The 54,998-nt window shown below is 65.5% G+C and carries 61 protein-coding genes and 1 other RNA gene (2 of these 62 only partly in view); 30 read left to right on the top strand and 32 right to left on the bottom strand.

The features are described from left to right. Both E4S58_RS11775 and E4S58_RS11770 read left to right on the top strand, forming a co-directional pair. Positions 1-1,336, top strand: the 3' portion of a protein-coding gene (locus E4S58_RS11775; protein ID WP_240789536.1) for a tetratricopeptide repeat protein. It extends 371 nt beyond the left edge of the window; the window shows 1,336 of its 1,707 coding nt (coding positions 372-1,707); the start codon falls outside the window, past its left edge; the stop codon is at positions 1,334-1,336. 3 nt (positions 1,337-1,339) lie between these two features. After that, positions 1,340-2,170, top strand: coding sequence for a 4-(cytidine 5'-diphospho)-2-C-methyl-D-erythritol kinase (locus E4S58_RS11770; protein ID WP_136636585.1), 831 nt, complete (start codon positions 1,340-1,342; stop codon positions 2,168-2,170). Here E4S58_RS11770 and E4S58_RS11765 read toward each other — a convergent pair. From E4S58_RS11765 to E4S58_RS11750, 4 genes are all read right to left on the bottom strand, one after another. Then, on the bottom strand, positions 2,149-2,802 hold the full coding sequence (locus E4S58_RS11765) for a phosphoribosylanthranilate isomerase (protein ID WP_136636584.1): 654 nt from the start codon (positions 2,800-2,802) through the stop codon (positions 2,149-2,151). The genes E4S58_RS11770 and E4S58_RS11765 overlap by 22 nt on opposite strands. Positions 2,803-2,829: 27 nt before the next feature. After that, positions 2,830-3,171 (bottom strand): lipopolysaccharide assembly protein LapA domain-containing protein, encoded by a 342-nt coding sequence (locus tag E4S58_RS11760; protein ID WP_136636583.1) that lies wholly within the window; start codon positions 3,169-3,171, stop codon positions 2,830-2,832. Between the two features lies 1 nt (position 3,172). Beyond that, complete coding sequence (ihfB, locus tag E4S58_RS11755; protein WP_136636840.1) at positions 3,173-3,457, bottom strand: integration host factor subunit beta; 285 nt, start codon at positions 3,455-3,457, stop codon at positions 3,173-3,175. A 234-nt stretch (positions 3,458-3,691) separates the two neighbouring features. Then, a complete protein-coding gene (locus E4S58_RS11750; RefSeq protein ID WP_136636582.1) occupies positions 3,692-4,462 on the bottom strand; it encodes a transglutaminase-like domain-containing protein in 771 nt (256 codons plus the stop codon). A gap of 69 nt (positions 4,463-4,531) precedes the next feature. On the opposite strand from E4S58_RS11750, the gene E4S58_RS11745 reads away from it, so the two are divergent. The 3 genes from E4S58_RS11745 to E4S58_RS11735 all read left to right on the top strand — a co-directional run bounded on the left by E4S58_RS11745 (position 4,532) and on the right by E4S58_RS11735 (position 6,742). Further along, positions 4,532-4,948, top strand: coding sequence for a MerR family transcriptional regulator (locus tag E4S58_RS11745; protein ID WP_136636581.1), 417 nt, complete (start codon positions 4,532-4,534; stop codon positions 4,946-4,948). 172 nt (positions 4,949-5,120) lie between these two features. After that, positions 5,121-6,146, top strand: a complete 1,026-nt coding sequence (locus E4S58_RS11740; RefSeq protein WP_136636580.1) for an IS1595 family transposase — start codon at positions 5,121-5,123, stop codon at positions 6,144-6,146. Positions 6,147-6,253: 107 nt separating this feature from the next. Further along, positions 6,254-6,742, top strand: a complete 489-nt coding sequence (locus E4S58_RS11735; protein ID WP_136636579.1) for an SMI1/KNR4 family protein — start codon at positions 6,254-6,256, stop codon at positions 6,740-6,742. A gap of 149 nt (positions 6,743-6,891) precedes the next feature. On the opposite strand, the gene rpsA is transcribed toward E4S58_RS11735, so the two are convergent. Then, positions 6,892-8,574, bottom strand: coding sequence for a 30S ribosomal protein S1 (rpsA, locus tag E4S58_RS11730; RefSeq protein WP_136636578.1), 1,683 nt, complete (start codon positions 8,572-8,574; stop codon positions 6,892-6,894). Positions 8,575-8,899: 325 nt separating this feature from the next. On the opposite strand from rpsA, the gene E4S58_RS11725 reads away from it, so the two are divergent. Further along, a complete protein-coding gene (locus E4S58_RS11725; protein ID WP_136636577.1) occupies positions 8,900-9,286 on the top strand; it encodes a DoxX family protein in 387 nt (128 codons plus the stop codon). Positions 9,287-9,289: 3 nt separating this feature from the next. Here E4S58_RS11725 and E4S58_RS17900 read toward each other — a convergent pair whose 3' ends face one another. From E4S58_RS17900 to mgtE, 11 genes are all read right to left on the bottom strand, one after another. Beyond that, on the bottom strand, positions 9,290-9,457 hold the full coding sequence (locus tag E4S58_RS17900; RefSeq protein WP_169052660.1) for a hypothetical protein: 168 nt from the start codon (positions 9,455-9,457) through the stop codon (positions 9,290-9,292). A gap of 197 nt (positions 9,458-9,654) precedes the next feature. After that, positions 9,655-9,810 carry a hypothetical protein gene (locus E4S58_RS17895; protein WP_169052659.1) on the bottom strand — a complete coding sequence of 52 codons (156 nt, stop codon included), beginning with the start codon at positions 9,808-9,810 and terminating at the stop codon, positions 9,655-9,657. 93 nt (positions 9,811-9,903) lie between these two features. Beyond that, positions 9,904-10,632 (bottom strand): SDR family oxidoreductase, encoded by a 729-nt coding sequence (locus E4S58_RS11720; protein ID WP_136636576.1) that lies wholly within the window; start codon positions 10,630-10,632, stop codon positions 9,904-9,906. Next, the gene (locus E4S58_RS11715; RefSeq protein ID WP_136636575.1) at positions 10,629-11,945 is read right to left on the bottom strand and encodes an FAD-binding oxidoreductase; all 1,317 of its coding nucleotides are present in this window, start codon (positions 11,943-11,945) and stop codon (positions 10,629-10,631) included. Before E4S58_RS11715 ends, E4S58_RS11720 begins: the two co-directional genes overlap by 4 nt. Continuing rightward, positions 11,942-12,346, bottom strand: a complete 405-nt coding sequence (locus E4S58_RS11710; protein ID WP_136636574.1) for a GtrA family protein — start codon at positions 12,344-12,346, stop codon at positions 11,942-11,944. The genes E4S58_RS11715 and E4S58_RS11710 overlap by 4 nt, the downstream gene beginning before the upstream one ends. Continuing rightward, the gene (locus E4S58_RS11705) at positions 12,343-13,797 is read right to left on the bottom strand and encodes a UbiA family prenyltransferase (RefSeq protein ID WP_136636573.1); all 1,455 of its coding nucleotides are present in this window, start codon (positions 13,795-13,797) and stop codon (positions 12,343-12,345) included. Before E4S58_RS11705 ends, E4S58_RS11710 begins: the two co-directional genes overlap by 4 nt. Positions 13,798-13,928: 131 nt before the next feature. Beyond that, positions 13,929-14,552: a (d)CMP kinase gene (locus tag E4S58_RS11700; protein ID WP_136636572.1), complete on the bottom strand. Its 624-nt coding sequence runs from the start codon at positions 14,550-14,552 to the stop codon at positions 13,929-13,931. Positions 14,553-14,597: 45 nt separating this feature from the next. Then, the gene (locus E4S58_RS11695) at positions 14,598-15,155 is read right to left on the bottom strand and encodes a hypothetical protein (protein ID WP_136636571.1); all 558 of its coding nucleotides are present in this window, start codon (positions 15,153-15,155) and stop codon (positions 14,598-14,600) included. 22 nt (positions 15,156-15,177) lie between these two features. Then, positions 15,178-16,524 (bottom strand): 3-phosphoshikimate 1-carboxyvinyltransferase, encoded by a 1,347-nt coding sequence (aroA, locus tag E4S58_RS11690; RefSeq protein ID WP_136636570.1) that lies wholly within the window; start codon positions 16,522-16,524, stop codon positions 15,178-15,180. Between the two features lie 124 nt (positions 16,525-16,648). Continuing rightward, positions 16,649-17,206, bottom strand: coding sequence for a 5-formyltetrahydrofolate cyclo-ligase (locus tag E4S58_RS11685; protein ID WP_136636569.1), 558 nt, complete (start codon positions 17,204-17,206; stop codon positions 16,649-16,651). Next, on the bottom strand, positions 17,203-18,621 hold the full coding sequence (gene mgtE / locus E4S58_RS11680) for a magnesium transporter (RefSeq protein ID WP_136636568.1): 1,419 nt from the start codon (positions 18,619-18,621) through the stop codon (positions 17,203-17,205). Before mgtE ends, E4S58_RS11685 begins: the two co-directional genes overlap by 4 nt. A 132-nt stretch (positions 18,622-18,753) precedes the next feature. On the opposite strand from mgtE, the gene guaD reads away from it, so the two are divergent. Next, positions 18,754-20,046 (top strand): guanine deaminase, encoded by a 1,293-nt coding sequence (gene guaD, locus E4S58_RS11675; RefSeq protein WP_136636567.1) that lies wholly within the window; start codon positions 18,754-18,756, stop codon positions 20,044-20,046. 146 nt (positions 20,047-20,192) lie between these two features. Here the strand turns inward: guaD and E4S58_RS11670 are convergent, their stop codons facing one another. The 3 genes from E4S58_RS11670 to E4S58_RS11660 form a co-directional block, all read right to left on the bottom strand. Further along, positions 20,193-21,527, bottom strand: a complete 1,335-nt coding sequence (locus E4S58_RS11670; protein WP_136636566.1) for an 8-oxoguanine deaminase — start codon at positions 21,525-21,527, stop codon at positions 20,193-20,195. 7 nt (positions 21,528-21,534) lie between these two features. Continuing rightward, positions 21,535-22,323, bottom strand: coding sequence for a histidinol-phosphatase (gene hisN, locus E4S58_RS11665; protein WP_136636565.1), 789 nt, complete (start codon positions 22,321-22,323; stop codon positions 21,535-21,537). 121 nt (positions 22,324-22,444) lie between these two features. Further along, positions 22,445-22,810, bottom strand: a complete 366-nt coding sequence (locus E4S58_RS11660; RefSeq protein ID WP_136636564.1) for a helix-turn-helix domain-containing protein — start codon at positions 22,808-22,810, stop codon at positions 22,445-22,447. Positions 22,811-23,114: 304 nt separating this feature from the next. Between E4S58_RS11660 and E4S58_RS11655 the strand changes: the two genes are divergently transcribed. Beyond that, on the top strand, positions 23,115-24,074 hold the full coding sequence (locus E4S58_RS11655) for an NADPH:quinone oxidoreductase family protein (RefSeq protein ID WP_136636563.1): 960 nt from the start codon (positions 23,115-23,117) through the stop codon (positions 24,072-24,074). On the opposite strand, the gene E4S58_RS11650 is transcribed toward E4S58_RS11655, so the two are convergent. Continuing rightward, a complete protein-coding gene (locus E4S58_RS11650; protein ID WP_136636562.1) occupies positions 24,064-24,963 on the bottom strand; it encodes a LysR family transcriptional regulator in 900 nt (299 codons plus the stop codon). The genes E4S58_RS11655 and E4S58_RS11650 overlap by 11 nt on opposite strands. A 125-nt stretch (positions 24,964-25,088) precedes the next feature. Between E4S58_RS11650 and E4S58_RS11645 the strand changes: the two genes are divergently transcribed. Both E4S58_RS11645 and E4S58_RS11640 read left to right on the top strand, forming a co-directional pair. Then, positions 25,089-25,301 (top strand): DUF1127 domain-containing protein, encoded by a 213-nt coding sequence (locus E4S58_RS11645; protein ID WP_136636561.1) that lies wholly within the window; start codon positions 25,089-25,091, stop codon positions 25,299-25,301. 110 nt (positions 25,302-25,411) lie between these two features. Continuing rightward, on the top strand, positions 25,412-26,182 hold the full coding sequence (locus E4S58_RS11640; protein WP_136636560.1) for a Bax inhibitor-1/YccA family protein: 771 nt from the start codon (positions 25,412-25,414) through the stop codon (positions 26,180-26,182). A 163-nt stretch (positions 26,183-26,345) separates the two neighbouring features. Here E4S58_RS11640 and E4S58_RS11635 read toward each other — a convergent pair whose 3' ends face one another. The 4 genes from E4S58_RS11635 to rnpB all read right to left on the bottom strand — a co-directional run bounded on the left by E4S58_RS11635 (position 26,346) and on the right by rnpB (position 28,838). Next, positions 26,346-26,906 (bottom strand): GNAT family N-acetyltransferase, encoded by a 561-nt coding sequence (locus tag E4S58_RS11635; protein WP_136636559.1) that lies wholly within the window; start codon positions 26,904-26,906, stop codon positions 26,346-26,348. 108 nt (positions 26,907-27,014) lie between these two features. After that, positions 27,015-27,182, bottom strand: a complete 168-nt coding sequence (gene rpmG, locus E4S58_RS11630) for a 50S ribosomal protein L33 (RefSeq protein ID WP_007799108.1) — start codon at positions 27,180-27,182, stop codon at positions 27,015-27,017. 185 nt (positions 27,183-27,367) lie between these two features. After that, positions 27,368-28,198 (bottom strand): PRC-barrel domain-containing protein, encoded by an 831-nt coding sequence (locus tag E4S58_RS11625; protein WP_136636558.1) that lies wholly within the window; start codon positions 28,196-28,198, stop codon positions 27,368-27,370. 223 nt (positions 28,199-28,421) lie between these two features. Then, positions 28,422-28,838, bottom strand: an RNA gene (gene rnpB, locus E4S58_RS11620) — RNase P RNA component class A. A 101-nt stretch (positions 28,839-28,939) separates the two neighbouring features. Here rnpB and E4S58_RS11615 point away from each other — a divergent pair. The 13 genes from E4S58_RS11615 to E4S58_RS11555 all read left to right on the top strand — a co-directional run bounded on the left by E4S58_RS11615 (position 28,940) and on the right by E4S58_RS11555 (position 40,564). Then, positions 28,940-30,229, top strand: a complete 1,290-nt coding sequence (locus E4S58_RS11615) for an MFS transporter (RefSeq protein WP_205965383.1) — start codon at positions 28,940-28,942, stop codon at positions 30,227-30,229. Between the two features lie 114 nt (positions 30,230-30,343). Then, complete coding sequence (locus E4S58_RS11610) at positions 30,344-30,799, top strand: universal stress protein (RefSeq protein ID WP_136636557.1); 456 nt, start codon at positions 30,344-30,346, stop codon at positions 30,797-30,799. Between the two features lie 37 nt (positions 30,800-30,836). Next, positions 30,837-31,355, top strand: a complete 519-nt coding sequence (locus E4S58_RS11605; RefSeq protein WP_136636556.1) for an alpha/beta fold hydrolase — start codon at positions 30,837-30,839, stop codon at positions 31,353-31,355. A gap of 94 nt (positions 31,356-31,449) precedes the next feature. Continuing rightward, positions 31,450-32,013 carry a NifU family protein gene (locus E4S58_RS11600; protein ID WP_136636555.1) on the top strand — a complete coding sequence of 188 codons (564 nt, stop codon included), beginning with the start codon at positions 31,450-31,452 and terminating at the stop codon, positions 32,011-32,013. Further along, positions 32,003-32,641: a tRNA (adenosine(37)-N6)-threonylcarbamoyltransferase complex dimerization subunit type 1 TsaB gene (tsaB, locus tag E4S58_RS11595; protein ID WP_136636554.1), complete on the top strand. Its 639-nt coding sequence runs from the start codon at positions 32,003-32,005 to the stop codon at positions 32,639-32,641. The genes E4S58_RS11600 and tsaB overlap by 11 nt, the downstream gene beginning before the upstream one ends. Continuing rightward, on the top strand, positions 32,638-33,051 hold the full coding sequence (locus E4S58_RS11590; RefSeq protein WP_136636553.1) for a GNAT family N-acetyltransferase: 414 nt from the start codon (positions 32,638-32,640) through the stop codon (positions 33,049-33,051). The genes tsaB and E4S58_RS11590 overlap by 4 nt, the downstream gene beginning before the upstream one ends. Positions 33,052-33,200: 149 nt before the next feature. After that, entirely contained in the window at positions 33,201-34,196 is a 996-nt protein-coding gene (locus tag E4S58_RS11585; protein WP_136636552.1) for a BMP family lipoprotein, read from the top strand. A gap of 325 nt (positions 34,197-34,521) precedes the next feature. After that, positions 34,522-36,126 carry an ABC transporter ATP-binding protein gene (locus E4S58_RS11580; RefSeq protein ID WP_136636551.1) on the top strand — a complete coding sequence of 535 codons (1,605 nt, stop codon included), beginning with the start codon at positions 34,522-34,524 and terminating at the stop codon, positions 36,124-36,126. Next, positions 36,119-37,213, top strand: a complete 1,095-nt coding sequence (locus tag E4S58_RS11575; RefSeq protein WP_136636550.1) for an ABC transporter permease — start codon at positions 36,119-36,121, stop codon at positions 37,211-37,213. The genes E4S58_RS11580 and E4S58_RS11575 overlap by 8 nt, the downstream gene beginning before the upstream one ends. 3 nt (positions 37,214-37,216) lie before the next feature. Then, positions 37,217-37,843 (top strand): LysE family translocator, encoded by a 627-nt coding sequence (locus tag E4S58_RS11570; protein WP_136636549.1) that lies wholly within the window; start codon positions 37,217-37,219, stop codon positions 37,841-37,843. 3 nt (positions 37,844-37,846) lie between these two features. Then, complete coding sequence (locus E4S58_RS11565; RefSeq protein ID WP_136636548.1) at positions 37,847-38,827, top strand: ABC transporter permease; 981 nt, start codon at positions 37,847-37,849, stop codon at positions 38,825-38,827. A 52-nt stretch (positions 38,828-38,879) separates the two neighbouring features. Further along, positions 38,880-39,800 (top strand): sulfite exporter TauE/SafE family protein, encoded by a 921-nt coding sequence (locus E4S58_RS11560; RefSeq protein WP_136636547.1) that lies wholly within the window; start codon positions 38,880-38,882, stop codon positions 39,798-39,800. Further along, the gene (locus E4S58_RS11555; RefSeq protein ID WP_136636546.1) at positions 39,797-40,564 is read left to right on the top strand and encodes a TIGR02186 family protein; all 768 of its coding nucleotides are present in this window, start codon (positions 39,797-39,799) and stop codon (positions 40,562-40,564) included. Before E4S58_RS11560 ends, E4S58_RS11555 begins: the two co-directional genes overlap by 4 nt. Before the next feature lie 121 nt (positions 40,565-40,685). Here E4S58_RS11555 and E4S58_RS11550 read toward each other — a convergent pair whose 3' ends face one another. The 7 genes from E4S58_RS11550 to E4S58_RS11520 all read right to left on the bottom strand — a co-directional run bounded on the left by E4S58_RS11550 (position 40,686) and on the right by E4S58_RS11520 (position 46,170). Continuing rightward, entirely contained in the window at positions 40,686-41,570 is an 885-nt protein-coding gene (locus E4S58_RS11550) for a lysophospholipid acyltransferase family protein (protein WP_136636838.1), read from the bottom strand. Between the two features lie 78 nt (positions 41,571-41,648). Then, entirely contained in the window at positions 41,649-41,927 is a 279-nt protein-coding gene (locus E4S58_RS11545; RefSeq protein WP_136636545.1) for an HPr family phosphocarrier protein, read from the bottom strand. A gap of 4 nt (positions 41,928-41,931) precedes the next feature. Next, positions 41,932-42,381: a PTS sugar transporter subunit IIA gene (locus E4S58_RS11540; protein ID WP_136636544.1), complete on the bottom strand. Its 450-nt coding sequence runs from the start codon at positions 42,379-42,381 to the stop codon at positions 41,932-41,934. A gap of 9 nt (positions 42,382-42,390) precedes the next feature. Then, the gene (rapZ, locus tag E4S58_RS11535; RefSeq protein ID WP_136636543.1) at positions 42,391-43,293 is read right to left on the bottom strand and encodes an RNase adapter RapZ; all 903 of its coding nucleotides are present in this window, start codon (positions 43,291-43,293) and stop codon (positions 42,391-42,393) included. A gap of 8 nt (positions 43,294-43,301) precedes the next feature. Continuing rightward, a complete protein-coding gene (locus E4S58_RS11530) occupies positions 43,302-43,736 on the bottom strand; it encodes an HPr kinase/phosphorylase (protein WP_136636542.1) in 435 nt (144 codons plus the stop codon). Between the two features lie 11 nt (positions 43,737-43,747). Continuing rightward, the gene (locus tag E4S58_RS11525; protein WP_136636541.1) at positions 43,748-45,469 is read right to left on the bottom strand and encodes a sensor histidine kinase; all 1,722 of its coding nucleotides are present in this window, start codon (positions 45,467-45,469) and stop codon (positions 43,748-43,750) included. Then, positions 45,469-46,170 carry a response regulator transcription factor gene (locus tag E4S58_RS11520; protein WP_136636540.1) on the bottom strand — a complete coding sequence of 234 codons (702 nt, stop codon included), beginning with the start codon at positions 46,168-46,170 and terminating at the stop codon, positions 45,469-45,471. The genes E4S58_RS11525 and E4S58_RS11520 overlap by 1 nt, the downstream gene beginning before the upstream one ends. Before the next feature lie 340 nt (positions 46,171-46,510). Between E4S58_RS11520 and E4S58_RS11515 the strand changes: the two genes are divergently transcribed. Together E4S58_RS11515 and E4S58_RS11510 are read left to right on the top strand one after the other, a co-directional pair. Beyond that, the gene (locus E4S58_RS11515; RefSeq protein WP_136636539.1) at positions 46,511-48,109 is read left to right on the top strand and encodes a phosphoenolpyruvate carboxykinase; all 1,599 of its coding nucleotides are present in this window, start codon (positions 46,511-46,513) and stop codon (positions 48,107-48,109) included. Positions 48,110-48,116: 7 nt separating this feature from the next. Continuing rightward, positions 48,117-48,674 carry a DUF3859 domain-containing protein gene (locus E4S58_RS11510; RefSeq protein ID WP_136636538.1) on the top strand — a complete coding sequence of 186 codons (558 nt, stop codon included), beginning with the start codon at positions 48,117-48,119 and terminating at the stop codon, positions 48,672-48,674. On the opposite strand, the gene E4S58_RS11505 is transcribed toward E4S58_RS11510, so the two are convergent. Beyond that, on the bottom strand, positions 48,671-49,441 hold the full coding sequence (locus tag E4S58_RS11505; RefSeq protein ID WP_136636537.1) for a sulfite exporter TauE/SafE family protein: 771 nt from the start codon (positions 49,439-49,441) through the stop codon (positions 48,671-48,673). The two genes, E4S58_RS11510 and E4S58_RS11505, sit on opposite strands and share 4 nt — an antisense overlap. A gap of 147 nt (positions 49,442-49,588) precedes the next feature. Here E4S58_RS11505 and E4S58_RS11500 point away from each other — a divergent pair, with 147 nt between their 5' ends. The 5 genes from E4S58_RS11500 to ald all read left to right on the top strand — a co-directional run. Further along, on the top strand, positions 49,589-51,277 hold the full coding sequence (locus E4S58_RS11500; protein WP_136636536.1) for an acyl-CoA dehydrogenase family protein: 1,689 nt from the start codon (positions 49,589-49,591) through the stop codon (positions 51,275-51,277). A gap of 543 nt (positions 51,278-51,820) precedes the next feature. After that, positions 51,821-52,786: a Hint domain-containing protein gene (locus tag E4S58_RS11495; protein ID WP_169052658.1), complete on the top strand. Its 966-nt coding sequence runs from the start codon at positions 51,821-51,823 to the stop codon at positions 52,784-52,786. A 150-nt stretch (positions 52,787-52,936) separates the two neighbouring features. Next, positions 52,937-53,494: a fasciclin domain-containing protein gene (locus E4S58_RS11490; protein ID WP_136636534.1), complete on the top strand. Its 558-nt coding sequence runs from the start codon at positions 52,937-52,939 to the stop codon at positions 53,492-53,494. Positions 53,495-53,633: 139 nt separating this feature from the next. Then, positions 53,634-54,467, top strand: a complete 834-nt coding sequence (locus tag E4S58_RS11485) for a 3-oxoadipate:acetyl-CoA acetyltransferase (protein WP_136636533.1) — start codon at positions 53,634-53,636, stop codon at positions 54,465-54,467. 197 nt (positions 54,468-54,664) lie between these two features. Continuing rightward, on the top strand, positions 54,665-54,998 hold the 5' portion of the coding sequence (ald, locus tag E4S58_RS11480; RefSeq protein WP_136636532.1) for an alanine dehydrogenase. The gene runs 809 nt beyond the window's last position; 334 of the gene's 1,143 nt are visible here — the first part of the coding sequence; its start codon is at positions 54,665-54,667; its stop codon lies beyond the right edge, outside the window.

Raw genomic sequence — 54,998 nt, 5'->3', positions numbered from 1 at the left:
CGGCCCGCTGGTCGACGGCCTGATGGTGGCCTGGGCGCAGCTGGGCGCCGGCGACATGTCCAAGGCGCTGGCCGCCTTCGACGACGTGGCCGAGACCAAGGGCATGCGCGGCTTTGCGCTTTACCACAAGGCGCTGGCGCTTGCGATGGTCGGCGACTTCGAAGGGTCCGAGGCGATCTATTCCGGCGACGACGAACGCGTGCAGATGACCCGCCGCGGCGCCATGGCCCGGATCGAAGTGCTGAGCCAGCTGGATCGCAACGACGACGCGCTGGCCATGCTGGACCGGCTGTTCGGCACCGACCTGGACCCGGGCCTGACGCAGATGCGCGAAGACCTGGGCGCGGGCAAGACCCTGCCCTTCACCCATGTGACCAAGGTCACCGATGGCGTGGCCGAGATCTTCTTTTCCGTCGCCGCCGCCCTGCGTGGCGAGGCGACCGACGACTATACGCTGATCTATTCCCGCGTGGCCGAGGCCCTGCGCAACGATCACGTCGACGCCATCCTGCTGTCGGCCGAACTTCTGGAAGACATGGGCCAGCCCGACCTCGCCACGCGCGCCTATCGCCGCGTGCCGCAGTCCAGCCCGGCCTTCCACGTCGCCGAACTGGGTCGCGCCGATGCCCTGCGCAAGGCGGGCCGTGACGACGCCGCTCTCGAGGTGCTGGACAACCTGGCCGTCACCTACAGCGACCTGCCGATCGTGCACACCACGCGCGGCGACGTGCTGCGCGGGATGGACCGTTATGTCGAGGCGATCCAGGCCTACGACCGGTCCCTGTCGCTGTATGCCTCGGACGATCCGGGGCAGTGGTTCGTCCTATATGTGCGCGGTATCAGCCATGAACGCCTGAACCACTGGCCCGAGGCCGAGACGGATTTCCGCGACGCGCTGGCCCTGAACCCGGGCCACCCGCGCGTGCTGAACTACCTTGGCTATTCGCTGGTCGAAAAACAGCAGAACCTCGACGAGGCGCTCGACATGATCGAACGCGCCGCCGCGGCCCGCCCCGACAGCGGCTATATCCTCGACAGCCTGGGTTGGGCGCTCTATCGCCTTGGCCGCTATGACGAATCCGTTGGCCACATGGAACGCGCGGCGGAACTGATGCCGGTCGATCCGGTCGTCACCGACCACCTGGGCGACGTCTACTGGGCCGTGGGTCGCCTGCGTGAAGCGCAGTTCCAGTGGAACCGCGCCCTGTCGTTCGACCCCGAAGACAAGGACGCCACCCGCATCCGCCGCAAGCTGAAGGTGGGCCTCGACGCCGTGCTGGCCGAGGAAGGCTCCGAGCCGCTGAAGGTCGCGCAGGACGGCACGAACGGCGGCTGATCCATGACCAAGGCGGCGCCGGTGCAGGTCTTTGCACCGGCCAAGATCAACCTTACCCTGCATGTCACGGGGCAACGGGCGGATGGCTATCATCTGCTCGACAGCCTCGTGGTCTTTGCGGATGTCGGCGACCGGCTGACGCTCGCCCCGGCCGATGAAACCACGCTGACCGTCACCGGCCCCCGCGCGGCGGGTGTGCCGACCGACGGATCGAACCTGGTGCTGAAGGCCGCGACCCTGGCCGGGCATTTCGCCACGATCACGCTCGACAAGCACCTGCCCGCCATGGCCGGAATTGGCGGCGGATCATCGGACGCGGCGGCGGCCCTGCGCGGGCTGTCGGTGCTGCATGGCACGCCCCTCCCCGCTCAGACCGAACGGCTGGGGGCCGATGTGCCCGTCTGCATGCTGGCCCGCGCCGCCCGGATGCGCGGCGTCGGCGAAGACGTGACACCGCTGCCTCCCCTGCCCGATCTGCACGGCGTTCTGGTCAACCCCGGTGTCGACGTACCGACGCCAAGGGTCTTTGCCCGCCTCGCCCGCCGCGACAATGCCCCGATGCCCGACACCTTGCCGACCTGGCCCGACGCCGCCGCGCTGGCCGGATGGATGGGCACGATGCGCAATGATCTGGAACCCCCGGCCCGCCAGATCGCGCCCGAGATCGACCATGTCCTGTCCGAGATGTCTGCGCAGCCCGCCTGCCTGATCGCCCGCATGTCCGGGTCAGGCGCCACCTGTTTCGCGCTGACGGCCACCCGCGCGCAGGCCGAGGCCATGGCCCGCGCCCTCACCCGACCCGGCTGGTGGGTTCAGCCCGTGACCTTCGCCTGAGCCGCCGCCACGAAGCTGTCGATCAGGCCCACGTCCTTCACGCCCGGCGCGCTTTCCACGCCGGACGACACATCGACCTGCCGCGCCCCGGTCAGGCGCACGGCCTCGGCCACGTTGTCCGGGGTCAGACCACCGGCCAGCATCCAGGGCCGCGTCCAGTACTTGCGTCCGGCCAGCAGCCGCCAGTCAAACGACAACCCGTTGCCGCCCGGCAGATCGGCCCCCTTGGGCGCCTTGGCGTCGATCAGGAGCTGATCGGCCACCTGCGAATAGACATCGATCGCGGCCAAGTCCTCGGGCCCCGCCACACCGATCGCCTTCATCACCGGCAGACCGGTCCGCGCGCGCAGTTCGGCCACGCGGTCGGGGCTTTCCTTGCCGTGCAACTGCAACATGTCGAGAGGCACCGCCGCAGTGATCGCATCGATCAGCGCATCGTCCGGATCGACCACCAGCGCGACCTTTGCCAGCCCGACGGGGGCATCCACTGCCAGCGCCCGTGCCGTATCGACCGTCACGTTGCGCGGGGATTTCGGGAAGAAGACAAAGCCGCCATACACCGCCCCCGCCTGCGCGGCGGCGGCAACGTCCTCGGGGCGGCTCAGGCCGCAGATCTTGACACGGATATCCATGGGGCGGTGTTACGCGCGCCGGGGCCGTCAGTCCAGCAGCGCGAGGACCTCGTCCTTGCCCTGGTGCTTTTCGCCCTTGAGCTTCTTCACTTCACGCTCGAGCTTGCCGACTTCCTTGGATTTCCGGCTGACCTCGGCGCGGTGCTTGTGTTCGCGCAGCCATTCCCAGATGAACCCGATCAGCACGCCGGCCACGACGCCGCCAAAGATCACGACGAACAGCGGAAGCTGGATCGACTGGTTCATGCCGACGACGCGGGCCAGCCCTTCGGGCAGAAGCGTCAGGGTCACCAGATCACGATTGGCCAGCGCCACGGCGATCAAGGCCACGCCGATCACGGCGAGGATCAAGTAGCGAATGTATCTCATTTCAAGCCTGTCCGTTCAGCCTGTCGCGCAGAAGCTTGCCGGTCTTGAAGAAAGGCACGTGCTTCTCTTCGACATCAACCGCCTCGCCGGTGCGCGGGTTCCGTCCGGTTCTCGCATCCCGCTTCTTCACGGAAAAGGCCCCAAATCCGCGCAGCTCGACACGGTCGCCCCGGGCCATGGCTTCGATGATCTCTTCGAAGATCACATTGACGATCTTTTCGACATCCCGCTGATAAAGATGCGGATTTTCATCAGCGATTTTCTGGATGAGTTCGGAACGGATCATCGACAGTACTCCCCAAGGTCCCACGGCAGGCTTTGACACTTCACGACTATAGGAGGTTTCGAGAGGTGCCGAAACAGACTCGAAAGCGGGATCGGCGGAAATTTTCATGAGAAAACGGGGTTTTGCGCGGATATTTTGAGCGATTAACCCTTGCCCCGTATTCACGCGGTCGGAATCACGGAACGCCGCACTGCGGCATCAGACGCTGATTCGCAACGCTTTTGCCGGGAATGTTCAAGCCTCGGTGTCCAGCGTCACCGGGGCATGGCCTGGCTCAAGACGTGTGCTGCCTCCGGGAATGACAGGCACCTCGCCCGCGCGGATCCGGGCGACGCGACGGTTCATCCAATGGCGGACAAACCCGCGATACAGAAGCCCGCGAAGTCCGGACAATTGGCGATGGCGCGCGTAGAATTCGTCCGGCGCATCGAAGACACCGAGGTCGCGGTTGATGCCGGTTCTCTGGATATAGGTGCTTTGCCCGGTCCAGCCGACCTGTGGCGCCTGCAGGCAGTCTGTCCCGGCCCCGTAGGCGCAAAGCGTCTGCCGCCCCGGAAACCGCGCCTGCAGGGCCGCCAGCACTGGCGCATCAAGAATGAAGCCCTCGAGGTCCAGCCAACCTCCATCGTGCCAGACTTCGACCCAGCTGTGCAGGATGTCACGGGGCACCAGCGGATAGATCAGTTCCGGCACGACGCCGCGTTGCAGGCCTTTGTCGATCGTGAAACCGTGGAACCGGCACCGGATGCCAAGGCCCCGCAACAGGGCCATCAGCAGGATCGCCTTGGTGTTGCACTGCCCATAGCCGTCGGCAAGCACGCGAGAGGCCGGCAGCGCATCCTCGGCATTGTAGCCGAAGCGGATCTCGTTCCGGACGAAATCATAGGCCGCGCCGATCCGCGCGGCCGGGGGCAGGTCGGCCCAGCCACGGTCGGCGATCAGCCCGCGCAGCGGGGCGCTGTTGAAATCAAGAAGCGGGGTGGCGGTCAGGTGAATGTCGGTCATGGAACCCTCTGGAATCAGTCACCCTCCCCTTGTAAAACCTCTAGCAACTAGAGCTTCAAGGGCAAAATCATGTACTCCATCGGTCAGCTGTCCCGCCGCACGGGCGTCAAGGTTCCCACCATCCGCTATTACGAACAGACTGGTCTGATGCCCCCGGCAGATCGGACCTCCGGCAACCAGCGCCGCTATGACACCGACGGTCTGGAACGGCTCAGCTTCATCCGTCATGCGCGGGGGCTTGGTTTCCCGATCGATGCGATCTCGGCCCTGATCGAATTGCAGACCCACCCGGACCGGTCCTGTCAGGCGGCAGGGGACCTTGCACAGGCCCAGCTGGACGACGTCCGCAACCGCATCGCCCGCCTGCAGGCCCTGGAGTCAGAGCTGGACCGGATCGTCGCGGGGTGTGACGGAAAGGGCGCGGCCGGGGACTGCCATGTCATGACCGCGCTGGCCGATCACGACCTTTGCGCACAGGATCACTGACGGCCAAAGCATCAGGCGCAAAAGAAAAAGCCATTATCCACGAAACAAAGCATCATCTGCTACGGGTCCAATGTAGGTTGCCACATCGGCGCCTAACGACGGCCATCACGTAGTCGCTTCGCCTTTTCAGGAAAGAGCCAATCTATTGGGTCCCCCAAAGCGAGGCTCGATCATGATCACCGAACTCAAGTCCGTGCGTGATGTCTGGAAGAAGATGCCGACCGAACGCCATGCCAGGATCTTCCTCGAGCAGGCGATCTGGGCCGGGGATCGCTTCTGCCCGCATTGCGGCAGCTTGCGCTCGACACGGCTTCAGGGCGACACCCCGCGCGCCGGTCTCTACCAGTGCGCCGAGAAGGAGTGTCGGCGGCAGTTCACCGTCACCACGAAGACGCCGCTCCACGCGACGAAGCTCGACCTGCGCATCTGGATCGCCGCCATGTTCCTCGTGCTGACTTCGTCCAAGGGGATTTCATCCGTCGTCATGGCGCGCATCCTTGGGGTGAACCAGAAAACGGCGTGGAAGCTCGGCCACGCGATCCGGGAACTGATGGACGACCGTGAGGGGATCGCCGGCCAGTTGTCCGGCGTCGTCGAGGTCGATGAGGCCTTTGTCGGTGGGAAGCCGAAGTTCAAGCACGGGGTAAAGAACAAGAGGGGGCGCGGGACCGGAAAGCCGATCGTCCTTGTGGCTGCCGCTCGAAATGGCCAGGCGCGCGCCGTTCTCGTTCCGAATGCCCAGGGGCGGACAATGGGGCCGGTCATCAAAGATTGGATCGACCTGGGCTCGGTCATGATCACCGACAAGAACTCGACCTACAAGAAAATCGGCACCGCCTTTGCGGGGCACATGACGGTGCAGCACAACAAGCACGAATATGCCGACCGCCGAACCGGAGCGCATATCAACACCGTGGAGGCCGTGAACGCTGTAGTGCAGCGCGCGTTGATCGGGGTCTACCATCGGCTGGGGAGACAGCACCTTCAGCGGTATCTCGATGAGATCCTGTGGCGTTGGAACCACCGTGTGCCGACGACGAAGGTCCGGACCCGAAAATCGCCTTCGGGGCATGCTACTGCCGAAGCTACCATTGTCTGGAAGCCAATCCCGGTCGTCGACCAGATGCGCGGGCTGCTCCGTTGCGCCGTTGGCCGCCAGATGAGACGGACACCGGCGTGGGGGCTTCGCTGGCCGTAAGCCGCTGTGAGGGAATTGCGCAACGTTCCGATTGCGGGCGTTGACATCTTTCCCCCGGGGAGTCTGATGCTCGTCTATTGGTTCGCAAGTGTGGGTGGTGACCGGACATGAATACGCTAAACGACTTTACGCGGAAATGGTGCCATCCGGACTACCCGCCAACTACAGTCAATGCTGACGATTTACTCGCCGCAGAGCACAAGCTTGGTGTGGTGTTTCCTGAAGATTACAGGTCTTCGGTGTTGGCCGTCGGATTGCCTTCTCCCACCTTGGCCCTGCTCAGCGCCATCGTTGACAAGGAACTGGACTTGCGTGATCTGGCTGACCTTCTCTCGCCCGAAGAGGTCGTGGATGAGACACTTGGCTGGCGTGAAATCGGGATGCCGGGCAATCTGATCGCCATCGGCAATGACGCCGGTGGAAGCAAGTTCTGCGTCGATGAAAATGACCTTAAAGGTCAATCGGTCGCATCGGCACCGATCTACTTCTGGGATCACGACTTCGACGAGACTGAGCGCGTCTCGGACTCATTTTCTGCATGGATGGGTAGCTATCTTGGCGATTGGAGCCGTGGTCGGAACTTCAAGGACTTCTAAGCCCAACTCCTATCATCGTTTGCTTCCGATATTTCCTGCGCTGGAGGAGCGAGCCGTGGTGGCTGCGGGCCTGACTTCGTTTGGTGGATAATAGGGAAAGAAAAAGCCCCGGCGCGAACCGGGGCTTTCTGATCTTTCAGGCGGTGCGATTACTCGTCGCCGGACTTCAGGGCTGCGCCCAGAATGTCGCCAAGCGATGCGCCCGAGTCGGAGGAACCGTACTGTTCCACGGCTTCCTTCTCTTCTGCGATCTCGCGTGCCTTGATCGACAGGCCAAGACGACGGGTCTTGCTGTCGACGTTGGTGACGCGGACGTCGACGTGGTCACCGACCGAGAAACGCTCGGGGCGCTGTTCGGAACGGTCGCGCGACAGGTCGGAGCGGCGGATGAAGGACTTCATGCCTTCGTATTCCACTTCGATGCCGCCGTCTTCGATCGCCGTCACGTTGACGGTGATGATCGAACCGCGCTTCACGCCACCAACGGCTTCGGCGAACTTGTCGCCGCCGACGTTCTTGATGGACAGCGAAATGCGTTCCTTGTCGATGTCGACTTCGGACACCACGGCCTGAACCATGTCGCCCTTGCGGTAGTTCTGGATGGCGTCTTCGCCACGCTCGTCCCACGACAGGTCCGACAGGTGAACCATGCCGTCGATGTCGCCGTCGAGGCCGACGAACAGACCGAATTCGGTGATGTTCTTGACTTCGCCTTCGACAACGGTGCCCTCGGGGTGCTTTTCAGCGAACACTTCCCACGGGTTGCGCATGGTCTGCTTGAGGCCAAGGGACACGCGGCGCTTGGCACCGTCGATTTCCAGAACCATGACGTCGACTTCCTGCGAGGTCGACACGATCTTGCCGGGGTGCACGTTCTTCTTGGTCCAGGACATCTCGGAGACGTGGACCAGACCTTCGACACCGGGCTCCAGCTCGACGAACGCGCCGTAGTCGGTGATGTTGGTCACGCGGCCCTGGTGGACCGAAGACAGCGGGTACTTGGCGGCAACCAGATCCCACGGATCTTCCTGCAGCTGCTTCATGCCGAGGGAGATACGGTGCGTGTCCTTGTTGATCTTGATGACCTGGACCTTCACGGTCTCGCCGATCGACAGGATCTCGGACGGGTGGTTGACGCGGCGCCATGCCATGTCGGTGACGTGCAGCAGGCCGTCAACGCCGCCGAGGTCGACGAATGCGCCGTACTCGGTGATGTTCTTGACCACGCCGTCGACCGTCTGACCTTCTTCAAGGTTCGAGATGACTTCGGCACGCTGTTCGGCACGGCTCTCTTCGAGGATCGCGCGGCGGGACACGACGATGTTGCCACGACGACGGTCCATCTTGAGGATCTGGAACGGCTGCTTGAGACCCATGAGCGGGCCTGCGTCGCGCACGGGGCGGACGTCAACCTGCGAACCGGGCAGGAAGGCCACGGCGCCGCCGAGGTCGACGGTGAAGCCACCCTTGACGCGGCCGAAGATCGCGCCTTCGACACGGGCGTCGTCGGCGTAGGCTTTTTCCAGGCGGTCCCAGGCTTCTTCGCGGCGGGCCATCTCGCGCGAGATGACGGCTTCGCCACGGGCGTTTTCGGCGGCGCGCAGGTAGACTTCGACCTCGTCACCGACAGAGATCTCGGGCGCTTCACCGGGGTTCGCGAATTCTTTCAGATCAACGCGGCCTTCCATCTTGTAGCCGACGTCGATGATGGCCTGGCCCGCTTCAACTGCGATGACCTTGCCTTTGACAACAGACCCTTCTTCGGGCGTGTCCATTTCGAAGCTTTCATTAAGGAGGGCTTCGAATTCCTCCATGGATGCGTTCTGAGCCATGTGGCTTTGATGTCCTTTTCAAGGTTTATGCTGGCCGAGCGGTTGTCTCCGCCGGTCTTGGGGTTGGTCAGTAGAGCCGCCGCAAATGGAAAGAGGGCCGGTGATTCCGACCCTGCTCGCTCTCTTCATCGCGGCTTTGCGCCTTGTCGACCCGCGCCAGATACCCCCGTGATCCGAAGAAATCAACACCTCATCGCCTTTATATGCACGCTTTGGGGATCTCTGGCCCCTGCAAGACGACCGGCAAATGCCGCCCGATTGACAGGGCAAAGACCTTGGGGCACACATGATTAACTATATTGTTAATAAGTGAGAGAGCGCCGCGATGTCGGACAAGATGATGATCCGGGCCGGCTGGGCCCTGTCGATCCTTTACGGCCTGTTCATGCTGGGCGCCTCGGTGATGCCGAAGTTCGTGTCGGACATCGGGTCGCAGACGCTGGCGGACCTTGGCTGGCCGGACAGCCCGATCCTGCTGATCGGAGTGATCGAATTGCTGTGCACGGTGCTGTATCTGGTCCCGCGCACCGGCCTTTTGGGTGCGTGCCTGTCGATGGCGGTGCTGGGTGGGGCCATGGTGACCCAGATCAGGGCCGGCAGTCCGCTGTTCAGCCACACCTTGTTCAGCCTCTACCTCGGCACCGTGATGTGGGCCGGTCTGTGGCTGCGGGATCCGGCGGTGCGGACGGTCTGGCCCGTCCGGCGCCGCTAGGGATCAGTCCCGGTAGTTCTCGTGATTTTTCGGCAGGGCGTAATCTTCTGCCGGGATCAGGCAATCCATCCCGAAGTCAAATTTCCGCCACTCTTTCTCGGGAACGGGGCGGCGCTTGGGGGTGTCGGACGACGGCGGCGTGACGCTCGCCTGGTCAAAGATATAGGACATGAAATTCACTCCTGAAGTGTCAGATTTTCAATAAATCAACGGGTACATGGTACACCGGTTCCGAGAAATCTCTGAGAAGCGAATGCCGGACAGACCGTTTCTGATCGGGAATTAACCGATCGGGCGTCAATGTGGCGGGGTGGCGGGCCGGGCAGCCCGCCCCCTTCGAAAGCCGCGCCTGACAGGCGGCCCGAAGATCAGTCGTTCGACGTGGGCGCGCTGCGCACGATCAGGCAGTCGGCGGCGAAATCAATCTGCCGCCAGTCGATCTGCGCCGCCTGCGGGGCGGACGGCATCGGCTGGGCATTCGGCTGCGGGGCCGACGGGGTCAGGGGGGTGGTCTGGATACTCATGGTTCACCTGTATGTTTGGTCTCTCGCGTCGCTCATTGTTCCTCCCACTCTCAGCCCCTCGGGGGGTGTGCCGGTTGCCCCGGTCTGCCCCGATCAGATGGATAGTTTCTTGAACACGCGCTCCGGAATCGCGCGGATGATTCCCATGATCAGCCGCCAGACGCCGCGCACATAGATCACGTCCTTGCGCCGCTCAACGGCTGTTTTCACGGCTCGGCCAATCTCGGCCGGTTGTGCGGTCAATTTGTCGGGAAGATCGAGGTGTTCGGTCATCTGCGTCGCCACGAACCCGGGCTTGACCGTGACCACGTGCACGCCTGTCTTGGCCAGCCGGTTGCGCAGGCCCGACAGATAGGCGGTGAAGCCCGCCTTGGCGGACCCGTAGATATAATTCGTCGCCCGTCCGCGATCCCCCGCGACCGAGGAAATCCCGACGATCACGCCCGATCCCCGTGCCTCCATCGCATTGGCATAGGCTGCCAGCGCCAGCGCCGGGCCTTCGAAATTCGTTCTGAACACCGCACTTGCCGCCGCCGCGTCCCGTTCGTCTGACGTCTGGTCGCCCAGCAGGCCCACGGCGCAGATCACCACGTCGGGCAGGTCCGCGCCCGCGACGAATTCCGCATGGTCCGGCGCCAGCGCGTCGAACTCGCGCAGCGTGACCGTGCCGCCGTGGCGCAGTTCGATGTCCCTCGCGTCCGCCGTCAGCGTCTCGGCCCGGCGTGCGGCCAGGGTCACCAGGTCGCCGGCCGCCGCGAATTCATGCGCGCAGGCCAGCGCGATATCCGACCGCGCGCCAAGGAGTGTCACCTGTCGGCTCATAGCCCCAGCCTTTCCGATTGGGCGGAGGCAAAGCCCGCCATGTTTTGTGCCACCCGGGCCGCCCGGAAGTCCGGCACGCGGGGGTCGGCCCGATGCAGCGTTTCGGCACTGACCCGCGCGTCCTTGGCCAGGTAGTACCGCCCACCATGATCCAGCGTGATGCGGTCCAGCCGGTCCAGCAATGCCAGCGCCGATGCGCGCGCCGGGAAATCCAGCGCCAGAGTGTAGCCCTCCATCGGGAAGGACAGGCGGCTGTCCTGCGGCCCGAGCCGCTTGAGCACGGCCAGGAAAGACCCCTGCCCCGCCTTGGCAATGGTGTCGAGCAGCGCCGCAAGACCCGCCCGCGCCGAGGCCAGCGGCAGCACCACCTGGTACTGCGCGAACCCCTTGCGGCCATAGATCCGGTTCCAGTCCTGCACCGCGTCCAGCGGATAGAAGTACCGGTCCCAATCCACCAGAGACGCCCCCGCCTTGCGGGCATTGGCGGCATGGTAGACCGCGTTGAAAGCGCGGATCGTGTGGCGGTTGAGCGCGCCCCCCGGCACATCCAGCGGCACCGACTTGCGCCGCCGCAGCGGCACCTCGAACGGCCGGGCCTGACGCGCGGCGGGCAGATCCGCCACCGCCGCATGATCCCCCAGCATCACCAGCGACCGGCCAAGCGAGGCGCCGCGCCCCAGGCAATCGAACCAGGCCACGGCATATTGCGACTGCGCCGCCTCGAACACCTGCATCGCGGCATCCAGATCCGGGGTCACGTGCATCTCCTGCCGGATCCAGCCGGTCGTGACGGGCATCAGCCGCACCGCGCAGCGCAGGATCACCCCGGTCAGCCCCATGCCGCCGACGGTCATGGCGAAAAGCTCATCCCCCGGCGCCGCGCGCGTGACAGTGCCGTCCGGGCCCATCACGTCGACCCACGCAAGGTGCCGACCAAAGGACCCGTCGCGCCGATGGTTCTTGCCATGCACATCCGCCGCGATCATCCCGCCAAGGGTCACGAACTTGGTCCCCGGCGTCACCGGCGGAAACCATCCGCGCGGCAGGAAGGCGGCGATGACGTCGCCCAGGATCACCCCGGCCTCGGCGGTCAGCACGCCGGTTGTGGCGTCGAACTCCAGCATCCGGGCGAAACCGCGCATGTCCACGGTGCCCTTGGGCTGCGCCGCGCTGTCGCCATAGCTGCGGCCATTGCCGCGCGCGATCACGGGGCCGCGCCCCAGCAGATCACGCAGGCTCGCCTCGTCGCGGGGCCGCGCGACCTCGGCCTCGATCCGTGGGAACCGGCCCCAGCCCGAGACATCGCGCCTCATGCCGCCAGCCCCCCGCCAAAGACGAACCGCCGGTCGAGCCGGTATTTCACCACATAACCGACCGCCAGCCCGACAACCGCCCCGACCTCGCGCGCCATGTCGGTCTGCCAGATCGCCCAGGCGGCAGCCTCGGTCCCCCAGAAGATCGCCGTCGTGGCAACGCCCATCAGCGTATAGAGCGTGAACTTCCGCCCCTCCGCCGCGACACCGGCCGTGCGGTCGCCAAAGATCCAGACCTTGTCGAGCACATACTTCACCACCAGCCCCGCTGCCGTGCCGGCCACCAGCGCCGCCAGCAGACCCAAGCCCACGGCCAGCACGCCGCGCTGCACGGCCAGATTGACCAGCACCGCCAGCACGGCAAAGGCGCCGTAGCGCAAAATCAGGCCAGGCAGGCTCATATCTGCGCCCCAAGCGCCACGATCGCGCAGACCAGTGCAAAGGCGCCAAGGCTGACCTTGTCACGGGCGGCAAAGACCACCGGATCGTCGTGCATCTCGCCCCGGTGCGCCAACATCACCACGCGGCTGATCCAGAACAGCAGCACGACGCAGATGCCGAACAGCACCTCGGGCGTCGAATAAAGCGCCGTGACGGCCGGGGAATTCACGTAAAGCGCCATGACAAGGACCGAGACATAGCCCGCCCCGACCGCCATCATGGCGACCAGCGGCAGATCCTCGGCCCGGTAGCCGCGCCGGGTGTTGAGCGCGCGCCTGGACTTGACCGCATCCACCAGTTCCGCCTGCCGTTTCACCGCCGCAAGCGAGAAGAAAAAGAAGATCGCGAAGGCCATCAGCCAGATCGAGATCGGGATCGCCGTCGCCGCCGCCCCCGCCGCGATCCGCAGCGAATAAAGCGCCGCCAGGGTGCAGATATCGACCACCGGCTGCCGCTTGAGCCAGAGCGAATAGGCCGTCGTCGTGGCATAGTAGACGCCCAGCACCGCCAGGAACCGCCAGCCCAGCAGCGCGCCAAAGACGACGCCCGCGCCAAACAGCCCCGGCGCAAGCCACAGCCCGTGGCGCAGCGCCAGATGTCCCGAAGCGAAGGGCCGGTTGCGTTTGCGCGGATGGGCCCGGTCCGACGGCAGATCCAGCAGGTCGTTCAGCACATAGACGGACGAGGCCACCAGCCCGAAGGTGATGAAGGCCAGCACCGCCTGCGCCAGCGACACGGCATCCAGCTGGTGCGCGGCCAGAAGCGGCAGGAAGATCAGCAGGTTCTTCAGCCACTGATGCGGCCGCATGGCGCGCATCAGGGCACGGGGGAAATTCGTCGGCTCGCGGTCCAGGTGGGCGACCTTGCCAAGCGCGGTGACCTTGGCCCGCGCCGCATCGGTCAGCCCGATGGTCGTCGCCATCGTGGCCGTGGCCCAGACCGGGCGGTCCGTCGCCACGCCGCCGATGTAGTTGTAGCCGCCTTCGCCGAAGCGATCGACAAGGAAGGCCGCCTTGGTCGCCGCCCGCAGGTTGCGGCGGCCGTTCGATCCATGCACCTCGTCAAAGACCTGCAGGTGATCGGCGATCCCTTCGGCCACGGCCTGATCGGCAGAGGTGACCAGCGCCGTCCGCCCGCCTGCCGCACGCCACGCGGTCAGGCGCGCCACGATCTCGGGCCGATAGGGCAAGTGCTCGGGGTCGACCGGCCCGCGATCGGCCAGCACCTGCTTGAGCGCCGCGCGCCCCCGCATCAGCGCCCGAATCGCGACCAGAGGGGCGGTCCAGCCTGCCGCCACCGACGCCCAGAAGGTTTCATCCAGCATTTCAGTCCGGATCAGCACCCCGTCGAGGTCGCAGACCAGCACCGGGCGCGCATCGCCCAAGGGTTCGATGTATTCTGCCTGTGTCATGGCTGACGCCTTGTCCTGCCCGCGCAAATGCCCGGCTCTGACGGCCAGTGTCACATGCAACCGTGGCAGGATAATGGACAAACCCCGGCATCAACACGGGTTTGCGGACAATTTGAGGACAGTCGTGCCGATCAGGCGACAGGGGCGATCCCGGTCCGGTCCGTCACCAGGGCGATCGCGGCGGCCACCACCGCGTTGATATCCATACCCGAGGTATCCAGCACCACCGCATCCTCGGCCGGTTTCAGGGGCGCGGCGGCACGGGCACTGTCACGGGCGTCGCGTTCGCGCAGGTCGGCCAGCACCTGGCCCAGGGTCACGTCGTGGCCGCCGTCCCGCAGCTCGATGAACCGGCGTTCGGCCCGCACATCGTCCGAGGCAGTGACGAAGAACTTCACCTCGGCTTCGGGGCAGATGACCGTGCCGATGTCGCGCCCGTCCAGCACCGCGCCCCCCTGCCGCCGGGCGAAGGCGCGCTGGAAATCCACCAGCGCCGCGCGCACGTCCGGAATGGCGGCCACGACGGACGCGGCCCGGGCGACGTCGGGCGTACGCAGGTCATCGGCCTCAAGATCCGCGGCCGTGAGCGACTGCGCGGCCTCAAGCGCGGGGGTCCCGTCCAGCGTACGCCGCCCGGCCGCGCGATAGATCAGACCGGTATCAAGGTGCGCCAGCCCGAAGGCCTCCGCCAGCGCGCGGCTCAGCGTGCCCTTCCCGGCTGCGGCCGGCCCGTCGATGGCGATTGTCAGTCTCATGTGGCCCTCACCCGATGTGGACGCCCTTGATGCCACCCTTGCGCATCATTTGCCAGCCTTGCCGCCCTTGGGCGCGGCCTTGCGCTTCGTCCCGCCGGTCTTGCGTTTCGGGGTCTTGCGCGGCCGCGACCGCCAGGCCCGCACCCCGATCCAGGCCATGACGCCCAGACAGACCAGGTAGAACAGCCATTTCGCGATGGTCATGGCCGAGGCCAGCGTGACCTGTTCCACCGTCGCCGGTTCGGTCAGGATCGCCGCGACCAGCGCGTTTTCCGAATAATCCGCCACGGCCCCGGCAACTGCCACCACCGTCATCACCAGCCCGCCGACCGGGCCAAGGAACCGCCGGAACCCCGTGATGAAGGCCATCGCCAGCACCAGCGGAAAGATCAGGTCCAGCTGATGCTGCGGGCCAAGGTAGGTCGCCAGCCCCTCTTCGCTGATGGTGACGAGATAGCTTTGAACCGCCTCGACCGAGTAGCCCCAAGGGCGCAGGTCGAAGGGCAGCATCCCCGCCGCCTCGGTCAGCAGGGTCGGCACCGTCAGCACCATCATGGCAAGAAACAGCGTCACCGCCGCGCCGGTCAGGGCCCAGAAGATCATCGCGCCGCCCCCGACCGCGCCGTCACACCCGCCGGATGCGGGCGCCGAGCGTGGTCATCAGCGGCTCGAAGATCGGAAAGGACGTCGCGATCGGCTGACCGTCATCCAGCGTGACCGGCGCGTCCGACGCCATGCCGAGGCAGAGGAAGGACATCGCGATCCGGTGGTCCAGATGGGTTTCCACCGTCGCGCCGCCCGGAACCTTGCCATGGCCACGACCGGTGACGATCCACCAGTCCTCGCCATCCTCGACCTCGATGCCATTGGCGCGCAGGCCTGTGGCCATCGCCTCGATCCGGTCGGATTCCTTGACCCTTAGCTCCTTGACCCCGCGCATCACCGTCTGCCCTTCGGCAAAGGCCGCGACGACCGACAGCACCGGATATTCGTCGATCATCGAGGCCGCGCGCTCGGGCGGCACTTCGATCCCCTTGAGGTCGGGCGAGAATTTCGCGCGCAGGTCGGCCACCGGCTCTCCGCCCTCTTCGCGCGGGTTCTCGTAGGTCAGGTCCGCGCCCATCTCGCGCAGCGTCTCGAACAGGCCCGCGCGGGTCGGGTTCAGCCCGATGTTGGGCACCAGAACGTCTGATCCCGGCACGATCAGCGCCGCACAGACCGGAAACGCGGCCGAGGACGGATCCCGCGGCACGACGATGGTCTGCGGCACCAGCTCCGGCTGGCCGGTCAGGGTGATGACGCGGCCCTCGTCGGTGTCCTCGACCGTGATGGTCGCGCCGAACCCCGCCAGCATCCGTTCGGTGTGATCGCGGGTCGCTTCTTTCTCGATCACCACGGTCTGGCCCGGGGCGTTCAGCCCGGCCAGCAGCACCGCGGATTTCACCTGCGCCGAAGGCACGGGCACGGTATAGCGCACCGGCACAGGATCCTTGGCGCCCACGATGGTCATGGGCAGTCGCCCGCCCTCGCGCCCGACCGCCTGCGTTCCGAACAGCGCCAGGGGGTCGGTCACCCGCGCCATCGGCCGCTTGTTGAGGCTCGCGTCGCCGGTGAAGGTCGCGGTGATCGGGCAGGTCGCCATGGCCCCCATGATCAGCCGCACGCCGGTGCCGGAATTGCCACAGTCGATGACATTGCCCGGTTCGGCAAAGCCGCCGACGCCCACGCCATGCACCCGCCAGTTGCCGTCACCAAGGTTTTCCACGTCCGCGCCAAAGGCCTGCATCGCCTTGGCCGTATCCAGCACGTCCTGCCCTTCAAGCAGGCCGGAAATCCGGGTTTCCCCGACGGCCATCGCGCCAAGGATCAGCGACCGGTGAGAGATCGACTTGTCGCCCGGAACATCGGCGGTGCCGGTCAGCGGGCCAGCGGCCTCGGACATCATCGGGATCGGGGTGCCATGGGCGGACATGTCGGGCCTCCTTCGTGGTGCAGGACGTCATAGCGCGGAGGGTCCGGGGCGTCCATGGGGTGCGGGCGCTGGCCGGCGCGGCCCCCTCCCCCGCCACGGGGGAGGGATGGGGAGGGGGCTGCGCCTACGCCCCCACCTCGATCACCCCGTGATCCGTCACGATCATGTCGAGCGGTTGATCCGTCGGCTCCAGCGGCAGGCCGTCAAGTTCCTGCGCCGCATAGGTAAATCCGATCGCCAACACCGGGCCACGCGCACGCAGGCCTTCCAGCGTCCGGTCATAGAACCCGCCGCCATAGCCCAGACGCCCGCCCTTGCGGTCAAAGGCCACCAGCGGCACGATCAGGATCTGCGGCACCATCGGCACGATGACCTCGGGCACCTCTGCCCCGAAGGGCCCCGGCACCAGCGGGCCGTCCGGCACCCATGTCGCGAAATCAAGCGGTTGGCCCGCCGCCGCGATCACCGGCACGCCGACCACCCCATGCGCCGCGGCCTCGGCCATGGCGGGGCGGGGGTCGATTTCCGTCCGGATCGGCAGATAGCCCGACAAAGGCACACCGCGATAGCCCGCCAGCACCTCGGACAGCACGCCAGACGCCGCGCCGCGATCCAGCGCATGGGCCTCTTTGCGACGCGCGAAGGCCTCGGCCCGGGCGGCAGCCTTGGGATCCCCGGTCACAGCAGGATCACCCCTGCCAGCCCGAGGAAGGCGAAAAAGCCAACGATATCCGTCACCGTGGTGACAAAGGCCCCCGAAGCCAGCGCCGGGTCGACGCCCACGCGTTCCAGCACCACCGGGATCACCGTGCCCGCCAGACCGGCCACGACAAGGTTGATCACCATCGCCGCCGCGATCACGTACCCCAGCCCCGGAGAGCCAAACCAGAGGATCCCCACGATCCCCATCACCACCGCGAAAATCACCCCGTTCACCAGCCCCACAAGGCATTCACGGCGGATGACCCGCCAGACGTTCGCGCCGGTCAAGTCCTTGGTCGCAATGGATCTTACCGCAACGGTCAGCGACTGCGTGCCCGCGTTCCCGCCCATTGAGGCAACGATCGGCATCAGCACCGCCAGCGCCACGAATTCGGCGATCGTGGCTTCGAACTGCGCGATCACCAGCGACGCGAGGATCGCCGTCACAAGGTTCACCGCCAGCCACGGGAAACGCCGCTTGGTCGTCTCGACCACGCGGTCGGTCAGCGAGCTTTCCTCGCTCACACCCGCCAGACGCAGCATGTCCTCGTCGTGTTCCTCGTCCAGCACGATCATCGCGTCGTCGATGGTGATGACGCCGACCAGCCGGTCGTTTTCATCGACCACGGGGCCGGAAATCAGGTGGTACTGGTTGAAGGCATAGGCGACGTCGCCCTCGTCCTCGGTCGCCTCGAAGGTCATGAACCCGGGCTCCGTGATCTCCATCAGCGGGGTCGCCCGCTTTGAGGCCATCAGTTTGCCTAGCGTGACATGCGCCACCGGCTTGAACCGCGGATCGGTCAGAATGACGTGATAGAATTGCTCGGGCAGACCGTCACGTTCCCGCATGTAATCAATGGCTTGACCGACATTCCAGAACTCGGGCACCGCGACGACCTCGCGCTGCATGAGGCGGCCTGCGGATTCCTCGGGATAGGACAGCGCCTGTTCGACGGCCGCCCGGTCGCTTTCCTCGAGCGCGCCGAGGATAGCCACCTGCTGTTCGTCCTCAAGATCCTCGACCAGGTCGACGACGTCATCCGAGTCAAGCTCTCGAACCGCGTCGGCCAGCACTTCGGGATTGAGGACCGAGATGACCTCCTCCCGGATCGACTCGCCCAGTTCGGACAGGATTTCACCATCGAATTCCTTGCCGTAAAGCTCGATCAGGCGCCGCCGGTCATAGGCGTTGATCTGTTCCAGAAGGTCGGCGATGTCGGCCGCGTGCAGCGGCTCCATCAGCTCGACCAGCTTGTCCCGGTCATCGGCGTCGACAGAGAACAGGATGGCCGCGATGGTCTTCCGGTCGAGCGTATAGCCGTCCTCTTCGACCTCCGCCTCGTCCTCGGGCAAGAGATCGTCCTTTTCCTTGATCTCTTCGTCGCCGTCGGTCATGCGGTGCTCCTTCTGCTTGCTCCTCTCATAAAGGACAAAGCTTGATGAAAACAATGCCCCGGGCGGCAGGTCGTGGCCGTTTACGACCCTGCGCCCAGAGGCTACGCTGCAATGCGGAACCGGAGACCCCAAATGCCCCAACCTACCCTGCTGACCGGCCGCGTGCTGCGCACCCTTGGTTCGCCGTTCGACCTGCCGCCCGAAGAGGCGCTGCGGATCGAGGATGGCTGGGGCGTGATGCTGGAAGGCGGGCGGATCGCGGATATCGGCCCGGCCGAGGTGCTGCGGCAGAATTGGCCGCAAGTCACCGAAATCGCTTACGGAAAAGATCTGATCTGCCCCGGCTTCGTCGATGCCCACGTGCATTATCCGCAGACCGCCATCATCGCCTCCTGGGGCAAGCGGCTGATCGACTGGCTCAACACCTACACCTTCCCCGAGGAGATGCGTTTTGCCGACCCGGGTTACGCCGCCAAAATCGCCGCGCGGTACCTTGATCTGACGGCGGCCCACGGCACCACAACCGTCTGTTCTTTCTGCACGATTCACCCCGCATCGGTGGATGCCCTGATGGCCGAGGCGCAGGCGCGGGGGCAGCGGATCGTGGCGGGCAAGACCTGCATGGACCGCAACGCGCCCGAGGGGCTGCAGGACACCGCGCAATCGGCCTATGACGACAGCAAGGCGCTCTTGGAGAAATGGCACGGCGTGGACCGCCTGTCCTATGCGATCACGCCGCGGTTTTCGCCGACCTCCACCCCCGACCAGATGGCGGCCATGGGGGCGCTTTGGGCGGAACACCCCGATTGCCTGATGCAGACGCATCTATCTGAACAGACTGATGAAATCGAATGGGTAAAGTCGCTCTACCCGACCGCGCGGGACTATCTGGACACCTACGAGGCGCATGGGCTGCTGGGGGCGAACGGGCTTTATGGCCATGCGATTCACCTGGAGGATCGTGAACGCGACCGGCTGAGAGAGGTCGGCGCGGGGCTCGTGCATTGCCCGACGTCGAACACCTTCATCGGCTCGGGGCTGTTCGACATGGCGGGGCTGACGGGGGCCGGTGTGCGCGTCGGACTGGCCACGGACACCGGCGGCGGGTCGTCATTCTCGATGCTGCGCACGATGGCTTCTGCCTATGAAATCGGGCAGTTACGCGGAACCCCCCTGCACGCGGCTCAGCTGATCTGGCTGGCCACGGCCGGGTCGGCCCATGCGCTTGGGATGGGCGACCGGATCGGCGCGCTGACCAAGGGGGCGGAGGCCGATCTGGCTGTGCTGAACCTGTCGTCGACCCCCGCGATCGCGCAACGGGCCGAACGGGCAGAGGACAGCTGGGAGGAGCTTTTCGCGACGATCATGATGGGCGACGACCGCGCGGTGCGGGCGACCTGGATCAGCGGAAAGGTTAATGCGTAAGGCGTTGGAATGCTGAAGGGTTTCTGAGAAATCGCCCTCTGCATAAGTTTCGCTGAAGAAATCGAAGATCGATAAGCTCAGCTTATCCGAAAGACCCCGTCGTCCGAACGCCCCTCCCGTCGGCGCCCCCTTTCAGGAGCCCGCCGCTACCCGGCCAGCGCCCGGGCCATCCGGTTCGCATCCTCGATCACCCGGGGCAGGTCGATGGTCATGACCTGACCGTCGCGCACCACCTGACGGCCTTCGACCAGCAGATCGCGCACCCGGGTCGGACCCGCAAGTAGCAGCGCGGCAGGATCCCAGGATCCGGCGCTGTCCACGCCCGAGACGTCCCAGATCGCCACGTCGCCCCGCGCGCCGACCTCGATCCGGCCGCAGTCGGGGCGGCCCAGTACGTCGGCGCCGCCACGGGTCGCGATCTCCAACGCCTCGCGGGCGGACATGGCATCGGCGCCGCGCGACACGCGTTGCAGCAACATCGCCTGCCGTGCCTCGCCGATCAGGTTGGCGGCGTCGTTCGACGCCGATCCGTCGACGCCCAGCCCGACCGGCACGCCCGCGTCGCGCATGGCGCGGACGGGCGCAATGCCGGAGCCGAGGCGACAGTTCGAACAGGGGCAATGTGCGACGCCGGTGCGGGTGCGGGCGAAGAGGTCGATCTCGGCCCCGTCGAGTTTCACGCAGTGGGCATGCCAGACGTCCGGGCCGGTCCACCCCAGGTCTTCGGCATACTGGCCGGGGCGGCAGCCGAACTGCGCCAGCGAATAGGCGATGTCTTCGTCGTTCTCGGCCAGATGGGTGTGCAGCATGACGCCCTTGTCGCGGGCCAGCAGGGCGGCATCGCGCATCAGCCCCTGCGAGACCGAGAACGGCGAACAGGGCGCGACGCCCACGCGAGTCATGGACCCGACGGAGGGGTCGTGGAAGGCGTCGATCACCCGGATGCAATCGTCGAGGATCGCGGATTCGCCTTCGACCAGGCTGTCGGGGGGCAGGCCGCCCGCGCTTTCCCCGATGCTCATCGCGCCGCGCGTCGGGTGGAACCGCATCCCGATGTCGCGCGCGGCGTGGATCGTATCGTCCAGCCGCGCACCGTTTGGATACAGGTACAGGTGATCCGAGGTCAGCGTGCAGCCCGAGAGCGCCAGTTCGGCCAGCCCCGCAAGCGCCGACACGCGCATTTCATCGGGGCCAAAGCGCGACCAGATCGGGTAAAGCGTCTTGAGCCAGCCGAACAGCAGCGCATCCTGCCCGCCCGGCACCGCGCGGGTCAGCGTCTGGTACAGGTGGTGGTGCGTGTTCACCAACCCCGGCGTGACGACGCAGCCGGTGGCGTGGATGACCTCGCCCGTCGTCTCCAGCCCCTGGCCGATTTCGGCAATCACGCCGTCGGTGATGCGGATGTCGGCGCCGGTCAGTTCGCGGCGGTCGTCGTCCATCGTCAGAAGGGTGTCGGCACCCCGGATCAGGATTTCGGCCATGGGCACCTCAGGTGAAGGGTTTCAGAAGCTCCAGAACCTCAGCGTGCAGGGTTTCGGTGGCAGCCGCAACGGCGCGCCCGCCAGGGTGGGCCGGATTGCCGGACCAGTCGGTGACGATGCCGCCCGCCGCCTGGATCACCGCGATCGGCGCCTGGATGTCATAGGCGTTCAAACCCGCCTCGATCACCAGGTCGGCCTGTCCGAGGGCGACCAGCGCGTAGCCGTAGCAATCCATGCCGTAGCGGGTGAGCTTGGCCCGGGCCGCGATCGTTTCGAACCCGGCGCGGTCCTGCGGCGTGCCGACCTCGGGGAAGGTGGTGAACAGACGCGCTTCGGCCAGTGTCGTGCAGCCGCTGACCGCCAGCGGGTGGTCGCCATGGGGCCCCGCAAGGCCCGCGCGGCCAAAGCCGCCCTCGAACCGTTCACCGATATAGGGCTGGTCGATCAGCCCGTAGATCGGGCCGGTGTCATCCGACAGCGCGATCAGTACGCCCCAGGTCGGCGTGCCGGTGATGAAACCGCGCGTGCCGTCGATCGGGTCCAGCACCCAGGTCAGCCCGCTGGTGCCGGGCTTGGTGCCGTGTTCCTCGCCCAGGATGGCATCGTCGGGGCGGCGGCGGGCCAGAACCGCGCGCATGGCGGTTTCGGCATCACGGTCCGCCACGGTGACGGGATCGAAGCCATCGGCCAGCTTGTTGTCGGCCGTCAGCGCGGTGGTGCGGAAATGCGGCAGGATCGCCGCCCTTGCGGCATCGGCCATCTCATGCGCCGTGGTGATGATGTCGTCGGTGTTCATCGGACCCCCTGCCCCGTTCGTCCCCTGCGTAGAGCTGCATAAATCAAACGGGTGGCGGGAAGGGAAGCGGGCAAAAGAAAAGGGCGCCCAAGGCGCCCCCGAAGACTTGAGCCGACCGTCGTCAGGCCACGTCGCTCAAGACCCGGGCAAGTTCGAACAGGCGGCGACGTTGCGCCTCGGGAATGGCGTAGTAGGACCGGACCAGGTCCAGCGCTTCCTTGTCGCCCATGATATCCGCCGGCACCATCGTGACGGGCTTGGCGTCGTCTTCGTCGATACCTTCGAAGAAGAAGCTCACCGGCACCTCGAGAGCGTCCGCAATATCCCAAAGACGGGAAGCGGAGACGCGGTTGGCGCCTGTTTCATATTTCTGAATTTGCTGGAATTTGATCCCGACACTTTCGGCCAGCTGCTGCTGGGTCATCCCGACCAGCCACCTGCGATGCCTAATCCGTTTGCCTACATGAACATCAACAGGGTGCGTCATGACGCTGCTCCTTACTCAATCAAATCCGGGAAATACCAAGCAGTCCCAGCACACACTAAATCAGCCAAGGGTTGCAAAATTCTTTCCCACAACCCTCGTTGGGTTGGGGAAGCGTACCATTTTCAGTCATTTGCGCAAGTAAATTGCCTTAACCCCCTTCACTTTGACGTAAGGGTAAAGGTTACTTAACTTTCCGATCATCAAACAATCGCCCCTATCCAAAAGGATTGTCGTCCGGCCGACGACTTGCCCAGTTTTCGGTCGCCAGCGTACCAACGATCCGAATCATTCACGAAGGCCAGAAATGCGCGCGTTCATCGTCCCGACAGAGGGGGCCGCCCCCGAACACTCCACACTTCCTGATTGCAAGCCGATTTCCGGTCAGCTGCTGATGCGCAATCGCGCCTGCGGGTTGAATTTTGCCGATCTGCTGATGATCCGGGGCAAGTACCAGGACACGCCCAAGGCCCCCTTCACGCTTGGCATGGAGGCCGCAGGCGTGGTCGAGGCGCTTGGCCCCGACACCGACGGCCCTGCCCCCGGCACGCGGGTCGCGGTCTTTGGCGGCAGCGGCGGTTTGGCCGAGCTGGGGTGCTATCCGGTGGACCGCGCCGTGGTCCTGCCCGATGCGGTCAGCTTTGAGACCGCCGCCGCGCTGCAGATCGCCTATGGCACCAGTCACGTCGCGCTGGAGCACAAGGCGCGGATGCAGCCGGGCGAGACGCTGGTGGTGCTGGGCGCGGCCGGGGGCGTCGGGCTGACGGCGGTCGAACTGGGCCACCTGATGGGCGCGACGGTGATCGCCGTGGCGCGCGGGGCCGAGAAGCTTGAGGTGGCGCGGACCGCCGGGGCCGATCACCTGATCGACGCCGAGGACCCCGAGCTGCGGGAAAAGATCAAGGCGCTTGGCGGGGCGGACGTGGTCTATGACGCGGTCGGAGGAGAGCCCTTCCGCGCCGCGTTCCGCGCGATGAAACCCGAGGGACGTATCCTGGCGATCGGCCATGCCTCGGGCGACGTGCCGCAGATCCCGGCCAATCACCTGCTGGTCAAGAACATCGACGTGCTGGGGTTCTACTGGGGCGGCTACCTGAAGTTCCGCCCCGAGGTGGTCACGCGCAGCCTGGCCACGCTGTTCGCCTGGGCGGCCGAAGGGCGGATCACGCCGCACATCAGCCACACCCTGTCCTTCGACCGCGCGGCCGAGGGGCTGGAGCTTTTGAAATCCCGCGCCTCGACCGGCAAGGTGGTGATCACGCTGTAGCGCGGACCACTTCGCGCAGCATCGGCCGTTCCAGCGATTCGCCGCCCGTGTAGCCTGCCCGCAGCAGGCTGGTCAGCCGGTCGAGCACCTGCGCCGACCCGCGCGTCTGGGCATACATGCAGATCTTCTGGATCCCGAGCGCGGGCAGTTCGCCGTTGTGGTCGATGCGCGCCAGCTGTGGCGGTTCGGTGCCCTCGATCATCGCGCAGACACCCAGGTCGGCGGAAATCGTCGCCTCGACCGTCCGGTCCTGTTCGGTCTCGACCGCGCTTTCCCAGTCGATCCCCGCCTGTTCCAGCGCCCGGATCGCATCGGCGCGGAAGATGCAGGTCTTGGCCGAGGCATAGCGCAACGGCCGCTGCCGCCAGGCGGTACCGCCGGGGGCGCCGACCCAGGCCATGGGGCGTTCGTCCAGCACCTCGGCTTCGGCGTCGGGCTTGGCTTCGGTGGTCAGCACCACATCGGCCTGCCCCCGCGCGAAATCGTCCTTCAGCTTCGAGGTGTAGGCCGAGATCAGCTGCACCTTCATCCGGGGGAATTCGGCGTTGAAGCGTTGCAGCACCCGGGGAATCACCGGGTAGACGATGTCATGCGGCACGCCGATGGTGACCTGGCCCTCGAAAACCTCGGAGGTCAGGCGGGACATGGCTTCGTCATTCATGTCGATGATCCGCCGCGCATAGCCCAGCAGCTGTTCGCCCGAAGGCGTCAGTGCGATCTTGCGCGCCGACCGGTCCAGCAGGTCGATGCCGATCATTTCCTCAAGCCGCTTCAACTGCATCGACACCGCCGACTGGGTGAAGTTCAGCACACCCGCCGCACGTGTCACACCGCCGTGATCCGCCACCGCTACGAAGCTGCGCAGGGCCGTCATGTCCAGATTTCTCATCCATCAATTCCCGTGATGATAACCGTCAGAAACATTCATTTCCAATAATGATCACACTCAACCATATACATCAACAGAAATCATGCAGACGGACTGAAGCATCACCGAAACGAAAGGCTCCCCCAATGTCCACGATGTCCCGCTCCTCCTCCATATCGCTGTCCCGGTCCTTTTCCCTGATCGGCGCGACCTTCTCGCTGCTGGCGCTGTCCCGGTCCCGCCAGGCGCTTGCCGATCTTGACGCCCGCGCCCTCGAGGACATCGGCGTCACGGCCTCCGAGGCCCGCCGCGAAGCCGCACGCCCGGTCTGGGATGTGCCGACCAGCTGGCTGAAGTGATTTTCGACACCGGCGACCGCCGCCGGATCTTGAAAATGTATCCAAGCTTCCCGATATTGAACCCGAACACCCCCACAAGGGTTCGGGTTCTTTCTTTTTCGGAGGCTTAAATGGCTGAATTCAACACTATGCGCGCTGCGGCAGGCACACGCTCTGCAGCCATTGATGCGGGTCTGCGCGCCCACATGAACAAAGTCTACGGCACCATGTCCGTGGGTATGCTGATCACTTTCGCTGCAGCTTGGGCTCTGGCCGGGCTCGCGGTCACGGATGTCCCGACGGCTTACCAGATCGGCGCCGACAAATACCTGACGTCGCTTGGCGTTGCGCTTTACGCCTCGCCGCTGAAGTGGGTCGTCATGTTCGCACCGCTCGTCTTCGTGTTTGCCTTCAGCGCCATGATCAACCGGATGTCCGCCGCCACCGCGCAGACCGTGTTCTACGCATTCGCGGCGGTGATGGGTGTGTCGATCAGCTCGATCTTCCTGGTGTTCACCGGGTATTCGATCATTCAGGTCTTCCTGATCACCGCGATCGCCTTCGCCGGTCTGTCGATCTGGGGCTATACGACCAAGAAAGATATCTCCGCGTGGGGGTCCTTCCTCATCATGGGCGTCTTCGGTCTGATCGCGGCTTCGCTTGTTAACCTGTTCTGGCCGATGCCCGGTCTGGCTCTGGCCATTTCGATCCTCGGCGTCCTGATCTTCGCGGGCCTGACCGCCTATGACACGCAGAACATCAAGAACACCTACCTGCAGCACGCACATTCCGGTGACACCGAGTGGCTGGGCAAGGCGGCCATCATGGGCGCTCTGAACCTCTACCTCGACTTCATCAACATGTTCATGTTCCTGCTGCAGCTGCTGGGCAACCGCGAATAAGCTGACGCAGCACAGACATCCGAAGGGCCGGTCGATTGACCGGCCCTTTCCTTTTGCGCGGGTGGTGTCGGGGAGGTCGGCACGGGCGGCTGACCGGGGCGACAGTCAAACCATGTCGTGCCGGAGCGATCCGCCCTTCCGGATCGGCCCGTGGTGCGGGCCGCTACCCCTCGGCCCGCCGCATCTGCACGGCCGGGAACAGCACGCCCGTTGGCAGGCGGACCGCGATCTCGCCCAGCGCGTCGAAGCCGTGCGCCTCGTAGAAGCCGACCGCCGTCAGCGTCGCCTGGCAGCGCAGGTCCACCACCCCGGCGGCACGGGCGGAACACAGCACCCGCGACATCAGCAGCGATCCGACCCCGGTCCGCACGCAGGCCGGGTCGCAGGCGACGTGGCGGACGTGACCGACCCCGGCCCGGCCCGGCGCCCCGTGCGGAGACAGGTCGGTCCAGCCGCCCGCCGCAAGGATGCGGTCATCCCGTTCGGCCACGAAATAGGTGCCGCAGGACAGAAGCGAGGGACGCGCGTTGGAAATCAGCGGCAACGCCTCGCGCAACAGCGCGGGATCGTAGTCGGGCGCCAGCAGCGCGCGGTAGGACCGGGCCAGCATCCGCGTGACACCTTCGGTGTCGGCGGGCATGGCGGGCCGGATCAGGATATCGGCAAGGGCGCCCGCACCGTCTGGTGGGGCCAATGGACAATGGGACGAATTGAGTTCGGGCATCTGGCAATCCTAAGCATCCGGAAATCAGGGGAGGCAGAGGGCGGCCCGAAACTGAAAAGGCCGCGCTCTGCGGCGCGGCCTTTCATGTCTTTCAAGGGTTTGGCGATCTTACTTGATCTTGCCTTCCTTGTATTCGACATGCTTCCGCACCACGGGATCGTACTTTCGTACGGTCATCTTTTCGGTCATGGTACGCGCGTTCTTCTTGGTCACGTAGAAATGGCCCGTGCCCGCGGTCGAGTTCAGACGGATCTTGATGGTCGTCGGCTTCGCCATTTTCTCATCTCCTGCACCGGGCACAGCTATGCCCGCGAAATCTCATGAAGCCCGCCTTTTACGGCGAATCTCGGCCATGTCAACCGCCGATCGGCGGATCTGGCGCCACATGGTGCGCAAAAAGGAGGGCAGCTTGCGCTGCCCTCCCCCTTCTCCCGTCAAGGAGACCCCTCAGGGACGAGGTATCATTCGGTCGGCTGGGCGGTGCCGCCCATCGTGCCACCCATGGTGTCACCGCTTGACTGCATCTCGGTCTGCTGCTGGGCAGCGGCCTGATCGGCAGCGGTCACGAAGGTCGGCGCGGCTTCAAGGTCGGACTTCGATGCCGAGGTCACCAGACGCGGCGTCCCTTCGTTGTCGATCACGTCAAGCGCGGCCATTTCCACGGCGACGTCTTTTTCACCAAGGCCAAGGAAGCCGCCCACGCCGATCACGACGCCTTTGACGGATCCGTCCAGACCGATGATCAGGTCGTTGATGTCACCGACATTTTCGTCAGAGCCATTATAGACGGTCGCGCCCAGCAGATCTTCGGCAAGCACCGTGTCGGCGTCCTGCATGGTGATCTGGCCTTCCACCGGCTTGGCGGGTTCTTCGGCGGCCATCTGTTCGCTTTCCTCGACCATTGCGCCGTCATCGGTCGCAACGTCCGTCGCAGGTGCTGCGGTCATGCCGTCCTGGGCAGGCTGGGTTTCATCCGTCGCCAGATCGGTGTCGTCCTCGGCCGGGGCGGCCTCGTCCGTGGCCATGTCGGTCTCTTCCTCGACCGGCGCGGCTTCGTCCGTGGCAACATCTTCGGCCGGGGCCATCGTGTCGTCGGTGGCACCTTCGTCGGCAGCCACATCGGCCGAGCCTTCGGTGGTCGATTCGACGGCAGCACCCTGGTCGGCGTTCTGCTTGATCTCGGTGTCGACAGTGGCGGCCGAATCGTCCGTCTGGGCATAGGCCAGCACGGGGGTTGCGGCGAGCATGGTGATAAGGGCGCCACGGCTAACGGTCTGAAGCATGCGTTTCATGGATCATCTCCTCTGTGTGTCCATATGGAGAAGCCAACCGATCATCCCGATCCAACCTTCGCCGGGGGCCAGCTCCTGTCGCTGTGGGGTAACAACGGCGGGGTCCCGGGGGACGTTCCGGACGGGGTTTGGCCTGTGACGCGGCTTCCCGCCTGCCGCAGCGCAGAAAAGCAGCGGGTTCCCACCGATCGCGGGTGAAACGACGCCTTTGCGGGGCGGATATGTGCACGGAGGGCCTGTAAGCCGGATTCTGTTCCCCGCCCGAAGGCGGTTCGATGACCATTCATCTAGACGCCGGATTGCCCCGACGCCTCTAGCTGCCAACCCGGACTTCCGGGCCAAGGCGGCCCTGCGGCGGTATCCGGGCGAACCCGGACCTGCCCCGCGCGAAGTCCCTATTCGGCATTGCTCCCGGTGGGGCTTGCCATGCGGGTCCGGTTGCCCGTCCCCCGGTGCGCTCTTACCGCACCGTTTCACCCTTACCCCGTGTCGCCGGAGGTTACCCTCCGAACAGGCCGGGGCGGTCTGTTCTCTGTGGCGCTGTCCCTGGGGTTGCCCCCGCCGGGCGTTACCCGGCACCGTTGCCTTGTGGAGTCCGGACTTTCCTCGGATCGAAACCCGCAGCCATCCGGCCCTCCGTGCACGGAACGGGCGATAGCGGCCGGGATGCGGGGCGTCAACTGCCGTGCAATCGCGCACCTGCAGCATCGCCAATTGACCGATCGGTAGAATAGCGCGAGGGTGCCGGCGCGGATCCTGGACCGAGCCGCGTCCTGTCCCACCCCTGCCCCCCGGAGAGCCACCCTGTCCCTGCGCACCAAAGACGACACCCTGCTGATCGTGATCGGCGCCGGGCTGCTGCTGTCGCTGGCCATGGGCCTGCGGCAGAGCCTGGGCATCTTCATGCAACCGATCACGGAAGACCTGGGGATCGAGGTGGCGCAGTTCACCGTCGCCATCGCGGTGCAGAACCTGGCCTGGGGCGTGTTCCAGCCCTTCGCGGGCGCGCTGGTGCCGCGCATCGGGTTCCGGGCGGTCATGCTGATCGGTGCTGTGCTGTATGCGTCGGGGCTGATCGGCCTGTCGATGGCGACCTCGGCGCTGCACGTCATGATGACCGCCGGGCTGCTCATCGGACCGGCCATGGGCTGTGCGGGCACGGCGATCACCATGGCCGTGACCTCGCGCGCGGTGCCTGCGGCCAAGCGCAGCCTGTATCTTGGCATCATCTCGGCCGCCGGTTCGGCGGGCGCGCTTTATGCCGCGCCTGTCGGGCAATGGCTGAACACCTCCATCGACTGGCACGCCGGCATGATCTCGTTCGCGGCGCTGGCCTGCCTGATGCTGCCCGCCGCCTGGATCGCGGGCCGGATCGACCGCCGCCCGGTGCCGCCGCCCCCCGCCAGCGCGACCGAGGCCGCCACGGCCCGCGCCGCCCTGCACGCCGCGATCCGCAATCCGAACTTCGTGGTCATGGCGCTGGCCTATTTCGTCTGCGGCATGCAGCTGGTCTTCCTGACCACCCACCTTCCCGCCTATATCGCGCTCTGCGGACTGGACCCGATGCTGGCGGCCACCGCGCTGGCGCTGATCGGGGGCTTCAACATCGCCGGATCGCTGTTCTTCGGCTGGGCCGGGGGCCGGGTGAACAAGCAGGTGCTGCTGGGACTGATTTATGTCTGCCGGTCGCTGGTGCTGGCCTGGTATTTCACCGAACTGCCGACCCCGGCGACCACGATGATCTTTGCCTCGGTCATGGGGTTCCTGTGGCTGGGCGTCGGGCCGCTGGTCGCCGGATCAGTCGTCGACATGTTCGGCCTGCGCTGGCAGGCGATGCTGCAGGGGCTGGCCTTCATGTCGCACCAGTTCGGCAGCTTTACCGGCGCGCTTGGCGGCGGCTGGATCTTCGATCTGAACGGCAATTACACGCTGGCCTGGCAGCTGGGCGTGGGCATGGGCCTGACGGCGGGGGTCATCCAGATCGCCTTTGCCCTGTCGCGGCCCGCAGCCCCGCGGGGCGCCCCGGCCTGAACGGCACCCGCGCCGCGTTTGGCCCTGCCTGGCACGCCGCCGTGCACAGCCGACAGTTACCCGTGGACGCGCCCCGGCCCTTCCGCCATATTCCCCCGGAACCGGAGGCCGACCATGCGCAAGTTCCTCGTCATCCTGGATGACAGCCGTGAATGTCTGAACGCCATGCGCTTTGCCGCCATGCGCGCCGCCCACACGGGCGGAGGGGTCACGATCCTGTCGGTGATCCCGCCCGAGGAATTCCAGCACTGGATCGGCGTGGCCGACATCATGCGCGAAGAGGCCCGCGAGCGGATCGTCGTGCATTTCGAGGTCTTCGCCAAGTGGATGCGCGACCGGCAGGGGATCGACCCCGAACTGGTGATCCGCGAGGGCGAGCCGGTGCCAGAGATCCTGGCCCAGATCCGCGAAGACGCCGACATCGGCGTGCTTGTCCTGGGCGCGGGGACCGAGAAATCCGGCCCCGGTCCGCTGGTCAGCCAATTGGCCCGCGCCTCGGGGTCGTTGCCGGTGCCGGTCACGATCGTGCCGGGCGACCTGTCGAAGGAAAAGCTGGAAGCCATCACGTGAGCGCCGCCGTGGATCGACCTGTGGCCCGACCCGGGTCGTGACGCGGATCCTTTTCGCCCACGGCGCGGGGGCCACGCCCGACGACCCGCCCCTGCCCGCCCTGCGCCGTCTGCTGGGCCCCGGGTATCAGATCACTGCCCCCGACCTCGGCCCGCCCGACCCCGACACCTGGACCGCGACGCTGGCGCCGCTGCTGCGGCAGATGGAAAGCGCGATCCTGATCGGTCATTCGCTTGGCGGGTCGCATATCCTGAAAACCCTGGCCGAGCTTGGCCCCGCCGTCACCCCGCGCGCCTTTGTCGGGCTGGCCTGTCCGCTGTGGGGCCAGCCGGGCTGGGACGTCCCCGGGTTCGCCCTGCCCGCCTATGCGCCCGAGGCGCTGGCCCGCCTTCCCATCCGGCTGTTCCATGCGCGTGACGACGACGTGGTCCCGGTCGATCACCTGACGGCGTGGAAGGCGCTGCTGCCGCAGGCGCGGCTGTACCCGGTCGAGCGTCAGGGCCACCAGTTCACCGGGGACCTGTCGGCGCTGGTCATCGCGCTGTCGGAACTGTGACCGCCACCGCCCCGTAATTTAGAATCGTTCCAAATCTTGACGTCCGACCACGGCAGGCGCATATAGGGGACGTCAGCCAAAAAGGGGACTGCAGATGTTCATTCAGACCGAATCCACGCCGAATCCGGCCACGCTGAAGTTCCTGCCCGGCAACACCGTGCTGCAGGCCGGCACCGCCGATTTTCCCACCGCCGACACCGCCGGGAAATCCCCGCTGGCGACGCGCCTCTTTGCCGTCGACGGCGTGACCGGCGTGTTCTTCGGCACCGACTTCGTCACCGTGACCAAGGCCGACGCGGTTGAGTGGGACCATATCAAGCCCGCCCTGCTGGGCGCGATCATGGAACATTTCCAGTCCGGCCAGCCGGTGATGGACGAAGGCGACCAGCCGTCGTCGGGCCACGCCGAACACCATGGCGAAGACGGAGAGATCGTCGGCCAGATCAAGGAACTGCTCGACACCCGCGTCCGTCCCGCCGTGGCGCAGGATGGGGGCGACATCACCTTCCATGGCTTCGAACGCGGCGTCGTCTACCTGCACATGCAGGGCGCCTGCGCGGGCTGCCCGTCCTCGACCCTGACGCTGAAAATGGGGATCGAGAACCTGCTGCGCCATTACATCCCCGAGGTGACCGAGGTCCGCCCCGTTGCGGTCTGAGCCGCTCACCCTCGGGTTCGACACATCGGCCGCGCATTGCGCGGCCGCTTTGCTGTCGGGCGACCGGGTGATCGCCGCCCGCACCGAAGAGATGACGCGCGGCCAGGCGGAACGGCTGTTTCCCCTGCTGGAAGAGGTGCTGACCGAGGGCGGCGCCACCTGGGCCGACCTGTCGCGCATCGGCGTGGGCACAGGCCCCGGCAACTTCACCGGCATCCGCATCGCGGTCAGCGCGGCGCGCGGGCTGGGGCTGTCGCTGAAGGTGCCCGTGCTGGGCGTGACGAGTTTCGAGGCGCTGGCGCTGGACCTGCCCGGGGGCACGATCGCCACGGTCGCCGCCCCGCGCGACCGGATCTACGTGCAGACCGGCGGGGACGACCCACGCCTGATCGCGCTGGAGACGCTGGAGGACGAGGGCCTGCCACGGGGCGCCACATGGGTCGGCGCGCCCGCAGACGACTGTGCCGACCGCCTTGCGGGCCAGGCCACCGCGCCGCGCCATCCGCTGGCCGAGGCCATCGCCCGGATCGCCGCCCGGAAGACGCCCGGACCCGCCCCCGCACCGCTCTACCTGCGCCCCGCCGACGCCGCCCCGGCCCGCGACACGCCGCCCGTGATCGTTCCGTGACGCCTTCGGAACTGGCGGCCCTGCACGCCCGCGCCTTCATCATGCCCCGTCCCTGGTCGGCGGCGGAAATCACGGATCTCCTGGCCTCGCCCCTCGTCTTCGTGGTCGAGCTGCCGCAGGCCTTTGCCATGGGCCGCGTGATCGCCGACGAGGCCGAGCTGCTGACCATCGCCACCGATCCCGACGTCCGCCGCCAGGGGCTGGGCCGCCGCTGCCTGGACGCCTTCGAAGACACCGCCCGCACCCGCGGCGCCACCACCGCCTTCCTTGAGGTTGCGGCGGACAATGCCGCCGCGCGCGCCCTATACCTTGGAAACGGCTGGCAGATTTCCGGTACCCGGCCAAAGTATTACCACGCGCCCGACGGCCGCCGCGTCGATGCCCAAATCCTTGGCAAATCACTCGCCTGACGTGGCGCAAGATTCAGCATCTGCCCGGGCAGTGGGCCGGATTCACCCTTGACCCTTGCCCGGGCCACGGCCTTAATCCCATCTGATCAACCACGATCTGCCGTAAGCGGGGTGGGGCCAACCACCCGCTGCCAACTGGGAGACTACCTATGACCCTCATGACCAAATTCCTTGGCGCCGCTGCCGCTGTCGCGCTGACCGCCGGCGCCGCCATGGCCGAACCTGCCCTGATCTTCGATCTGGGTGGCAAGTTCGACAAATCCTTCAACGAAGCCGCCTTCGGTGGTGCGACCCGTTGGGCCGAGGAAACCGGCGGCGAGTTCCGCGAGATCGAGCTGCAGTCCGAAGCCCAGCGCGAGCAGGCGCTGCGCCGCTTTGCCGACGCGGGCGCCAACCCGATCGTCATGACCGGCTTCGCCTTCGGCAACGTGCTGTCCGAAGTGGCCCCCGATTACCCCGACACCAAGTTCGCGATCATCGACATGGTCGTTGACGCGCCGAACGTCCGGTCTGTCGTCTTCAACGAACACGAAGGGTCTTACCTGGTCGGCATGATGGCCGCGATGGCGTCTGAATCCGGCACCGTCGGCTTCATCGGCGGCATGGACATCCCGCTGATCCGCAAGTTCGCCTGCGGCTATGCCCAGGGTGTGAAGGCCGTGAACGCCGACGCCAAGGTCGTGGCCAACATGACCGGCACCACCCCCGCGGCCTGGAACGACCCGGTGAAGGGGTCGGAACTGACCAAGGCGCAGATCAGCCAGGGCGCGGACGTCGTCTATGCGGCCGCTGGCGGCACCGGTGTGGGTGTCCTGCAGACCGCGGCCGACGAAGGCATCCTGTCGGTCGGCGTGGACAGCAACCAGAACTACCTGCACCCGGGCCAGGTCCTGACCTCCATGCTCAAGCGCGTCGACAACGCCGTCTATGACGCGATGACCGCCGGCACCGAGCTGGAAACCGGCATCAACGTCATGGGCATCGCCAACGGCGGCGTCGACTATGCGCTGGATGACAACAACGCCGAGCTGGTGTCCGAAGAGATGAAGACCGCCGTCGACGACGCGAAAGCCAAGATCGCCAGCGGCGAGCTGATGGTTCACGACTACATGGCAGACAACACCTGCCCCGCGCTGGACTTCTGATCCGGTGAATGATCCGGGGGCCGCGCATTCGTGCGGCCCCCTTCCTTTTTCCAGCTCTTTCGGAGCATGTTCAATTCAGGTTCGGCCATGGTGCTCTGTTCGAGCAACTTCGCCCTGCGGCACGCCGGGCAGCGCCCCGCAGCCCCGAAAGAGGATTGCAGAGCAATCGCTCGAAAGGGGACCCTCCCCCCGGGAGGGCGCATCTTCACCGGCCCGCACCTGACGAACGGCATGATTGCGACACTGGATCTCTCTATGACTATCTTGCAAGCGCCCACCCAGGCTCGGGCGCTGCCCTTACCGATACCCGTTCGGGGGACACATTATGACTGACACCGCCCCCGCCATCGAACTCAAAGGCATTTCCAAGGCCTTTGGCCCCGTGCAGGCCAACAAGGACATTTCCATCCGCGTGATGCCGGGCACGATCCACGGCATCATCGGCGAAAATGGCGCGGGCAAGTCGACGCTGATGTCGATCCTCTACGGCTTCTACAAGGCCGACAAGGGCGAGATCTTCGTCAATGGCACCAAGACCGAGATCCCCGACAGCCAGGCCGCCATCGCCGCCGGCATCGGCATGGTCTTCCAGCACTTCAAGCTGGTCGAGAATTTCACCGTGATCGAAAACGTCATCCTGGGCGCCGAGGATGGCGCGCTGCTGACCCCGTCGATCTCGAAGGCGCGCAAGTCGCTGAAACAGCTTGCGGAAGAATACGAATTGAACGTGGATCCGGACGCGCTGGTCGAAGACCTGTCGGTCGGGCACCAGCAGCGGGTCGAGATCCTCAAGGCGCTGTATCGCCAGGCGGATATCCTGATCCTCGACGAACCCACAGGCGTGCTGACACCGGCCGAGGCCGACCACCTGTTCCGCATCCTCGACAACCTGAGGAAAGAGGGCAAGACGATCATCCTGATCACCCACAAGCTGCGCGAGATCATGGAATACACCGACACCGTGTCGGTGATGCGGCGGGGCGAGATGACCGCGACCGTCAAGACCGCCGAGACCGACCCCGAACAGCTGGCCGAGCTGATGGTCGGCCGCAAGGTGCTGCTGCGCGTCGACAAGAAGCCTGCCACCCCGGGTGACGTGGTGCTGTCGGTGCGCGATCTGAAGGTCACCGACAGCGCAGGCGTCGAGCGGGTGAAGGGCATTTCCTTCGATATCCGCGCGGGCGAGATCTATGGCATCGCGGGTGTCGCGGGCAACGGCCAGTCGGAACTGATGGAGGTGCTGGGCGGCATGCGATCCGGCACCGGCACCATCACGATGAACGGGCAGGAGATCGACCTGACCGGCAAGTATTCCGACGGCCAGTCGCGCCGTGCGCGCGGCATCGGACACGTCCCCGAGGACCGGCATGACGAGGGGCTGATCCTCGACTACACGGCCTGGGAAAACATGATCTTCGGCTATCACCGCGATCCCGAATGGGGCACCGGCCCGCTGATGAACAATGCGGCGATCATCAAGGAGGCCGAGGCGAAGATGGAACGCTTCGACGTCCGCCCGCCGATCGCCACGCTCAAGGCCAAGAACTTCTCGGGCGGGAACCAGCAGAAGATCGTGCTGGCCCGCGAGATCGAGAAGAACCCCGACCTGCTGCTGATCGGCCAGCCGACGCGCGGCGTCGACATCGGCGCGATCGAGTTCATCCACCAGGAGATCATCCGCCTGCGCGACGAGGGCAAGGCGATCCTGCTGGTCTCGGTCGAGCTGGACGAGATCCGGTCGCTGTCGGATCGCATCGCGGTGATGTTCGACGGCCAGATCATGGGCGAACGCGACCCCGCCGCCGCCGACGAACGCGAACTGGGCCTGCTGATGGCCGGGATCGCAGGCGAGCCGGACAAGCCCGACCACATCGCGGTCGAAGAAAACCTCACCGCCGTCGAACATGGAGAGGCGCCGAAGCATGGATAAGATGCCCGCATGGGCCGATGTGGTCCTGATCCCGCTGATCTCGCTGCTGCTGGCGGCGCTGCTGTCGGCGCTGGTCATCCTTGGCATCGGGGAAAACCCGATCGACGCCTTCAAGCTGATGGTCGACGGGGCGCTGATGCGGTCGTCGGGCTGGGGCTATACGCTGTATTACGCGACGAACTTCATCTTTACCGGGCTGGCCGTTTCGGTCGCCTTCCATGCGCGGATGTTCAACATCGGCGGGGAAGGCCAGGCGATGCTGGGCGGCCTGGGCGTGGCGCTGGCCTGCCTCTACGTGCCATGGCCGCACTGGAGCCTCGCGATCCTCGGCTCGTCCATCGGCGCGGCAACCTTCGGCGCGGCCTGGGCGTTGATCCCGGCCTATCTGCAGGCGAAACGCGGCAGCCACATCGTGATCACCACGATCATGTTCAACTTTATCGCCGCGGCCCTGCTGAACTACCTGCTGGTCAACATCCTGCGCCCCGTCGGTGCGATGGACCCGGCCACCGCGCAGTTTGCCGAACCGACGCACCTGCCGACCTTCCAGGACATGTTCTCGACCGCCGCGATGCCGCTCTTCCGGGGCGCGCCGGCCAATGTCACCTTCTTCCTGGCGCTGCTGGCCTGCGTGCTGGTCTGGCTGCTGATCTGGCGCACCCGCCTGGGGTACGAGATCCGCGCCTACGGCTGGTCGCAGACCGGCGCCAATTACGCGGGCATTTCCGGCACCAAGATCATCATCATCGCCATGCTGATTTCCGGCGGGCTGGCCGGCATGATGGCCGTGAACACCACGCAGGGCGAGGCCGAGCGGCTGATCCTCAACATGACCGAAGGCGCGGGTTTTATCGGGATCGCGGTGGCGCTGATGGGGCGCAACCATCCCTTCGGCGTGCTGCTGGCGGCGATCCTGTTCGGCTTCCTCTACCAGGGCGGCGCCGAGCTGGCGCTCTGGACCTCGATCCCGCGTGAGCTGATCGTGGTGATCCAGGCGCTGGTGATCCTGTTCACCGGAGCGCTCGACAACATGGTGCGGATGCCCCTGGAACGGCTGTTCCTCGCGATGCGCCGGAAGGAGGGCTGAGCCATGGCCGAATACCTGCCCGGCTTCCTGGCCGCCTATTCGATCCTGCTGGTCGCCGTCCTGTCGCCCGGTCCCGCCGTTGCCATGCTGCTGGGCCTGGGCCTGTCGCGCGGGCGCGGCACCGCCGTCATCGCCTCGGTCGGGGTGGCCACGGGGGCGGCGACGATTGCGCTGCTGACCATGCTGGGCGTCGGGCTGTTGCTGCAGAAGGCCGCCTGGGCGATCACCCTGCTGCGGCTGGTCGGATCGGCCTACCTGCTGTGGCTGGCCTATGGCGCCTTTCGCAAGGCGCTGAACCCGCCGCGCGTCGCCGCCGCCGAAATGCCGCCGCTGTCGCCCGCGCGCGCCTTCGCGACCGGCTATCTGCTGCAGATCACCAACCCCAAGGCGATCGTCTTCTGGCTGGCCATCGCGTCGATCGGGGCGACCACGGGCGCACCGCTGACGATCAAGGCGGCCTTCCTGGTCGGCGCCTTCGCGATCTCGCTGACCGGGCACATGGGCTATGCCATCGCGCTGTCCTCGGCCCCGGTGCGGCGGACCTATCAATCGGCACGGCGCGGCGTCGAAGCGACGCTTGGCCTGTTCTTCACCTTCTTCGCCTTCAAACTGGCAACGAGCCGGAGCTGAACCATGGATTTCCTGACACTCGTCCAGGTCCTCGACTCGACCATCCGCCTGGCCACACCGCTGCTGCTGGCCTGTCTTGCGGGCCTCTTTTCCGAACGCGCAGGCATCTTCGACATCGGGCTTGAAGGCAAGATGCTGGCCGCCGCCTTCTTCTCGGCCGCCGTGGCCTTCATGACCGGGTCGGTCTGGGTCGGCCTGCTGGCCGGGATCGGCGCGTCGATGGTGCTGTCGGCGCTGCATGGCGTGGCCTCGATCACCTTCCGGGGCAATCAGCTGATTTCCGGGGTGGCGATCAACTTCCTGGCCGCCGGCATGACCGTGCTGATTGCACAGCACTGGTTCAGCCAGGGCGGGCGCACCCCGTCGCTGTCCGGCGCCGCGCGGTTCGAAGGCATCGTCTGGCCCGGCGCCCTGACCCGGATCCGCGACATCAAGGAAGCCGGACCGCTGATGCAGGTCTATTCCGAGCTGATCTCGGGCCATTCGATCCTTGTGTACATGGCGCTATTCGCCGTGCCCGCGACCTGGTGGATCCTGTACCGGACCCGGTTTGGCCTGCGCCTGCGTGCGGTCGGCGAAAACCCCGCCGCCGTGGACACGGCCGGCGTGTCGGTGGTGGGGCTGCGTTTTGCAGCCGTGGGGATCTGCGGGCTGCTGTGCGGCATCGCGGGGGCCTACCTGGCGACCGCGCTGCAGGCGGGCTTCGTCAAGGACATGTCGGCAGGCCGGGGCTATATCGCCCTTGCCGCGCTGATCTTTGCCAAGTGGCGTCCCTGGTACGCCCTGATGTCGACGCTGCTGTTCGGCTTCCTGCAGGCGCTGGCGCTGCGACCCGACCTGATCGAAACCGCCGTCGGCGTGAAGGTGCAGGTGCAGCTGCTGGACGCCCTGCCCTATATCCTGACCGTGATCATCCTCGCGGGCTTCGTCGGCAAGGCCATTCCGCCGCGTGCCGGCGGCGAGCCCTACGTGAAAGAAAGATAACTGGCGGCGTTGCCTCTCTTGCGGCAACGCAGCATCCGGCTTACGTAAGGCCATGCAACTCTACCTGCCGATAGCCGAAGTTTCGGTGAACATCTTCCTGCTGTTCGGGATCGGCGGGATCGTGGGCATCCTGTCGGGCATGTTCGGCGTCGGCGGAGGCTTTCTCATCACGCCGCTGCTGTTCTTCGTCGGCATCCCGCCGGCCGTGGCGGTTGCGACCTCGGCCAACCAGATCGTCGCCTCGTCTATCTCGGCCGTACTGGCCCACCTCAGACGCAAGACCGTCGACCTGCGTATGGGCAGTGTCCTGCTGACCGGCGGCCTGATCGGATCGGCCGTCGGCGTCGTGATCTTCAACTACCTCCGCAGCCTCGGCCAGGTCGATCTGCTGGTGAACCTGTGCTACGTGGTCTTCCTGGGCACCGTCGGCGGGCTGATGCTGGTCGAAAGCCTGCGCGCCCTGCGCCGGGCCCGGACCGCAGGCCCCGCGGCCCCGCGCAAGCCGCGCGGACAAAGAGGCTGGATCTACATCCTGCCCTTCAAGGTCCGCTTCCGTACCTCGGGCCTCTATATCTCGGTCATCCCGCCGATCCTCGTGGGGATGTTCGTGGGTATCCTGTCGGCCATCATGGGCGTCGGCGGCGGCTTCATCATGGTGCCCGCGATGATCTATCTGCTGCACATGCCCACCAAGGTCGTGATCGGCACGTCGCTGTTCCAGATCATCTTCGTCACCGGCTTTACCACCCTGGCCCATGCGGTCACGAACCAGACCGTCGACCTGCCGCTGGCGGTGGTCCTGCTGCTGGGCGGGGTCATCGGGGCGCAGTTCGGCACCAGCATCGGCGCCCGGATGCGCGCCGAACAGTTGCGTATCCTGCTGGCGCTTCTGGTGCTGGCGGTCTGCGGCAAGCTGGCGCTGGACCTGCTGCTGCCCCCGGCCGAACTTTACGAGATCGGACCGGCCGTATGAGACGCCTGATCGCCCTTCTGATGTTCCTGGTCGCCCCCGCCGCCCCTGCCGCCGCGCAGGAGGAGATCGTGCTGGGCCTGAGCCAGGACCGCGTGCGGATCACCACCAACTTCGACGGGTCGGACCTGCTGATCTTCGGCGCGGTGAAACGCGAAAGCCCGATCACCGACACCCCGCTGGACGTGATCGTCACCGTGGCGGGGCCCGCGACCCCGGTGATGATCCACCACAAGGCGCGTCGCCTGGGCATCTGGGTGAACGCCGAAACCGTGCGTCTGCCCGAAGCCCCCAGCTTCTATGCCGTGGCCAGCACCGGGGCGCTGCACGAGATCCTGCGCCAGACCGCCGACCTGCGCCATTCGATCACCGTGCCCCGGGCCATCCGGCGGGTCGGCGCGGCTTCGATGACCGACCACCCGCAGGATTACATCGACGCGCTGATCCGCATCCGCAGCGCGAGGGGGCATTACCAGAACCTGGAACGCACCGTGCAGCTGGACCAGCAGACGCTGTTCCGCACGCGCATCACCCTGCCCTCGGACCTGACCGAAGGCAGCTATGACGCGCGGGTCTTCCTGCTGCGCGAGGGCAGAGTGGTATCGCGGTTCGATACGGCGCTGGATGTCCGCAAGGTGGGGCTTGAGCGGTGGCTTTACACGCTCGCCCACCAACAACCGCTGCTTTATGGATTTCTGGCCCTGGCCATCGCGATCGCGGCGGGCTGGCTGGCATCGGCGGCTTTCCGGGTGATCCGGTCGGGATAACATCGCGGCGGCTGGTGACTGGCCGGAACGGGGCCTGGCGAGGCGTCCGCGATACAAGGCCGCCCCGGCGGGTGCACCGCAGGCGATCCTGTCATCCGAACGACAGCGAAAGGTCGCCCTGTCAGGCCCGCGTCGCATCCCCGAGCGACAGCGTGTGATCCCGCAGCCAGGCCATGAAACCGCGCGGGTCGGACTGCAACATCTGCATCTGGTCCTCACTGATCGGATCGCCGACGACCGGCGCCTGCGGCTTGTTGCAGCTGTGCACGATCTCATGCAGCAGCAGCGCCTGGCGCAGGATCGGGCTGATCCGGTTGGCCATCTGGTACCAGCGGCTGTTGGAGCCCGGGAAGAAGATCGGCACCACCCGCGCGCCAGACCGGCGGATCATCTGGGCGGTAAAGACGTTCCAGTCGGCCTCGATCGCGGGGCCGAACATGGATTTCGACGCCGCCACCACGCCCGAGGGGAACAGCGCGACAAGCCCGCCCTCTTTCAGGTGCGCCATCGCCTTGGCGCGCATTTCCACCGACTTGCGCTGCGCGTCTTCCTCGTGCGGGAAGGGCACGGGGATCATGTAGCTCGACGCGACCTCGTCAATACCGGTGAGGATCTGGCGGGTCAGGATCTTGTAGTCGTTGCGCACGCGGCCGATCAGATCGGCGAAGATCATGCCGTCGACCATGCCGTGCGGGTGGTTCGCCACCACCACGACCGGGCCGTCCTTGGGGATGCGGGCCAGCTGATCCGCCGGGGTCAGCAGGTCGATCCCCATGGTATCCAGCGTCGCCCGCCAGAAGGCCTGCCCCTGAGGCGCGCCGCGTTTCTCGAACTTGCGGATCATCCGGATGATCGACACCTTGCCGGTCATCCATTCGATCGCGCGGATGATGTTGCGCCGGTAGGGATCGTCGAACGAAGTCGAATAGGTCAGCGACCGGCGATCGTACTTGGTGAAGGTCAGCGGCTGGTCCGGCCCCGCATCGCGCGGGCGATCGGACTTCACGAAATCCGTCCGGTTCTGGGTACTGTCAACCAAGGGGGATCCCTTCGCCTGCTGTCTGCGGACCCGTGGCCCGCCCGCCTACATGTTCTCTCCGAACCTGTCTGCAACAAGCGCTTCAAGCGCGTCGGCAAGGGCCTCTGCATCCGGTCCGGAGGTTTCAACCTCAATAGAGGTTCCCTTGGACGCTGCCAACATCAAAAGGCCCATGATGCTGTCGCCACCGGTGGACATGCCGTCGCGGCAGATCTCGGCGCGCGCGTCAAAGGCTTCGACCACTTCGACCAGCTTGGCCGAGGCCCGCGCGTGCAGGCCTTTTTCGTTCACGATCTTCAGCGTGCGATGGACGGAACTGGACATGGACCTACTGGAGCGAGATGTTCTGGCTGTCGATATACTTGCGTCCGGCTTCGGTCGCAGCGCGCACGGCATCGGCCAGCGGTTTGTGGCGGCATTTCGCCAGCTTGATCAGCAGCGGCAGGTTGGCCCCGTAGAGGATACGCCGGTCGTCGGGGCGGCAGGCCATCAGCGACAGGTTCGAGGGCGAGCCGCCGAACATGTCGACCACCACCACGACACCGCCACCCATGTCGACGGAATCCGCCGCGTCACAGATTTCGGCCTGCTTTGCAGGTCTGTCATGATTGGCGTCTATGCAGATGGTGCGGATCCCGTCCTGCGGGCCGACCACATGTTCGACCGCGGACAGGTATTCGCGGGCCAGACCGCCATGCGCCACGATCACGATACCGATCGCGGGCAGGACGCTGTCCCGATGTTCTTCATTGACCAGCAGGGCGCTGCTTTTTCCCATACCCATCCCTCAGGCTCGCGCCGCACTGCGGCGTTCGAGCTCATGATGCCTAATTGACACCTGCCAGCCCTCCTCTGCAAGGGCCTTTGCCAAACGTTCAACAAGCGTGACCGACCTGTGCTGCCCGCCAGTACAGCCGAAACCGATGGCAAAATAGCTTTTGCCTTCCTCGACATAGGCCGGCAGCAACATCTGGGTCAGGTCGCGAACCTTCGAAAAGAACTCCGCGAAGCGGGGGTCTGACGCAACGTAATTCTGCACCTGCAAATTGGCGCCGGTCAAACCGCGCAGCGACTCCTCCCAATAGGGGTTGTTCAGGAATCGGGTGTCGAAGGCCATGTCGAGCCCGCGCGGCATCCCGCGCTTGTAGCTGAAGCTTTGCACCGACACCGACAGCGACCGGCCCTTTTCGACGCCATACCACTGCGCGACCTCGGCCCGCAGGTCATGCGGCGACAGGTCGGTGGTGTCGATCAGCACGTCGGCGCGGGTGCGGATCGGGGCCAGCAGGTCCATTTCCCGGGCGATGCCGTCGCGCGGGGTCTCGCCAAGCGCCATCGGGTGGCGGCGGCGGGTTTCCGAGAACCGGTTGACCAGCACGTCCGGCGCGCAATCCAGGTACAGCACCTCAAGCGGGCGGGTCCGGTCGGCGCCGAAGGTGTCGATCGTCTCGATCAGCCCGGCGGTCGAGAAATCGCGGTTGCGCACATCGATGCCAAGGGCCATCGGGCGCCGCGCCTCGCCCGCGTCCAGCAGTCGGGGGACCAGCGACAGGGGGATGTTGTCGATCGCCTCGTAGCCGAGGTCTTCAAGCGCCCGGATCGCAGTTGACCGCCCGGCGCCCGAAGGCCCGGTGACCAGCACACGGCGATCCACCGTCTGCACGTCCTTGATCCGGTCAGGTTGATCCATATGCCCCATTACGTCGCGACCTCTCCCCCCTTCAGATATTGCAGGATTGCCGGTGCGAAATACGACCTATCGACATTGTGTAGCATCCGAAGCTTAATCCCCAGCAAATTCGTGCTGCGGCGCGGCGGTAGACGGTCTGTTTCCATTTCGTCCATAGTGACGACCAAACGGATAGGACTGTCCTGCACCACCTCTGCCTTGAGGATCCCGACACCGCGGGCTTCGATCTGGCCAAGGATCGGTTCGGGGGCCGAGGCCAGCACCCGGTCGCCCGACCGGGTGACGATCACCCGGTCATCGGCAACCAGCGTGGCGCCATGCGCCATGAGCGTGAGCGCGAGGGCGGACTTCCCCGCCCCCGAGGCCCCGGTGATCAGGACCGCAGCGCCGCCCAATGCCACCGCGCTGGCGTGGAGGATGACCTGTTCCGGAGAAGGGGCCATCCCGCCACACCTTAGAGGGGCAGACCGACGACGAAGCGGGCACCAAGCGGGTCCGAGGTGATGTCGGCATCCGTGGGGCGGATGTTCTCGGCCCAGATGACCCCGCCGTGGGCTTCGACGATCTGCTTGGAAATCGCGAGGCCAAGGCCGGAGTTGTTGCCGAAATCATTCGCCGGTCGGTGCGAATAGAACCGCTTGAAGATCTTCTGCAGCGCATTGTCGGGAATGCCCGGCCCGGTGTCTTCGACGACCACGAGCACACGGTTTTCCCGCCGCCGCACCCAGACCCGGATCGCGTCCCCGTCTTCGCAGAAGCTGGTGGCGTTGGTGATCAGGTTGACGAAGACCTGTGCCAGCCGCGCCTCGAGCCCGCGCAGGATGATCGCCTCGGACGGAAGGTCCGAGATGAAGTCGATCCCCTTGTCTGACGCCTGCTGGCCCAGGTATTCGCTGAGGTTGCGCAGCATCTGGACCAGGTCGAAGGCCTCTTGCTCTTCCTTCACCAGTTCGCTGTCGAGCCGCGAGGCGTTGGAGATGTCGGACACCAGCCGGTCCAGCCGCCGCACGTCGTGGTCGATGACATCCAGAAGCTGCGTGCGCTGATCGTCCCGCTTGGCCAGCCGAAGGGTCACGACGGCCGAGCGCAGCGAGGCGAGCGGGTTCTTGATTTCATGCGCCACGTCGGCCGCGAACTGTTCGTTCGCGTCGATGCGTTCATAAAGCGCCGACACCATGCCCCGAAGCGCCCCCGACAGCCGCCCGATTTCATCCGGTCGCGCCGTGAGATCGGGAATGCGCACGCGGGCGGGCGTCACCTTCTTGTTTTCCTTGTCGCGCCCGACTTCGGCCGCCGCGGCCAGGTCGGCCAGCGGGTTGGCGATGGTCGAGGCCAGCACAAGGCTGAGCCCGATCGACACCAGCGTCGCGATCACGAACATCTCGAGCACGCGTTCACGTTCGGCCCGGACCACCGCGTCGATCTGCCCGGCGGAAGAGGCCAGCGCCACGACGCCGATCGCCTGGCCATTGACCTGGATCGGAGAGGCCACGGCCAGGAAGCTACCGCTGTCGCCGCGCCCGATGCTGATCTGGGTCTGACCGGTCAGGGTGTTGCGCACCAGGTCGCGCGCCTGATCCTCGACGGGCACCTGCGGCACCTCGCGCTTGCCGGACGAGAAGACCGAGGTCATGCCATCCCAGAGCATCGTCAGGAAATCGATGATCAGCGTGTTGTCGTCGGTCGGGTCGGTCTGCCGGGTGACGGCGTTTTCGACACGGCCGGACATGCGGCCGATGACCTCGCCCGAGGCGTCGAAGATATAGGCGTCGACCCCGGTGCGCAGGTCGATCCCGTCCAGCGTGGACGCCACGTCGGCGGCAGCCGCAGCCGAAAGCGGCAGGGTGGTGCCTGCGGGAATGCCGGCCTCGAACACATCGGCCAGCAGTTCGGCCTCGCTTGCGAGGCTGGCGGCGCGTTGCGTGACAAGGCTGTCGCGAGAGGCGGAGAGATACAGGATCCCCGCCACCAGCACGTTCAGGGCGATCAGGTTGAAGATGATGATCTTGCGCGTCAGCGGCGACGCCTTGAGCGAGAACAGCCCCCGCCGTTCCCGGCGGGCGCGCAGTTCTTCAGCTACCGTGGCGTTCGGAGCGACGAAGTCGTCGCCAAGCACCACGTCGCCGCTGGTGTCGGGCGTGTCGTCGCGCAAGCTGATCCTTTCGGCGAGTGCCATCACTCTTCGTTGTATCTGTACCCGATGCCGTAAAGCGTCTCAATCGCCGAGAATTCCGGATCGACCGAGCGCATCTTCTTGCGCAGACGCTTGATGTGGCTGTCGATCGTGCGGTCGTCGACGTAGACCTGATCGTCGTAGGCCACATCCATCAGCTGGTCGCGCGACTTCACGAAGCCCGGACGCTGTGCCAGCGCCTGCAGCAGCAGGAATTCGGTGACGGTCAGCGACACGTCCATGCCCTTCCAGGCCACCGCGTGGCGCAGCGGATCCATGCGGAGGTTGCCGCGGTCCATGACCTTGGTTTCCTCGGTCTCGGGAATGACTTCGCCGCCGATGGCATCCTGGCGGCGCAGCAGCGCGCGGATGCGTTCGACCAGCAGGCGCTGGCTGAAGGGTTTCTTGACGTAGTCGTCCGCGCCCATGCGCAGGCCGAGCACCTCGTCGATCTCGTCATCCTTGGAGGTCAGGAAGATCACCGGCATCGTGGTCTTCTGCCGCAGCCGCTGCAGCAGATCCATGCCGTCCATGCGGGGCATCTTGATGTCCAGCACGGCCATATCGGGGAGTTTCTTGTTGAAAGCGTCCAACGCGGCCTGGCCGTCGTTGTAGGTTTCGACTTCGAACCCTTCTGCCTCAAGGGTGATGGCGACGGACGTCAGGATGTTCCTGTCGTCGTCAACAAGGGCGATTTTCGACATCGCGTTATTCCTTATACTGCTCAGCGTTCTTGCCGGTTTTTTCTACCTTGATCACGTGATCGGCCTTTACAATCAATACCAAAACGCGAATCGCCCGCGACTTCGCCGGATGATTGTGGCGAAAATGTCTTAGAAATGCCTGAATTGTTCTCGGAACCGGACCCTGCGTCAGGTGGTTTTCGGGGTGATTGCGCTAAAACGTCCTTGGTGGCGCTAACTGCGTGAAAGCGTCCTGTTCATCCCCGCGAACGACATGTTAAGAGCGCCGCCATCGGTGCGCCGCACAGGGTTCTGACGGCCGAGGAGGCACCGCATCAGCACAGCTACAGGAGCTTGGCACATGACATTTGGACGGGTGAACCCCCAATTCCGCCTTGAAGATCAGGGAATCGAAGGGCTGGGCAATGTCTATTACAACCTTATGGAGCCCGCGCTGATCCAGACGGCGCTGACCAATGGCGAAGGTACCCTTGGCCAGGGCGGCGCCTTCCTCGTCTCGACCGGCAAGTTCACCGGCCGGTCGCCCAAGGACAAGCACGTCGTGCGGACCGACAGCGTCGCCGACAAGATCTGGTGGGACAACAACCGCGAGATGTCGCCCGAGGGTTTCGACACCCTGTACGCCGACATGCTTGAGCACATGAAGGGCCGGAACATGTATGTTCAGGACCTCATCGGCGGCGCGGACCCGACCTATTCGATCAACGTGCGCATGGTCACCGAACTGGCCTGGCACAACCTGTTCATCCGCCACATGCTGCGCCGCCCGCAGCGCGATGCCCTGGACAGCTTCGTCGCGGAATTCACCGTCATCAACTGCCCCAGCTTCAAGGCCGATCCGGAGCGTCACAACTGCCGCACCGAAACCGTGATCGCCATGAACTTCGACAAGAAGATCATCCTGATCGGCGGCACCGAATACGCGGGCGAGAACAAGAAATCCGTGTTCACCCTGCTGAACTACCTGCTGCCCGAAAAGGGCGTGATGCCGATGCACTGCTCGGCCAACCACGCCAAGGACAACCCGGTCGACACCGCGATCTTCTTCGGCCTGTCGGGCACCGGCAAGACCACCCTGTCGGCCGACCCGGACCGCACGCTGATCGGCGATGACGAACATGGCTGGTCCGATCGCGGCACCTTCAATTTCGAAGGCGGCTGCTATGCCAAGACGATCAACCTGAGCGCCGAGGCCGAGCCCGAGATCTACGCCACCTGTTCGATGTTCGGCACCGTGATCGAGAACATGGTCTACGACGAAGAGACCTTCGAGCTTGACTACGAGGACAGCTCTCTGACCGAGAACATGCGCTGCGCCTACCCGCTTGAATACATCTCGAACGCGTCGGACACCGCGCTTGGCGGCCACCCCAAGAACATCATCCTGCTGACCTGCGACGCCTACGGGGTCCTGCCCCCGATCTCGCGTCTCACGCCCGCGCAGGCGATGTACCACTTCCTGTCCGGCTTCACCTCGAAGACCCCGGGCACGGAACGTGGCGTGGTCGAACCTGAACCCACCTTCTCGACCTGCTTCGGCGCGCCCTTCATGCCGCGTCGTCCGGAAACCTACGGCAACCTGCTGCGCGAAAAGATCGCCAAGCACGGCGCGACCTGCTGGCTGGTGAACACCGGCTGGACCGGCGGCGCCTTCGGCCAGGGCTCGCGGATGCCGATCAAGGCGACCCGCGCGCTGCTGACCGCCGCGCTGGACGGATCACTGAACGATGCGACCTTCCGCAAGGATCCGAACTTCGGCTTCGAAGTGCCCGTGACCGTGCCGGGCGTCGACGCGACCCTGCTGGATCCCCGCGCGACCTGGACCGACAAGGCCGCCTACGACGCGCAGGCCGCCAAGCTGGTCAACATGTTCTCGGAAAACTTCGCCCAATACCTGCCCTACATCGACGAGGACGTGAAGGCCGCCGCCATCGGCTGAGCCTGACGTGCCCGTGACGACCATGATGCAGCGCCTCGCCCTGATGGGCGGGGCGCTGTTGCTTTGCCCCCTGCCCCTTGCCGCCGACACCTTCATCGCGCCGCCGGTCGAGGTGCTGGAATACGGGGTGATCTGTGATTACCGCCCGCAGGGGCAGGAGATCGAGGCGCCGGACACCAACGCCGGGCGCATCCGCCAGGGCGGCGATCCGATCGTCTTTGACCTGCTGACCGACCAGGTGCCCGGCGTTCTGGGCGTGGCGTTCGGCATAAGCTTCCAGCCCTCGGCCGACCTGGGCGATGTCGCGGTGCGGATGGTCACGCATCACCCGTCCTTCGGAACCGGGTTCCGCACATCCGAAAGCTGGCCGTCGACAATCACCGGCGGCTCGGGGTCGTCGCGATACTTCTACTTCGAATTCGACTACGAGCTCGCCCCCGGCCCCTGGGTGATGGAGGTCTGGTTGGAGGACCAGCTGATCGTGCGGCAGGATTTCAACGTGGTCTCAGGGGAGGCGGCGAAAGAGATCCTGCGCGCCTGCCCCACGGACAACCTGACTTCCTAGCCCATCAGGCCGCGCCGGACGAGGTTGCCGCCCGCCACCAGAAGCACCACAAGCGTCGCCTTTCGGAACGCCGTCTGGTCGATGCGGTCCTGGATGCGAAACCCGATCCACATGCCGATCAGTGCCGGGATCACCAGCAGCGCCGAAAACGGCAAGGTGCGGGCGTTGATGACGCCGCTGCCAATATGCGCCCCGAAGAGCGCCAGCGCGCCCAGGCCATAGATCACGCCCTGCGCCCGCACATGCGCCTGTTTCGGCACGTTGAGCGCGGTCAGGTAGGCCACGGTCGGCGGCCCCCAGACGCCCGAGAACCCGCCGATCAGCCCGGCGAACCCGGCGATGGCGTATTCGATCCATCGCGGGGGATTTTCCCCCAGCGTCAGCACCTTGCCCATCAGCTGGGTGATGGCGAAGATGACGATCGGGATGCCGATCATCAGCAGCATGGTGTCCGCAGGCAGCACCCGGACCAGCTGGGCCGAAATCACCAGCGCGACGAACCCGACGATCAGGAAGGTGCGGAACCGCACCGCGGCCTCTTTCGCCGCCGAAAAGCCCTGCCGCAGCGCCTGCCAGCCGTTGGTCACCAGCGTCGGCAGGATCAGCCCCGCCAGCGCGACCTCCGGCGAGACAAAGCTGCCCATGCCGGAAATCATGATCATCGGCATGGCAAAGCCGACCATCCCCTTGACCACGCCCGCCACCAGTCCGACGATGAGGCAGGCAAAGATGGCGGTCAGCGGGGCGAGGTCTGTCAGAAGGTCCATGCCCTCTCCGATACGCCTGCCTGCGACGCTCTGCCACTGGAAAATCGCGCGCGCAACTTTAGGTCGCGCAATGCTGCGTGTGCGCAAATTTGTTGCGCTGCACCTGCAAAGTAGCTAGGACGCAAGGATGCAAACAAGGGATGATTCATGGCACATGATGGACAGGACATGACCGGCACGGGGAACACCCTTCTGCCCGACCTTCTTTCGCTGACCGGCGCGGCCATCGCCCCGGTCGAGGCGCTTCTGGAGAAGGCGCAGGCCAGCGTCCGCGCGATGGTTCTGGGCGGCGGCGACAGGATCACCACCAAGGCGGTCGAGGCACATCAGACCGCGACCCACGGGCTGGCCTGGCTGGCCACCTACGTGGAATCCCTGCGCCAGATGCAGAAATGGGCCGAAAAGCTGCAGGGCGACGGCAAGTTTGGCGAAACCGAACAGCTGATCCAGCAGATCGCCTTCGGCGAATACCTCTGGCAGATCTATGGCGGCATCCAGATGTCCCAGAACGAGATCGTGCGCCTGCAGGATCTTGGCCTGTCCCAGGACGACCAGCGCGGCCTGATGACCGACGCCGTGATGACCCTGACCCAGTCCGGCAACACGCAAGCCGCCCGGTCCCGCCTGGCCGAGCTGATGGTCGACCAGCAGGGCGCCACCATGTTCGGCGCCAGCGGCCTGGAAGACGAGCTTGAGATGATCCGTGACCAGTTCCGCCGCTACGCGGTCGAAAAGGTCGAACCCCACGCCCATGACTGGCACCTGAAGGACGAGCTGATCCCGATGGAGGTCATCAACGAACTGGCCGAGATGGGCGTCTTCGGCCTGACGATCCCCGAAAACCTTGGCGGGCTTGGCCTGCCCAAGGCGGCCATGGTCGTCGTGTCCGAGGAACTGTCGCGCGGCTATATCGGTGTCGGGTCGCTGGCCACCCGGTCGGAAATCGCGGCCGAACTGGTCCTGGCGGGCGGCACCGACGAACAGCGCAGCTATTGGCTGCCCAAGTTCGCGAGCGGAGAGATCCTGCCCACGGCCGTCTTCACCGAACCCAACACCGGGTCGGACCTTGCCTCGCTGCGCACCCGCGCGGTGAAGGACGGCGACGATTACCGCATCACTGGCAACAAGACCTGGATCACTCACGCGGCACGGACCCACGTGATGACCGTTCTGGCCCGGACCGACCCCGCGTCCAAGGACCACAACGGGCTGTCGATGTTTCTGGCCGAAAAGACCCCGGGCACGGATGAAAACCCCTTCCCGACCGAAGGCATGACCGGCGGCGAGATCGAGGTGCTGGGTTATCGCGGCATGAAGGAATACGAACTGGGCTTCGACAATTTCCACGTGAAGGGCGCAAACCTTCTGGGTGGCGTCGAAGGCCAGGGCTTCCGGCAGCTGATGAAGACCTTCGAGGCCGCCCGCATCCAGACCGCCGCCCGCGCCATCGGCGTCGCCCAGGCGGCGCTGGACGTCGGCCTGCAGTACGCCCTGGACCGCAAGGCCTTCGACCAGCCCCTGGCTGCCTTCCCGCGTGTGTCCGGCAAGCTGGCGATGATGGCGGTCGAAATCGTCATCGCACGGCAGCTGACCTACTTCTCGGCCTACGAGAAGGACCATGACCGCCGCTGCGACCTCGAAGCCGGGATGGCCAAGCTGCTGGGCGCCCGCGTCGCCTGGGCCTGCGCCGACAATGCGCTGCAGATCCACGGCGGCAACGGGTTCGCGCTGGAATATGTCGTCAGCCGCCTGCTGTGCGACGCGCGCATCCTCAACATCTTTGAAGGGGCTGCGGAAATCCAGGCGCAGGTCATCGCGAGACGCCTGCTGGGCTGATCTGACGGCCATTTTATCATGAACGGCGCGGCCCGATCGGGACCGCGCCGTTTTGCGTTGTTCACGCGATAGTTGCGCATGTCAATTCAATGCAGCAGGCGCGAAATGTGTTCGAAATGTGGCAAAATACGATCCACATCGTGAAATACTTTAAATCTGAAGCAATTCACGATAGGAAATTTCCCATCAGAAATCGTTAGAAAAACAAGGAGCTTATGAAGCTCCGCCTGAGTTCGGAAATATATTCCGGAAAAATACGAGATTTTCACTATATGATAAATCCCATTAATTTATCATTTTTTATCAGTATCTTGCCGCAACGCAGAAAAAATAACTATGGTCTTGTGTGAATAATTATCTTGAATGCCCCTTTTCTGCCCAGAACGGAGAGCAGTCTTAACCCATGAGGCGAGTTGTAAGCCTCTGCGGAGAGAGAGCCACGTTGGTTCTGTGTTTCTCCGGATAAGCCCTAATGGGCATGGTAACGAGTGGTTTGTTAAAATGGGAAGTACAACGATCGACGTTGTGCCATACAACGGGGCATTGGCAACCGTAGACCTGTATACCGCAGGGCGAACGATTGTCCTTGGCGACTTTGGCCCGACACAGTCAGGCACCCTTACGGATGCTGACGGAACCCTGGGCACCGCCGACAACGGGATCGCGACCTTCGCATCACAGCCGATAACCTATATCGGTTCCGGCACGGCGACGCCTGGCGTGGCCGTGCCGGGCCCCCTGATCATCCCGCTTGGCGCATCCGTCGATGTCGTCGTGTTCGAATCCGGGGGCCAGGTCTATTTCCACTATCCCGACGGACCGCCGGACTTCACGAGTGCCGTCGCGCTGGTGCTTAACATCGACACGACCGCCTATCCGCTGTTCACGCCGGTCTGCTTCCATGCCGACACCCTGATCTCGACACCGCATGGACACCGCCCCGCAGGCAAGATCCGCGCAGGGCAGCTGGTGCTGGATATCCACGGACGCGCCCACACGGTGGTCTGGACCGGCCGCCGCCACGTCGCCCTGGGCGCGTGCGACGACACGGCGCGCACCCGGCTGGCGCCCGTGGTGATCCCGCCGGGCCTGCTGGGCCAGGCCGGGCCACGGACCGGGCTGCGCGTGTCCCGCAATCACCTGATCCTGATCCGTCACCCCAAGTGCGCCTATTACTTCGGAGCCGACGCGGTGCTGGTGAAGGCCTCGGCCCTTCTGGGCGTCGGGGCCACGCTGGACCTGACCACGCCCGCCATCACCTACGTGCACCTGATGTGCGACAGCCACGTGATCCTGAATGCCGACGGGCTCGAGGCCGAAACCTTCCTGCCCGGCCCGCAGGCCGTTGCCGCGCTGACCCCGTCGCAACGCCTGGCCCTGATGCGCTGTCCGGGGGCCACGACGCTGATCAAGTCCATGGCTGCCGCCGCCCCGGTCCTGAGCCAACGCGACGCCCGGTTTCTTCTGACGCAGGTCGTGACAACCGGGGACATCAGGAAGGCAGGATAAATTTACCACATCATTCCAGTGCCTTGAACAAACCTCACGCCCCTGTGATGTCGATTTTCGTGGCAATTTGAAACCGGGCCGGGATGGCCTCCGTAATTCAGGGCATCACCGGGACACAACGATCCCGCAGAACACATCGGAGGAATGATGATGAAAACCAAACTGTTTGCCGCCCTCGCCGCTGCCGGTATCGCCACCACTGCATTTGCCATGGAAAACCCCACTGTCGGCGGCGCGCCGATGATGGCTGACATGACGATCGCCGAAAACGCCTCGGCCGCCCCGAACCTGACCACGCTGGTTGCCGCCGTGAAGGCCGCGGGCCTGGCCGACACCCTGATGAGCGATGGCCCCTTCACCGTCTTCGCCCCGACGAACACCGCCTTCGGCAAGATTTCCGAAGCGTCGCTGAACGCGCTGCTGGAAGAAGGCAACAAGGCGCAGCTGCAGCAGATCCTGACCTGCCACGTGGTTGCGACCGAAGCTTTCTCGACCGATATCGCGGGCATGATCGCGGACGATGGCGGGATGCACGTCGTGCCGACCGTCGGTGGCTGCCAGCTGGAAGCCTACATGGAAGGCGGCAAGCTGAAGCTGAAGGATGAAAACGGTCGTGTCGCCACGGTGACGACGGCGGACGTGGATCAGTCGAACGGTGTTGTCCACGTCATCGACCGCGTCATCCTTCCGGCCGGTCAGGCGGGCTAACCCTCTCCTCCTGCTCCCTGACTTGCCGATCGGGGCGTCCCACGCGGGGCGCCCCTTTTTCATGGATCACCCAGGGCCGCGCCGGGCCTGACCAGTACCGCAGATTGACAAGCCACCCCGCCTGCCGCCATGTGATTGCATGACCCAGACACCCTGCATCATCTGTGTCGCGATCACCGGCTCCGTGCCGACGAAAGCCGACAACCCCGCCGTTCCGATCACCGTCTCGGAACAGATCGAATCCACGCACGAAGCCTTCGAGGCCGGCGCCAGCATCTGCCACGCCCATGTGCGCAACGATGACGAAACGCCGTCGTCCGATCCCGAGAAATTCGCGCGCCTGAAGGAAGGGCTGGAACAACACTGCCCCGGCATGGTCATCCAGTTCTCCACCGGCGGCCGGTCCGGCGCGGGCCGCGCGCGCGGCGGGCACCTGTCGCTGCGGCCCGACATGGCGTCCCTGTCGGTCGGGTCCAACAACTTCCCCACCCGCGTCTACGAGAATCCGCCGGATCTGGTCGACTGGCTGGCCGCCGAGATGCTGGAACACGAGGTGAAGCCCGAGATCGAGGCCTTCGACCTGAGCCACATCCACCAGGCCGCCGCGATGTTCCGCGCGGGCAAATTCGCGCAGACGCCCTATGTGCAGTTCGTCATGGGCGTGAAGAACGCGATGCCGGTCGACCGCCCGACCTTCGACTTCTACATCGAGACGATGAAGCGCCTGCTGCCCGACAGCCCGTGGTGCGCGGCCGGGATCGGCAAGGATCAGATCACCGTCAACGAATGGGTCGTTCCGGCCGGGGGCCATGCCCGCTGCGGTCTGGAAGACAACGTGCGGCTGGATCGCACGACGCTGGCCCCGTCGAATGCCGCCCTGGTCCAGCGCGTGGTCGACATCTGCGCCCGCCACGACCGCCCCGTGGCCACGCCCGCCCAGGCGCGCGACCTGCTGGGTCTGCGCCCCGCGTGACCCGGGCCTGACCCGGCCTGCCCCAAAGGGACAGGCTTCCATACCTTTCGCAAATGGCAGGAGATCCTCCTGCCATTTGTCATTTCCGCGCTCGGTTCGTGCAAGAATTAACGCCATCTCGGGCAAGATCGCCAAGCATTTGCACCGATCCCGTGATCCCATGGTGGCAGATCCACTGCAACCGGAGGAGGAACCCCATGCGCATCGGATGCCCCAAGGAAATCAAGACCCACGAATATCGCGTCGGCCTTACGCCCGAAAGCGCGGCTGAACTGATCGCCCATGGCCACGAGGTGCTGATCGAGGCCGGCGCCGGCCTCGGCATCGGGGCCGACGACGCGGCCTATCAGGCCGTTGGCGCGCAGATCACCGATGTCGACACGCTGTTCGCCCGGGCCGAGACGATCGTGAAGGTCAAGGAACCGCAGGCCGTCGAACGCGCGCGGCTGCGCGCGGGCCAGACGCTTTATACCTACCTGCACCTCGCCCCCGATCCCGACCAGACGCGCGACCTGATGGCCAGCGGCGCCA

It is taken from the genome of Pseudooceanicola onchidii (genome assembly GCF_004959925.1).
GTDB classification, from domain to species: Bacteria; Pseudomonadota; Alphaproteobacteria; order Rhodobacterales; family Rhodobacteraceae; genus Pseudooceanicola; species Pseudooceanicola onchidii.
This window is presented reverse-complemented; position numbering and strand designations above follow the sequence as displayed.

Excerpts from the sequence above, each read along its gene's own strand:
- E4S58_RS11770 (WP_136636585.1), top strand. The coding sequence starts at position 1,340 with ATGACCAAGGCGGCGCCGGTGCAGGTCTTTGCACCGGCCAAGATCAAC.
- E4S58_RS11765 (WP_136636584.1), bottom strand. The coding sequence starts at position 2,802 with ATGGATATCCGTGTCAAGATCTGCGGCCTGAGCCGCCCCGAGGACGTT.
- E4S58_RS11760 (WP_136636583.1), bottom strand. The coding sequence starts at position 3,171 with ATGAGATACATTCGCTACTTGATCCTCGCCGTGATCGGCGTGGCCTTG.
- ihfB (WP_136636840.1), bottom strand. The coding sequence starts at position 3,457 with ATGATCCGTTCCGAACTCATCCAGAAAATCGCTGATGAAAATCCGCAT.
- E4S58_RS11750 (WP_136636582.1), bottom strand. The coding sequence starts at position 4,462 with ATGACCGACATTCACCTGACCGCCACCCCGCTTCTTGATTTCAACAGC.
- E4S58_RS11745 (WP_136636581.1), top strand. The coding sequence starts at position 4,532 with ATGTACTCCATCGGTCAGCTGTCCCGCCGCACGGGCGTCAAGGTTCCC.
- E4S58_RS11740 (WP_136636580.1), top strand. The coding sequence starts at position 5,121 with ATGATCACCGAACTCAAGTCCGTGCGTGATGTCTGGAAGAAGATGCCG.
- E4S58_RS11735 (WP_136636579.1), top strand. The coding sequence starts at position 6,254 with ATGAATACGCTAAACGACTTTACGCGGAAATGGTGCCATCCGGACTAC.
- rpsA (WP_136636578.1), bottom strand. The coding sequence starts at position 8,574 with ATGGCTCAGAACGCATCCATGGAGGAATTCGAAGCCCTCCTTAATGAA.
- E4S58_RS11725 (WP_136636577.1), top strand. The coding sequence starts at position 8,900 with ATGTCGGACAAGATGATGATCCGGGCCGGCTGGGCCCTGTCGATCCTT.
- E4S58_RS17900 (WP_169052660.1), bottom strand. The coding sequence starts at position 9,457 with ATGTCCTATATCTTTGACCAGGCGAGCGTCACGCCGCCGTCGTCCGAC.
- E4S58_RS17895 (WP_169052659.1), bottom strand. The coding sequence starts at position 9,810 with ATGAGTATCCAGACCACCCCCCTGACCCCGTCGGCCCCGCAGCCGAAT.
- E4S58_RS11720 (WP_136636576.1), bottom strand. The coding sequence starts at position 10,632 with ATGAGCCGACAGGTGACACTCCTTGGCGCGCGGTCGGATATCGCGCTG.
- E4S58_RS11715 (WP_136636575.1), bottom strand. The coding sequence starts at position 11,945 with ATGAGGCGCGATGTCTCGGGCTGGGGCCGGTTCCCACGGATCGAGGCC.
- E4S58_RS11710 (WP_136636574.1), bottom strand. The coding sequence starts at position 12,346 with ATGAGCCTGCCTGGCCTGATTTTGCGCTACGGCGCCTTTGCCGTGCTG.
- E4S58_RS11705 (WP_136636573.1), bottom strand. The coding sequence starts at position 13,797 with ATGACACAGGCAGAATACATCGAACCCTTGGGCGATGCGCGCCCGGTG.
- E4S58_RS11700 (WP_136636572.1), bottom strand. The coding sequence starts at position 14,552 with ATGAGACTGACAATCGCCATCGACGGGCCGGCCGCAGCCGGGAAGGGC.
- E4S58_RS11695 (WP_136636571.1), bottom strand. The coding sequence starts at position 15,155 with ATGATCTTCTGGGCCCTGACCGGCGCGGCGGTGACGCTGTTTCTTGCC.
- aroA (WP_136636570.1), bottom strand. The coding sequence starts at position 16,524 with ATGTCCGCCCATGGCACCCCGATCCCGATGATGTCCGAGGCCGCTGGC.
- mgtE (WP_136636568.1), bottom strand. The coding sequence starts at position 18,621 with ATGACCGACGGCGACGAAGAGATCAAGGAAAAGGACGATCTCTTGCCC.
- guaD (WP_136636567.1), top strand. The coding sequence starts at position 18,754 with ATGCCCCAACCTACCCTGCTGACCGGCCGCGTGCTGCGCACCCTTGGT.
- E4S58_RS11670 (WP_136636566.1), bottom strand. The coding sequence starts at position 21,527 with ATGGCCGAAATCCTGATCCGGGGTGCCGACACCCTTCTGACGATGGAC.
- hisN (WP_136636565.1), bottom strand. The coding sequence starts at position 22,323 with ATGAACACCGACGACATCATCACCACGGCGCATGAGATGGCCGATGCC.
- E4S58_RS11660 (WP_136636564.1), bottom strand. The coding sequence starts at position 22,810 with ATGACGCACCCTGTTGATGTTCATGTAGGCAAACGGATTAGGCATCGC.
- E4S58_RS11655 (WP_136636563.1), top strand. The coding sequence starts at position 23,115 with ATGCGCGCGTTCATCGTCCCGACAGAGGGGGCCGCCCCCGAACACTCC.
- E4S58_RS11650 (WP_136636562.1), bottom strand. The coding sequence starts at position 24,963 with ATGAGAAATCTGGACATGACGGCCCTGCGCAGCTTCGTAGCGGTGGCG.
- E4S58_RS11645 (WP_136636561.1), top strand. The coding sequence starts at position 25,089 with ATGTCCACGATGTCCCGCTCCTCCTCCATATCGCTGTCCCGGTCCTTT.
- E4S58_RS11640 (WP_136636560.1), top strand. The coding sequence starts at position 25,412 with ATGGCTGAATTCAACACTATGCGCGCTGCGGCAGGCACACGCTCTGCA.
- E4S58_RS11635 (WP_136636559.1), bottom strand. The coding sequence starts at position 26,906 with ATGCCCGAACTCAATTCGTCCCATTGTCCATTGGCCCCACCAGACGGT.
- rpmG (WP_007799108.1), bottom strand. The coding sequence starts at position 27,182 with ATGGCGAAGCCGACGACCATCAAGATCCGTCTGAACTCGACCGCGGGC.
- E4S58_RS11625 (WP_136636558.1), bottom strand. The coding sequence starts at position 28,198 with ATGAAACGCATGCTTCAGACCGTTAGCCGTGGCGCCCTTATCACCATG.
- E4S58_RS11610 (WP_136636557.1), top strand. The coding sequence starts at position 30,344 with ATGCGCAAGTTCCTCGTCATCCTGGATGACAGCCGTGAATGTCTGAAC.
- E4S58_RS11600 (WP_136636555.1), top strand. The coding sequence starts at position 31,450 with ATGTTCATTCAGACCGAATCCACGCCGAATCCGGCCACGCTGAAGTTC.
- E4S58_RS11585 (WP_136636552.1), top strand. The coding sequence starts at position 33,201 with ATGACCCTCATGACCAAATTCCTTGGCGCCGCTGCCGCTGTCGCGCTG.
- E4S58_RS11580 (WP_136636551.1), top strand. The coding sequence starts at position 34,522 with ATGACTGACACCGCCCCCGCCATCGAACTCAAAGGCATTTCCAAGGCC.
- E4S58_RS11575 (WP_136636550.1), top strand. The coding sequence starts at position 36,119 with ATGGATAAGATGCCCGCATGGGCCGATGTGGTCCTGATCCCGCTGATC.
- E4S58_RS11570 (WP_136636549.1), top strand. The coding sequence starts at position 37,217 with ATGGCCGAATACCTGCCCGGCTTCCTGGCCGCCTATTCGATCCTGCTG.
- E4S58_RS11565 (WP_136636548.1), top strand. The coding sequence starts at position 37,847 with ATGGATTTCCTGACACTCGTCCAGGTCCTCGACTCGACCATCCGCCTG.
- E4S58_RS11560 (WP_136636547.1), top strand. The coding sequence starts at position 38,880 with ATGCAACTCTACCTGCCGATAGCCGAAGTTTCGGTGAACATCTTCCTG.
- E4S58_RS11555 (WP_136636546.1), top strand. The coding sequence starts at position 39,797 with ATGAGACGCCTGATCGCCCTTCTGATGTTCCTGGTCGCCCCCGCCGCC.
- E4S58_RS11545 (WP_136636545.1), bottom strand. The coding sequence starts at position 41,927 with ATGTCCAGTTCCGTCCATCGCACGCTGAAGATCGTGAACGAAAAAGGC.
- E4S58_RS11540 (WP_136636544.1), bottom strand. The coding sequence starts at position 42,381 with ATGGGAAAAAGCAGCGCCCTGCTGGTCAATGAAGAACATCGGGACAGC.
- rapZ (WP_136636543.1), bottom strand. The coding sequence starts at position 43,293 with ATGGATCAACCTGACCGGATCAAGGACGTGCAGACGGTGGATCGCCGT.
- E4S58_RS11530 (WP_136636542.1), bottom strand. The coding sequence starts at position 43,736 with ATGGCCCCTTCTCCGGAACAGGTCATCCTCCACGCCAGCGCGGTGGCA.
- E4S58_RS11525 (WP_136636541.1), bottom strand. The coding sequence starts at position 45,469 with ATGGCACTCGCCGAAAGGATCAGCTTGCGCGACGACACGCCCGACACC.
- E4S58_RS11520 (WP_136636540.1), bottom strand. The coding sequence starts at position 46,170 with ATGTCGAAAATCGCCCTTGTTGACGACGACAGGAACATCCTGACGTCC.
- E4S58_RS11515 (WP_136636539.1), top strand. The coding sequence starts at position 46,511 with ATGACATTTGGACGGGTGAACCCCCAATTCCGCCTTGAAGATCAGGGA.
- E4S58_RS11505 (WP_136636537.1), bottom strand. The coding sequence starts at position 49,441 with ATGGACCTTCTGACAGACCTCGCCCCGCTGACCGCCATCTTTGCCTGC.
- E4S58_RS11500 (WP_136636536.1), top strand. The coding sequence starts at position 49,589 with ATGGCACATGATGGACAGGACATGACCGGCACGGGGAACACCCTTCTG.
- E4S58_RS11490 (WP_136636534.1), top strand. The coding sequence starts at position 52,937 with ATGAAAACCAAACTGTTTGCCGCCCTCGCCGCTGCCGGTATCGCCACC.
- E4S58_RS11485 (WP_136636533.1), top strand. The coding sequence starts at position 53,634 with ATGACCCAGACACCCTGCATCATCTGTGTCGCGATCACCGGCTCCGTG.